This is a genomic window from Rhodococcus sp. NPDC077669 (assembly GCF_040686915.1).
Classification (GTDB): Bacteria; Actinomycetota; Actinomycetes; order Mycobacteriales; family Mycobacteriaceae; genus Rhodococcoides; species Rhodococcoides fascians.
In genome coordinates this window covers 1-44,482 of the sequence record NZ_JBFBMD010000030.1, presented here as the reverse complement: position 1 = coordinate 44,482, position 44,482 = coordinate 1, and the positions used below count along the sequence as shown (strand labels likewise).

Annotated in this window: 37 protein-coding genes; 21 read left to right on the top strand and 16 right to left on the bottom strand. The window is 63.8% G+C overall.

Annotation, left to right across the window (positions count from 1 at the left end):
• Positions 1–336: 336 nt before the first annotated feature.
• From AB0P23_RS22670 to AB0P23_RS22660, 3 genes are read right to left on the bottom strand one after another with little or no spacing between them, the layout of a single operon-like run.
• Positions 337–738 (bottom strand): RidA family protein, encoded by a 402-nt coding sequence (locus tag AB0P23_RS22670; protein WP_032384918.1) that lies wholly within the window; start codon positions 736–738, stop codon positions 337–339.
• Positions 739–779: 41 nt separating this feature from the next.
• Entirely contained in the window at positions 780–1,532 is a 753-nt protein-coding gene (locus AB0P23_RS22665; protein ID WP_032399162.1) for an IclR family transcriptional regulator, read from the bottom strand.
• Positions 1,529–2,551: a sugar kinase gene (locus AB0P23_RS22660; protein WP_052061244.1), complete on the bottom strand. Its 1,023-nt coding sequence runs from the start codon at positions 2,549–2,551 to the stop codon at positions 1,529–1,531. The genes AB0P23_RS22665 and AB0P23_RS22660 overlap by 4 nt, the downstream gene beginning before the upstream one ends.
• A 114-nt stretch (positions 2,552–2,665) precedes the next feature.
• On the opposite strand from AB0P23_RS22660, the gene AB0P23_RS22655 reads away from it, so the two are divergent.
• The 4 genes from AB0P23_RS22655 to AB0P23_RS22640 are packed head-to-tail and all read left to right on the top strand — an operon-like array spanning position 2,666 to position 7,650.
• A complete protein-coding gene (locus tag AB0P23_RS22655) occupies positions 2,666–3,949 on the top strand; it encodes an alanine racemase (protein WP_032399161.1) in 1,284 nt (427 codons plus the stop codon).
• A gap of 13 nt (positions 3,950–3,962) precedes the next feature.
• On the top strand, positions 3,963–5,576 hold the full coding sequence (locus tag AB0P23_RS22650; protein WP_032399160.1) for a D-aminoacylase: 1,614 nt from the start codon (positions 3,963–3,965) through the stop codon (positions 5,574–5,576).
• Positions 5,573–6,211 (top strand): bifunctional 4-hydroxy-2-oxoglutarate aldolase/2-dehydro-3-deoxy-phosphogluconate aldolase, encoded by a 639-nt coding sequence (gene eda / locus AB0P23_RS22645; RefSeq protein ID WP_032399159.1) that lies wholly within the window; start codon positions 5,573–5,575, stop codon positions 6,209–6,211. The genes AB0P23_RS22650 and eda overlap by 4 nt, the downstream gene beginning before the upstream one ends.
• A complete protein-coding gene (locus AB0P23_RS22640) occupies positions 6,208–7,650 on the top strand; it encodes a gluconate:H+ symporter (protein WP_206497823.1) in 1,443 nt (480 codons plus the stop codon). Before eda ends, AB0P23_RS22640 begins: the two co-directional genes overlap by 4 nt.
• Here AB0P23_RS22640 and AB0P23_RS22635 read toward each other — a convergent pair.
• Both AB0P23_RS22635 and AB0P23_RS22630 read right to left on the bottom strand, forming a co-directional pair.
• A complete protein-coding gene (locus AB0P23_RS22635; RefSeq protein WP_206497822.1) occupies positions 7,567–8,793 on the bottom strand; it encodes a hypothetical protein in 1,227 nt (408 codons plus the stop codon). The genes AB0P23_RS22640 and AB0P23_RS22635 overlap by 84 nt on opposite strands.
• A 58-nt stretch (positions 8,794–8,851) precedes the next feature.
• Positions 8,852–10,033 (bottom strand): FAD-dependent oxidoreductase, encoded by a 1,182-nt coding sequence (locus AB0P23_RS22630; protein WP_032399157.1) that lies wholly within the window; start codon positions 10,031–10,033, stop codon positions 8,852–8,854.
• 267 nt (positions 10,034–10,300) lie between these two features.
• Here AB0P23_RS22630 and AB0P23_RS22625 point away from each other — a divergent pair, with 267 nt between their 5' ends.
• Positions 10,301–10,570 carry a hypothetical protein gene (locus AB0P23_RS22625; RefSeq protein WP_032364406.1) on the top strand — a complete coding sequence of 90 codons (270 nt, stop codon included), beginning with the start codon at positions 10,301–10,303 and terminating at the stop codon, positions 10,568–10,570.
• A 166-nt stretch (positions 10,571–10,736) separates the two neighbouring features.
• Positions 10,737–11,144, top strand: coding sequence for a VOC family protein (locus AB0P23_RS22620; RefSeq protein ID WP_206497821.1), 408 nt, complete (start codon positions 10,737–10,739; stop codon positions 11,142–11,144).
• A gap of 6 nt (positions 11,145–11,150) precedes the next feature.
• Here the strand turns inward: AB0P23_RS22620 and AB0P23_RS22615 are convergent, their stop codons facing one another.
• Positions 11,151–12,125, bottom strand: a complete 975-nt coding sequence (locus AB0P23_RS22615) for a sigma-70 family RNA polymerase sigma factor (protein ID WP_027497693.1) — start codon at positions 12,123–12,125, stop codon at positions 11,151–11,153.
• A 90-nt stretch (positions 12,126–12,215) separates the two neighbouring features.
• On the opposite strand from AB0P23_RS22615, the gene AB0P23_RS22610 reads away from it, so the two are divergent.
• The 4 genes from AB0P23_RS22610 to AB0P23_RS22595 all read left to right on the top strand — a co-directional run bounded on the left by AB0P23_RS22610 (position 12,216) and on the right by AB0P23_RS22595 (position 16,922).
• Positions 12,216–13,196 carry a RelA/SpoT domain-containing protein gene (locus tag AB0P23_RS22610; protein ID WP_027497694.1) on the top strand — a complete coding sequence of 327 codons (981 nt, stop codon included), beginning with the start codon at positions 12,216–12,218 and terminating at the stop codon, positions 13,194–13,196.
• A gap of 50 nt (positions 13,197–13,246) precedes the next feature.
• Entirely contained in the window at positions 13,247–14,719 is a 1,473-nt protein-coding gene (locus AB0P23_RS22605) for a DUF2079 domain-containing protein (protein WP_196250948.1), read from the top strand.
• 75 nt (positions 14,720–14,794) lie between these two features.
• The gene (locus AB0P23_RS22600; RefSeq protein WP_222059310.1) at positions 14,795–16,000 is read left to right on the top strand and encodes a sulfite reductase subunit alpha; all 1,206 of its coding nucleotides are present in this window, start codon (positions 14,795–14,797) and stop codon (positions 15,998–16,000) included.
• Between the two features lie 79 nt (positions 16,001–16,079).
• Positions 16,080–16,922: a hypothetical protein gene (locus AB0P23_RS22595; protein WP_052061242.1), complete on the top strand. Its 843-nt coding sequence runs from the start codon at positions 16,080–16,082 to the stop codon at positions 16,920–16,922.
• A gap of 4 nt (positions 16,923–16,926) precedes the next feature.
• Here the strand turns inward: AB0P23_RS22595 and recD are convergent, their stop codons facing one another.
• The 3 genes from recD to recC are packed head-to-tail and all read right to left on the bottom strand — an operon-like array spanning position 16,927 to position 25,393.
• The gene (recD, locus tag AB0P23_RS22590) at positions 16,927–18,789 is read right to left on the bottom strand and encodes an exodeoxyribonuclease V subunit alpha (RefSeq protein WP_206497820.1); all 1,863 of its coding nucleotides are present in this window, start codon (positions 18,787–18,789) and stop codon (positions 16,927–16,929) included.
• Positions 18,786–22,118 (bottom strand): UvrD-helicase domain-containing protein, encoded by a 3,333-nt coding sequence (locus AB0P23_RS22585; protein ID WP_363799494.1) that lies wholly within the window; start codon positions 22,116–22,118, stop codon positions 18,786–18,788. The genes recD and AB0P23_RS22585 overlap by 4 nt, the downstream gene beginning before the upstream one ends.
• Complete coding sequence (gene recC, locus AB0P23_RS22580; RefSeq protein WP_363799492.1) at positions 22,115–25,393, bottom strand: exodeoxyribonuclease V subunit gamma; 3,279 nt, start codon at positions 25,391–25,393, stop codon at positions 22,115–22,117. Before recC ends, AB0P23_RS22585 begins: the two co-directional genes overlap by 4 nt.
• 149 nt (positions 25,394–25,542) lie before the next feature.
• Between recC and AB0P23_RS22575 the strand changes: the two genes are divergently transcribed.
• Positions 25,543–25,893, top strand: a complete 351-nt coding sequence (locus tag AB0P23_RS22575) for a VOC family protein (RefSeq protein WP_032389674.1) — start codon at positions 25,543–25,545, stop codon at positions 25,891–25,893.
• Between the two features lie 163 nt (positions 25,894–26,056).
• Entirely contained in the window at positions 26,057–26,755 is a 699-nt protein-coding gene (locus AB0P23_RS22570; protein WP_032389542.1) for an excalibur calcium-binding domain-containing protein, read from the top strand.
• Here the strand turns inward: AB0P23_RS22570 and AB0P23_RS22565 are convergent.
• A complete protein-coding gene (locus tag AB0P23_RS22565; protein ID WP_032364399.1) occupies positions 26,752–27,261 on the bottom strand; it encodes an O-acetyl-ADP-ribose deacetylase in 510 nt (169 codons plus the stop codon). The genes AB0P23_RS22570 and AB0P23_RS22565 overlap by 4 nt on opposite strands.
• The gene (locus tag AB0P23_RS22560; RefSeq protein WP_363799489.1) at positions 27,258–28,184 is read right to left on the bottom strand and encodes an ADP-ribosylglycohydrolase family protein; all 927 of its coding nucleotides are present in this window, start codon (positions 28,182–28,184) and stop codon (positions 27,258–27,260) included. The genes AB0P23_RS22565 and AB0P23_RS22560 overlap by 4 nt, the downstream gene beginning before the upstream one ends.
• A gap of 62 nt (positions 28,185–28,246) precedes the next feature.
• Between AB0P23_RS22560 and AB0P23_RS22555 the strand changes: the two genes are divergently transcribed.
• The 8 genes from AB0P23_RS22555 (at position 28,247) to AB0P23_RS22520 (ending at position 38,319) form a co-directional block, all read left to right on the top strand.
• Positions 28,247–28,921 carry an NUDIX hydrolase gene (locus AB0P23_RS22555; protein ID WP_032364397.1) on the top strand — a complete coding sequence of 225 codons (675 nt, stop codon included), beginning with the start codon at positions 28,247–28,249 and terminating at the stop codon, positions 28,919–28,921.
• 48 nt (positions 28,922–28,969) lie between these two features.
• Positions 28,970–30,130, top strand: coding sequence for a hypothetical protein (locus AB0P23_RS22550; protein WP_363799487.1), 1,161 nt, complete (start codon positions 28,970–28,972; stop codon positions 30,128–30,130).
• A gap of 91 nt (positions 30,131–30,221) precedes the next feature.
• Positions 30,222–31,520 carry a hypothetical protein gene (locus AB0P23_RS22545; RefSeq protein ID WP_222068670.1) on the top strand — a complete coding sequence of 433 codons (1,299 nt, stop codon included), beginning with the start codon at positions 30,222–30,224 and terminating at the stop codon, positions 31,518–31,520.
• 91 nt (positions 31,521–31,611) lie between these two features.
• Positions 31,612–32,631, top strand: coding sequence for a diiron oxygenase (locus AB0P23_RS22540; protein WP_363799485.1), 1,020 nt, complete (start codon positions 31,612–31,614; stop codon positions 32,629–32,631).
• Positions 32,632–32,692: 61 nt separating this feature from the next.
• Positions 32,693–34,291: an FAD-dependent oxidoreductase gene (locus tag AB0P23_RS22535; protein ID WP_363799483.1), complete on the top strand. Its 1,599-nt coding sequence runs from the start codon at positions 32,693–32,695 to the stop codon at positions 34,289–34,291.
• Between the two features lie 174 nt (positions 34,292–34,465).
• Positions 34,466–35,275, top strand: coding sequence for a hypothetical protein (locus AB0P23_RS22530; RefSeq protein ID WP_363799481.1), 810 nt, complete (start codon positions 34,466–34,468; stop codon positions 35,273–35,275).
• A 90-nt stretch (positions 35,276–35,365) separates the two neighbouring features.
• On the top strand, positions 35,366–36,682 hold the full coding sequence (locus AB0P23_RS22525) for a DUF2786 domain-containing protein (RefSeq protein WP_143536307.1): 1,317 nt from the start codon (positions 35,366–35,368) through the stop codon (positions 36,680–36,682).
• A 20-nt stretch (positions 36,683–36,702) separates the two neighbouring features.
• Entirely contained in the window at positions 36,703–38,319 is a 1,617-nt protein-coding gene (locus tag AB0P23_RS22520) for an AMP-binding protein (protein WP_363799479.1), read from the top strand.
• Positions 38,320–38,328: 9 nt separating this feature from the next.
• Here AB0P23_RS22520 and AB0P23_RS22515 read toward each other — a convergent pair whose 3' ends face one another.
• The gene (locus AB0P23_RS22515) at positions 38,329–39,924 is read right to left on the bottom strand and encodes an ABC-F family ATP-binding cassette domain-containing protein (protein ID WP_363799476.1); all 1,596 of its coding nucleotides are present in this window, start codon (positions 39,922–39,924) and stop codon (positions 38,329–38,331) included.
• 190 nt (positions 39,925–40,114) lie between these two features.
• Positions 40,115–40,792, bottom strand: a complete 678-nt coding sequence (locus AB0P23_RS22510) for an ElyC/SanA/YdcF family protein (RefSeq protein WP_363799473.1) — start codon at positions 40,790–40,792, stop codon at positions 40,115–40,117.
• Between the two features lie 314 nt (positions 40,793–41,106).
• Between AB0P23_RS22510 and AB0P23_RS22505 the strand changes: the two genes are divergently transcribed.
• Positions 41,107–42,480: a dicarboxylate/amino acid:cation symporter gene (locus AB0P23_RS22505; protein ID WP_027497711.1), complete on the top strand. Its 1,374-nt coding sequence runs from the start codon at positions 41,107–41,109 to the stop codon at positions 42,478–42,480.
• 60 nt (positions 42,481–42,540) lie between these two features.
• Here AB0P23_RS22505 and AB0P23_RS22500 read toward each other — a convergent pair whose 3' ends face one another.
• From AB0P23_RS22500 to AB0P23_RS22490, 3 genes are all read right to left on the bottom strand, one after another.
• The gene (locus AB0P23_RS22500; RefSeq protein WP_045841349.1) at positions 42,541–42,936 is read right to left on the bottom strand and encodes a hypothetical protein; all 396 of its coding nucleotides are present in this window, start codon (positions 42,934–42,936) and stop codon (positions 42,541–42,543) included.
• Between the two features lie 12 nt (positions 42,937–42,948).
• Positions 42,949–43,506 (bottom strand): DUF3558 domain-containing protein, encoded by a 558-nt coding sequence (locus AB0P23_RS22495; protein WP_231578210.1) that lies wholly within the window; start codon positions 43,504–43,506, stop codon positions 42,949–42,951.
• A 73-nt stretch (positions 43,507–43,579) separates the two neighbouring features.
• Positions 43,580–44,269: a DUF998 domain-containing protein gene (locus AB0P23_RS22490; RefSeq protein WP_231578209.1), complete on the bottom strand. Its 690-nt coding sequence runs from the start codon at positions 44,267–44,269 to the stop codon at positions 43,580–43,582.
• Positions 44,270–44,482 lie beyond the last annotated feature (213 nt).

The following is a 44,482-nucleotide window of genomic DNA, read 5'->3' as shown; positions in this document are numbered from 1 at the left end:
GGATGGCTGATACATCGAATGCTTTCACCAAATAAAATTCGGCACTGACATTCATCGACACACTGTTGAGTTCTCAAAGAACACGCACACACCATGGTCACCGTGTGAACGGCAACGTCCGGGGCTTACACGCTCGAACCCCAGACATGGCTGATAACCTCTGCCTTGTCTGGGTTGTTCAGGACGTACTCCGTACAACCTCGTTGTCCCGGTTTGTGAAGACCGGGTCGGTGTCCGTGTCGCTCTGACTCGACAAAAGTTACGCGAAGACCAACGCTTACGCAAATCGCCTGGTCAGATGTATTTTTCGTGTGAACATCTGGGTCGAGCGTGCAGTCAGACGACGGCGATGGCGTCTATCTCGACCAACATCTCCTCGCGCGGAAGCCCCGTGAACACGGTCGTGCGGCTCGGCAGCACGTCGCCTGTCGTGTTCGCCGAGACGAACTCGCCATAGGCGTCGTTCATGATCGAGAAGTCCTCACGCTTGGTCAGGTACACGCGCAGCATGACGACGTCGTCGAACGTCGCGCCGCCGGCTTCCACGATTGCCTTGACGTTCTCCAAGGTTCGAGTGGTCTGCGCGGCGACGTCACCTGGGAACAGGTATTCGCTCGTCGCCGGATCCACCGGGCCCTGACCCGAAACCTGCACGAACGGCCCTTTCCGCACCCCCTGGGAGAAGGTGTGTGCCGGGGCCGGGGCACCGGTGGTGCGGATTTCGATCTTTTCGCTCATGATTTTCCTTCCATCGAACTGTCGTTTGTCAGTGGGCGGTCTTATAGATCGGGCGGCCGCCAGCCCAGTCCTTCGGAAATTGCCGCTGCCGTGCCGCGCACTGCGGGCAGCGCAGCCAGTACCTGCTGGTGGTCGAGCAACATGTCCGGTACCGACATGGACACCGCGGCCACCACGTCTCCGGTCCCGTTGCGCACCGCGCAGCCGATGCAATTGACGAAAGATTCGTGTTCTTCACGGTCCTCCGCAAAACCCTGCTGGTCCACGAGCTCGAGCTCGCGCAGGTATTGCTCCGGTGTGCTGATCGTGCGTTCCGTGAACGGCGTGTACGTGATGCGTCGAGCGATCTCTTCTCGTTCGGCGCGCGGGCGGCCTGCGACCAGTATCTTTCCCACCGCGGTGCAGTGCAGCGGTGCCGGCCGGCCGACGCGTGAGTACATCCGCACGCTCTGCTGTGCGTCGAACTTGTCGATGTAGATGACCTCCCCCGCCTCGTACGTGGCCAGGTGCACCGTCTGGCCCGTGTCGGAGTTCAGTGCAGCGAGATGCGGTCGCGCGACGGTGCGCACGTCTCGCTGCTCGAGCGCGTGATTTGCGAGCTCGAACAGCCTCGAACCGAGTTGGTACCGGTGATCTGCTCCATGGCTGACGAACCTGTCCGATTCCATGGTCCGAAGCAGTCGCAGCACCGTCGTCTTGTGTACACCGAGGACTGCGGCGAGTTCGTCGAGTGACTTCGATCCGTCCCCGAGCAATCCCAGGATCGTCAGCGCCCTCGACAAGCTCTGGCTCACAACGCCGCCTCGGTGTGCATCGCTGCCACGGCCGCGTAGTCGAGTGTCGCCCACGCATTGTCGTCGATTCCGGCCAGTGCTGCCAGTTCGTCGTGCGGCAGGACTTTCGCTACATCACCGTGGCCGGTCAATGCGCCTGCGGCACAGAGATGTCCGAATCGCACACGCTGCGCCGCGCTGTATCCCATCAGCAACGCGGCCAGAAAGCCGCCGGCGAAAGCGTCACCTGCACCGATCTTTTCGACGACGTCGAGTGTCAATGCGGGGACGTCGACTCGCACGACTCCCTCGAATGCCGTCACCGTGTGCGCATCGTTCTTGATAACCAGATGACGGGGCTCGGGAAACATCTCGCGTAGTTCCACTGGACTCGATGTCCCGAACACCGAAGCGGCCTCGTCGGCACCCATCGACACGATGTCGCTACCGCGGACGTGCTCACCGAGGACGCGGGCCGCGTCGTCCGAACGCCCGGCCCACAAGGCCGGCCGATAGTTGAGATCGAAGCTGACAGTGGACGGGCCGGCCATCAGGCTTCGCGTCAATTGTTCCGCAGTGGGTGAGATGGCGACGGTGATGCCGGTGAAATGGACGATGTCGGCGCAGTCGATCGCCGCTCGCACCTCGTCGTGAATATCGTTGGGCGAGAGCGCAGTAGCAGCCGAAAGAGACCGGTAGTACGTCATCGCGCTGTCTCCCAGAGGCAGGTCGTGACGGTGATCGGACCCCGATCCGCGCTCCTTGATGTAGAGGCCCGTCGGCCGCCCGTTATCGACGATCACGCCCGACGTGTCCACACCGGCAGCGTCGAGTTCCGCGACCAGATATCGGCCGAACCCGTCGTCACCCACCCGCGAGACCCACGCAGCCTCGATTCCCAGCTGGACGAGGACACGAGCCACGTTGGCTTCCGCACCTCCAGCCGTGCGATGGAACGTCTCCGACCGTTCCAGTGGGCCAGGGTCCGCGACGAGGACAGCGAGGCCTTCGCCTACACACACCACCCGGGGGGCTGCCATGTCCGTCTCCTCGAACTCTTGCGGGAATGCATCGTTGGATGCAGACTACAAATGAAAGACACGATACGCAACCGTCGTTGCATATAGCGCAACGCAGAATTCGAGGAGACTGCCGTGATCGACACTGCCGGAGTCGAGGCGCTGAGTCGACGACTCCTGGGGCCCGAACACAAATCGCTTCCAGCGAGATCGTGGGGACAGAGCGCCGAGAGCTTTCTGGCCACCGCGCCGCGGCTGTCGGAGTTCACCACCCCAGTACTCACCCTCGACAGGACACGCATCGCATCGAACGTCGATGTGATGGCGCAGTGGACCGAGAAGGCGGGCGTCCTCCTGGCACCCCACGGCAAAACGACCATGGCTCCCCAACTGTGGAAGCAGCAACTGGATGCGGGCTGCTGGGCCATCACCCTCGCTACCGGTTGGCAAGTTCAGGTGGCACGCGCATTCGGTGTAGAGAGAATCGTTCTCGCCAATGCCGAAGTCGATCCTGTTGCTCTGAATTGGGTTGCTGCCGAACTGGACTCGCATCCCGAGTTCGAGTTCTACTGCTGGGCGGACAGCGTCGCCACGGTGCGAGAGATGAACCGCATCCTTGGCGACCACGGCGATCGACCGGTGTCCGTCGTCGTCGAACTCGGCGGCGAGCACGGACGAACCGGCGCGCGAACGACCGAGGAGGCCGTCGCAGTAGGACGGGAGATCGCCGCGTCACCGCGTCTCGCACTGGCCGGTGTGGGCGGCTACGAGGGTGCCCTGAGCCACGACCGTTCCGAGGCCGGTCTCGCGGCAGTACGCACCTACCTCGACACTCTCGCCGCACTGCATCGCACCTTCGATGCCGAAGGACTGTACGGCGATCACGCCATTGTGACCGCAGGCGGGAGCGCGTACCAGGATCTGGTGGTCGAACGCCTGCATTCTCTGACCTCGGGCAACGGCGTGCGCACCGACGTCGTGCTCCGATCCGGGGCCTACGTGGCGCACGACGACGGCTTCTATTCGCAGATCTCACCGCTGACTCCCGCCCGAACCGAGACGCCGTTGGTTTCTGCGATGCACGGATGGGCGCGAGTGGTGTCACGCCCCGAGCCCGGCCTCGCATTGCTGGACGCAGGTAAGCGCGACTTTCCTTTCGACGAAGGAATGCCCGTCCCGCAACGTGTTCGAGGTAATGAGCTCCTGGATCAGGGCGCGGAGGTGACGGCACTCAACGACCAGCATGCTTTTCTTCGACTACCGGCAGACGACGCCGACGCACTTCCGGTGGGGGCGGTGCTGCGGCTCGGCCTCTCTCACCCCTGCACTGCGTTCGACAAATGGCGTCTGATCCCCGTCGTGGACGACTCGGACAGCGACGACCCACTCGTGGTCGATCTGATACACACCTTTTTCTAGGAAGCAGAACTTGATGGCGGACACACTATTTCGCGGGTTCGACGTCATCGACGGCACCGGTTCCGCGCGGCTGCGTCGGGACGTTCTCGTCCGTGATGGCACCATTGCAGCACTCGTCGAGCCCGGAAGCCTTTCCAGTGCAGACAGAATCGTCGATGCAGCACCAGGTCACGTCCTGTCCCCCGGCTTCATCGACATGCATGCGCACTCCGATCTGGGGTTGCTGACCGATCCTGGGCACTTCGCCAAGATCAGCCAGGGTGTCACCACCGAGGTGATCGGACAGGACGGCATCGCGTACGCGCCCATCGACGATGCGACGTTGGACGTCATCCGGCGACAGATCGCCGGGTGGAACGGCAATCCCGTCGATCTGGACTTCTCTTGGCGGACGGTTGCCGAGTATCTCGCCCGACTCGACCGTGGCATCACTCCGAACGCCGCATATTTGGTTCCGCAGGGAACGCTGCGCTACCTGGCCGTCGGTGCCGATCGACGTCCCGCAACGCCGTCCGAGATCACCCGCATGCAGGAGTTGCTGGCGCAGGGCCTGCAGGACGGTGCCGTCGGAATGTCGAGCGGACTCACCTACACACCCGGAATGTATGCCGACACAAGCGAATTGCGAGCACTGTGTGAGGTAGTGGCAGACTTCGGCGGGTTCTATGCTCCCCACACCCGGTCGTACGGCGCTGGTGCACTCGACGCCTACCAGGAGATGCTCGATCTCTCCAGAGAAACCGGATGCGCCCTGCATCTGACCCACGCAACGATGAACTTCGGTGTCAATCGTGGTCGGGCACGTGAATTTCTCGATCTTGTCGACTCCGCGATCGCCGACGGCTGCGACGTCACGCTCGATACGTATCCGTACCTACCCGGGGCCACGACTCTGTCTGCGCTGCTGCCGAGTTGGGCGATGTCGGGTGGGCCGGACCGAGCGCTGGAACGACTCGACGATCCGGCCGAGCGTCGCCGCATAGCGCAGGACGTCGATGTCGACGGCTCGGACGGCTGCCACGGAGTCACCGTCGAGTGGGAGACGATTCAGCTCAGCGGAGTATCGAACCCGGAACTCGACCGGTACGTCGGTCGCACGATGGCCGACATCTCGGCAGACGAAGGGCTCGAGCCGGTCGACGTGTTCTTCGACTTTCTACGCCGCGACGCTCTGGCCACGACCATCCTGCAGCATGTCGGGCACGAGGAGAACGTTCGCGAGATCATGCAGCATCCGCGCCACATGGGCGGCAGTGACGCCATTCTCGTAGGCGAAAAGCCACATCCGCGTGCGTGGGGAACGTTCCCCCGCTATCTGGGCCACTACGTGCGGGACGAGCAACTGCTCTCACTCGAGGAGTGCATCAATCACCTCACGGGTCGTCCGGCTGCACGGTTACGACTGCGCAGGCGCGGCACGATCGCCGTGGGTCATGCTGCCGATCTCGTGGTGTTCGACCCGGACACCGTTCGAGACACCGCCACGTTCGAAGAGCCCAAACAGCAGGCCGAGGGAATCAGCCACGTGATGGTGAACGGCTCGTTCGCGATAGACGATTTCCTTCCCACCCACTCCTTGGCAGGCCATGCCCTGCGGATGGACTCAGCCAGAAAGCAGACGTCGTGAATGCACTGACGGCAATTCTCGAAGACCGCGCACTCGCCGTGGTGCGCGCGCCGCACATCTCGGATCCCGCCGCACTCGCACACGCCCTGGCCGGCGGCGGAATTCGCGCCGTGGAGCTCACGTTCACCACGCCGGGAGTCCTCGACCTCATCCGCGCCGCATCCGATGCGGGTGCCATCGTGGGGGCCGGAACGGTCCTCACAGCCGATCAAGCCCGGGCCGCCCTGGACTCGGGCGCCAGTTTCGTCGTGACACCCGGGCTGCGGTCAGACGTCGCCGCCGTGGTGACCGCCGCGCGCATACCGCTGATGATGGGGGCACTCACCCCGTCCGAGGTGATGACCGCGCTCGACCACGGTGCAGACGCGGTGAAGATTTTCCCGGCGCGCACCGTCGGACCGGCCTATTTCAAGGATCTGCTCGGTCCGTTCCCGGATGCACGTCTCGTCCCGTCCGGCGGCGTCAACGCCGCAAATGCCGCGCACTTTCTGGCAGCCGGAGCAGTGGCTGTAACTGCCGGCACGGATGTGGTGCCACCGAATTCTGTTGCTACCGCTCAGTGGGACGACATCGCAGCACGAGCCCGGGCATTCGTCCACGCCATCGAAACCGCCAACGAGAAAGAACTGTCATGAATTCTGCCGTCGACTGGCTGAGAACCTCGACACCCGGCCTTCTGGTGCTGTGCGGCATAGCAATCGCCGTGTTGCTCGTCGTGATCATCAAGATCAAACTGGAACCGTTCGTCGCACTGCTCATCGTCGGACTCGGCCTGGCCCTGGCTGCCGGTCTTCCGGTCAATCAAATCGTCGGAACCGCGATCAAGAGCAACGAGTCGTTGCTCGAGACCGGCTTCGGCGGAATTCTCGGGCATATCGCCGTCATCATCGGCCTCGGCACCGTACTGGGGGCCATACTCGAAAAGTCCGGCGGCGCAAAGGCGTTGACCGCCAAGTTGCTCGGAATTTTCGGCGAACGCGGCGCACCCGTCGCGATGGGCCTGCTCGGATTGATCTTCGGTATCCCGGTGTTCTTCGACATCGGCATCTTCGTGCTCGCCCCGCTGGTGTACGTCGCCGCGCGCCAGGGCGGAAAGTCGCTGGTGCTGTACGCGTTGCCGATGCTCGCCGGCTTGTCGATGACGCACGCATTCTTGCCGCCGCACCCCGGGCCGGTGGCACTCGGTGGACTGCTCGAGGTCAATCTCGGTTGGCTGATCCTGTTCGGCTTCATCTGTGGCATACCCGGATTCATCGCTGCGGGCCTGGTATGGGGAAACTGGATCGGTAAGCGCGTCATCGTCGAGGTTCCGGACGACTTCATCAACGACGGGGACGACTCGCCCCGCGACTCGAACGGTGGCGCCGGTGCCGTCACCACCGCACGACCGGTGGTCACGACGCCTCCCTCGGTGGGCACCATCGGCGCGATCATCGCAGTGCCGCTGGTCCTCATCCTCGGTGCCACCTTCGGCAGCATCCTGCTCGACCCGGGCAATCTGCTCGAAGTGCTGACATTCTTCGGCACTCCGGCCGTCGCACTTCTCATTGCCGTGCTGATCGCGTTCTACGTTCTGGGCATCCGCCGCGGGTCCACCGTTCAGGAGCTGAGCAAGCTCACAGGTGAGTCGCTGCGCCCGGTCGGCATGCTGTTGCTCGTCGTCGGCGCGGGTGCATTCTTCGGAAAGGTCATCTCTGCCACAGGGATCGGCACTGCACTGGCCGACACCATGGCAGCAGCAGGTCTACCGATCATCGTCCTCGCGTACATCATCAGTTGTGCACTGCGCGTCTCACAGGGTTCGGCCACCGTCGCGATCGTCACCACCGGTGGCATCGTGGGCCCACTCGTCGCAGCGCAGGACTACTCGGCCCCCGCCGTCGCATTGATCGCCATGTCCATCGCAGCGGGCTCGATCATCGCGAGCCACGTCAACGACGGAGGCTTCTGGATCATCTCGAAGTTCTTCAACCTCACCGTCAAGCAGACGCTACAGACGTGGACCGTCCTCGAGACGATTCTGTCCGTGGTCAGCTTCGCGGTTGCCGGCATTCTCTTCGCGATCATCGCCTAGCTCGAGGGCGCGGTCGGGTGTCGACGTGGGCACCTGATCGCGCCACTGGGAGTGCACCTGATCACCGACGAAGTGCGTGTTCTCTGCCGACATCTCCCGGCTCCCCGACCGTCCGACGAGATCGTCTATTCGATCGTCCAGGCTGTGGGCGCGAGCCATGGCGTCCGACGTACGTGCTTCACCCTCCGAAGATTCGACCAGATCGGCCAAACGAACCAACGCAGCCACTCGTCCCGTCAACTGGGTCCATACGACTTCCAGTGCGCGGCGACGTGATTCGACCTGTTCCGCCGTGTCCTCGTCGACCATCGTCCGACCTATACGGATCAACTCCTCCCCTACCGACCGCAAAGACGTTGCGTCGACCGAGATTTCGGCAAGCTCGACGAACAGATCGACCTGGCTTCGCTGAAACTCGAAGTACGTCGACTGCCACGCCGGCGAGCGATGTATGCGATCGAACGAGGTGCCCGCGAGAAACAGCAGCGTGTCGTAGCGGTCCGAGAATCGATCGTCTTTGCGATCGATCAACTGATCGACCACCCCGGCTGCCCACTGCACCCCTTTGTCGATGGGCGTTCTACGCGCAAGCGTGCTGACTCGATCCTTTGCGGCGTCCGCCAACGTCAGACCTCGCTCGGCGAGCACCCCGAATTTGATGGGTGCGGGCGTGTGCATCAGTGCATCGAAGACCGCGTCGCGCTGTTCCAGGTCGAGATGAATACCTTCGCGACGTTCCTTGCGTGCCGCGCGGACGCCGTTGGCGTAATGCCGATTCGACATCACCACCGTGGTTCGCAGATGCTCGATCCGCTTGTTCGACTCCGCGGCTCGCAACTTGTAGACCAAGGCCGCGCCGGGCTTACCCGACGAATCCTTGGCACGCCATCGATCTCGCTCGTCCACCAACTGCCGCAGGGTTCCGAATCCCCCGACCGACGGGAGAGAACGCCCCGCACGCCACCGAGCGATGAGCACCGTTCTGGTTGCTTCATCGACCCTGCCCGCCGCGACGGCCGTTGCGGCGGCGTCGGACAACGGCTCGGAATGGCCGGGTAGCCGACAGTCGGCGCAGAGGCGATGCACCCGGTCATCGAATCGAGCGCGCTGCTGTGCCGAATCGCCTGCATCGAACTGAGACATGATTTCTCCTCGGTCGCACCGCGGTCCGGCGTGCTCGCCGTCGAGTGTTCCAGAAAGTTCAGATCAACCCCTTCAAGGTTTCCTCCGTGTGCGGCTTCTTCTCGGCCAGCAAGGTGCGCGCCTCGTCCAGCCCCTCCCAGACATTCCACATCAGTACCCCGCGCACGACGGCATCGTCGTCGAGGTAGTAGACGACGCCTTCCTTGCCGATCGTCTTCCAGTCCTCCACCGTGTTCAGCGACGTTGCCACCGTTCCGATTGCCTGGTAGCCGTCGTCGTACACGTCGGAATAGAAGTACGGGGTGTAGGTGTAGGCCGCGCCGGCACCTGCCATATTGCGGCCCGCCGCTTTGCCCATCTCGGTTGCGTTGTCCACGTGCTCGATGCGTCGGCGACCGAGAATGGCGTCCGGATAGTTGGCCACGTCGCCGGCCGCGTAGATGTGCTCGTCCGCGGTGCGCAGGAACTCGTCGACGACGATGCCGTTGTCCACCTCGAGACCTGCCGCCTCGGCCAGGTCTGTGCTGGGCCGAACGCCGAGGCCGAACACGACCCCATCTGCTTCCACCGCGGACCCGTCGTCCAATTGCAGCTGGACACGAGCCGACGCCTCCGCACCCGACGTGACCTTGGTTCCTCGGCGCACGGTGACCCCGTGATCGGAGAACCCCTTGTCGAATCCGGCGGCCAGCGAGCGGGGGAACATGTGGCTGCCCACGACGTCGTCGGACGTGACGAAGGTGACTTTGACACCCTGTTGAGACAGCGCTGCTGCGATTTCCGTTCCGATGTAGCCGCCGCCCACCACCGCTATGTGCTCCGCGGTCTCGGTCAGTTCCCGCAACATCCGGTAATCGGCGAAGGTGCGGAAGTAGATCACTCGCGGACTGGGCGACAGGTCGATCTGCGTCGGCGCTGCGCCGGTTGCGAACAAGAGCGTTCCATACTCGTGGTTCTCGCCGGCAGCTGTCGTGACCGCCTGCTTCGACCGATCAACCGACGCGATACGCGTACCCGTATGGACCTCGGCACCGGTGTCCGAGGCGGTACCGAGCGGAACCTGATCACGGCCGAATTCGCTGTCGGTCCACAACTTCTTCGACAACGCGGGGCGCGTGTACGGCTCGTCGGAGTCAGCCCCGAAGATCCCGATGGAACCCGTTGCGTCCTGTTCACGAATCCCACGAGCAGCACTGTCGGCAACCATTCCGCCGCCGATGATCAGGTAGTCGTATCGCATCGCTCACTCCTTGCACGTGGGGGTATCGACGACCTGGCTACCCGGAACCGCGTGAGCGCAACCACTCCGACGCCTCGGTTCGGAAGGCCGGAACAAATCGAACCGAACGAACTGTATGCAGCATCACACCCCGTAAAGGTTGGCCCAGGCCCGTCCGGTGGGCATCTTGGTTTGCGAGACGAAACATCGCGTTCACACATTTTGGGTTGTAACGGTTCGGCTCGGACGAACGACTCACACCTCAGGACGCGAACAAAAGGAGACGATGTGACTGTTCAGATCGATTCGCTCGCAGCCGGCACCAGCAATGCCGACAATGCGATCGCAGACGTCGACCAACTCTTCGACGAAGTTTCAACGCTGGACGCCAACATCCTCGACGCCATCGAGCGCCGCACCCGCTTGGCGCGCACCCTCGCTGCCGTGACGCCCGACGCCACCGTGTCGGACACCACAGCAGACCCCTACGCCGATCTCGGCAACGACGGCCGTGTTTTCTCGCGGATGCTTTCCCGCCTCGCGCAGATCACCCGGTAACGTCCTTCCCCCTTTATTTCGCAGTCCGCGACCCCGTCGAGCACGTCTCGGCGGGGTCGCGTCGTGTCTGGGCACGGCACCGGTGAATTTGTCGACGGACCGTTGTCAGTACCGGCACGACCGTTGTTCGACGGTCGTGCCGGTACCCGACGAATAGGTGTCATCCATGTCCCGTTTGCTGTTCGCCAATATGCCCGTCCGCGATGTCGAGGCCACCCGCGCATTCTTCGAGGGTCTCGGGTTCGAGTTCAACGACATTTTCAGCGACGAGAACACCGCCTCGATGATCGTCAGCGACCAGGCCACGGTGATGTTTCTGGCCACATCGAGGTTCGGGGATTTCATCTCCGATTCGATCTGCGACACGACGTCGGCTCGTGAGGTACTGATGTGTATTTCGGCCGACAGCCGCGCCGAGGTCGACTCACTCACGGACGCGGCCATCGCCGCGGGTGGATCGAAGTGGATGGAACCGCAGGATCATGGGTTCATGTACGGCCGAGCATTCCGTGATCTGGACGATCACGTGTGGGAAGTGATGTGGATGGACCCCTCGGCCGTTCCGACGAGCTGATGTCGCTCAGAGGCGGTCGGGCAGTCCGAATCGATCGAACAGCGACAGATCGAAGAAGCAGGCGACATGCCCGACGCCTCGCGCGTCGACGTCGAGAACGTGTAGTTGGAACGGTCGATGTATTCCGTCCTCGCCCACCATGTAGAGCCCGTACGCAGGTTGACCGTTCGCTGATGTCGCCACCATCCGCATGTCGCCCGCTCCCTGGGCGGGGCAGTTGTTTCGGATGAGCGATCCGATCGTCTCGGCTCCCTGATACCAGCCGACGAACGGGGGCATCTCCCACACCGCGTCCGAGGTGAAGAGTGTGACCAGCCGGTCGATGTCGTAACGCTCGAAGCACTCCACGTACTGGGCCAGGAGCTGGCGCAGTTCGGCAGATTCGATGGGTTCCACGTTGTCCAGTTCCGGAGCGATCTCTTCGAGTCGCTCGCGGGCCCGCTGCAGGAGGCTGTTGACCGCAGTGGTCGTCGTGGCGAGAACCTCGGCGACCTCGGAGGCCTTCCACTGCAACACCTCGCGCATCAACAGCACTGCGCGTTGTCTCGACGACAGATGCTGCAGCGACGCGACGAACGCGAGGCGAACCGACTCCCTCCCCACCACCAACGTGGCCGGGTCGTTCGAGTCGGCCAGATCCGAGTCGGCAATCGGTTCGAGCCACGGCACCTCGTTGTTCTGCACCAGCTCGTCGGTCGGGCCCGAACTCGGCGCGCCGAGTCCGGTAGGAAGCGGACGCTTGGCTCGTCCCTCGAGGGCGGTGAGGCACGTGTTCGTTGCGATTCGATACAGCCAGGTGCGCAGCGACGATCGGCCCTCGTACTTGGCGTACCCCCGCCAGGCGCGGATGTAGGTCTCCTGGAGCATGTCCTCGGCGTCGTGGATGGACCCGGTCATGCGGTAACAGTGCGCCAACAGCTCGCGACGGAACGGATCGAACTGCGCGACGAAGTCGTCGTTCTGCACAGATGCCACGGTCATGCGGAAGAGCTTAAACCGGGTTCGCCCGCATCGACGGCCGATCGCGCGCCACCGCCGGGATTGGTCGGGCCTCTGGGTTAACCTCGGCTCGTGACATCGCTCAGCAGCATCGACGACTTGGTAGAAGAGCTGTATCTGCATCGTCGTCGCGCGTGGGAAGCCGCACTCGTCACCGCACAGAATTTTCTCGAGACCATCGCCGACGAGATACTCGAAGATGTCGACCGAGACAGACTCAATGCCCAGACCGCGCGGATCAAGGACCCTGGCAGATCTGCCGACAAACTCCGTCGATATCTGTCCGAGGGACGCATCAGCGAACCGCACGACGCCGACGCCGTGGCCGACGCACTGCCCGATCTGGTCGGCATCAAGGTGCTGTGCAAGACCCCACGGGACCAGCTCTCGTTCGTCACCGCACTCGAGCGCGCGTGTACCGATCCGAAATGCTCGGTGCGGTTCGCGCAGCCGCCCACCGACTACGTCTCGTTTCCCAAGCCGAGCGGATACCGGGCATATCACGCTGTGCTTGTCGTACGAGTGGCCACTCATCAGGGCGACCTCGACGTGAAGGTGGAGGTTCAGGTCAAGACGCGGCTGCAGGACGCGTGGGGCGAGCTGACCCACGAGGACATGTACAAGCCCGGTGAAGCACTCAAACCGACCAAGAAGCACACCGATTACGCCGCGCACATGGCGCACCTGCTCGATCAAGTCGACGCCATGGCCGACGATCTCGCCGCGCAGCTCGACTCGCTGACCGCCGCCTCGAAGGACGGCAGCGTGGTGGCACCCGACCCGATCCCCAAGGACCCCGACTTCATCCGGGCACGCGTCACGCGCACCGGCCCCCGCTACGCCCTGGCCGTCGGTCCGGACGGGCGCCGTGGGCTCGTCCCCGCACGGTCGGTCAAAGCCGTGATCGGCTCGACCGATCGCATCGCAGTCAACGATTACCTCGAGGTGGGCGACTACATCGACGTCGTCGTGGAGGACTCCGAGGACGCGCTGTACTACCACCTGACCTCGCAGCCGCCGCGGCGCACGCAAGGAAAGAAACGCAAGCGCTGACCGGCGTTTCTCAGGAAGATCTCACGTCGGTCCGGTAGACATGCCATCTCGTGACCACTACCGAGAAATCCCAGGTCGTCACCGACGGCGATAGCGTCGCCGCAACTACGACCGGCACACGTGCCATCGGCCGTCTGCGCAGGAGACTCCGGTCTCCCGATGTGATGGTCCCGACCGTCGCGTTCGTACTCCTTGCATCGCTGTACTCGACGATGTCCGTTCTCGGCCACCGTCAACTGCGCACATCGGGCTTCGACCTCGGAATATTCGTGCAGCAGGTCGCGTCGTACTCGCAGTTTCGGGCTCCGACCTCCGATCTGCTGGGCACCGGCTACAACACCCTCGGTGATCACTTCTCGCCGATCACGGCCCTGCTGGGTCCGGTGTATCGCGTCTTCCCTCATGCCGAGACGCTGCTCGTCGCTCAGGCGGTTCTGTTCGCGCTCGCGGTGATTCCGATCAGCCGGTTGGCGGTGCAGAAATTCGGCACTGTCGTCGGAACAGTGATTGCCGGCGCGTTCGGCCTGTCGTGGGGCGTACAAGCCGCGCTGAACTTCGACTTCCACGAAGTGGCCTTCGCGATGCCGTTACTGGCAATGTCCCTGGTGGCTCTCGTTCGCGAACGCTGGGTGCCCGCTCTGGCCTGGGCTCTTCCGCTGGTGTTCGTCAAAGAGGACATGGGTTTGACGGTCGTCGTCATCGGCGCACTGGTTGCCCTGTTCACCACCGGCCGCCCGCGCATCCTGGGCGCGATGACCGCGGTGTGGGGGCTGACCTGGGTGATAGTGACCGTCAAGGTGATCGTTCCCGCGCTGAGCTCCGACGACTCGTACGGCCAGGGCTCGAAATTGCCGCCCATCGGCGAAGGGATCGCCGATACCGCGCACGGGCTGGTTGCCGGAGACTCCCGGGCCGCGACGGCGTTTCTGCTGCTTGCCGTCACGGGGTTCTTCGCGCTGCGCTCTCCACTCCTGCTGGTCGCGGTACCGACGGTTGCCTGGCGTTTCCTCAGCGACAACACCAACTTCTGGAAACCGATCTACCACTACAACGCCATTCTGATGGTGATCGTCTTCGTCGCCCTGATCGACGCCTTGGCACGCAGCGAGCGCCACGCCCAGCTGACCGAACGAGGTCGACGAGCGATCGTCGCCTTCGTCGCTGCGTTCGCACTGGTGGCGCTACCGTTCCTGCCCATGTCGCGGATGGTGCACGCCGAGGAGTGGCGTGTCGATCCACAGGCAGCCACTGCCCGCGACATCTCGGCCTGGATCCCCGCCGGTGACCGCGTTGCGGCGTCGAACAACCTCGTGGCACAACTCGTCGCCGACCACGACGTCTCGGTGTTTCCGCAGCGACCGACCGACTCGACCGTCCCGGATTGGATCGTCGTCAACCGAGAACGGCCCGCGGGTTGGCCGACCGACGAACGCGGCGATCGGCAGGCGATCGACCGGGCACTGACCACCGGATACGACGTCGTCTACTCCGTGGACGGTATCGAGGTGCTGCACCGCAACTGAGCGGTCCCTACTAAGGTTTCGATCAGTTCGGGCATTTCGATACCACGGGGTTCTCGAACTCTCGACATTCGACCGATCACGACAGCTACGGCAAGGCAGGTACAGGACATCGACGCTCGAACCGGCGACCTCGGCACCACCCGAACAGCATCGAAGCGGTCACCGTGGAATCGGAAGAATCCGTACCGCGCGCAGGTGTCGAGCAACCGATTGCTGTCCGGTCCCACCTCTGCAAAAGAAGTACGACACTTCTCGATCGACCTCGGTGACAGCGGAATCACCTACGAGGCGGGAGACGGATTCGGCGTCAAACCCGTCAACGACGCCGCACTGGTCTCGGCCGTCATCGACCGTCTCGGTGTCCCCGCAGACACGGCCGTCCACACCAAGTCCGGAGAAATCAGCCTCGCCCAGGCACTGACCACCGAATACGAAATCGGCATACCGTCGATGGACCTGATAGAAGCCATCGCCGAGCGGGCCGGTGATGCCGAACTCGACCACGTGCTGCAGAACGGCGACCGGGCGTCGTTCGACGCGTGGACATGGGGACGCGACGTCGTCGACGTTCTCGACCTCGATCGGTCGGGTGCTCTCGACCCCGCTGAATTCCTGGGCCTGCTCCGTCCCCTGCAGCACCGCGTCTATTCGATCTCGTCGTCGCCGACAGCGCACGAGGGAAGCGTTCACCTCACCGTGTCGACCGTGAGATACCGATCGGCCGAGCGAGATCGCGGCGGGGTGTGCTCGACGTACTTGGCAGATCGTGTCGGCGACGCGCAGGAAGCGGGAGTGTTTCTCTCGGCCAACAAGTCGTTCCGACTTCCTTCCGACGACACTCCGATCATCATGATCGGTCCGGGCACCGGAGTAGCACCGTTCCGTGCGTTTCTGCAGGAACGTCGGGCTCGCGGTGCGTCGGGCCGAAACTGGCTGTTCTTCGGGGACCAACATCGAGCGAGCGACTTCCTTTACGAGGACGAACTCACGGACTTCGAGCGTGACGGTCTGTTGACCAGGCTGGATCTGGCGTTCTCGCGCGACCAGTTCGAGAAGATCTATGTACAGCACCGCATGCGCGAGGCCGGAAAACAGCTGTACGGCTGGCTCGAAGAAGGCGCACAGATCTACGTCTGCGGAGACGCGTCACGCATGGCGCAGGGAGTCGACGAGGCACTCCACGAGGTCGTCGCCGAACACGGTGGGCGCTCCTCCGACGCCGCGGAGGACTACGTGAACGACCTCAAGCGCGCCAAGCGCTATCTGCGCGACGTCTACTGACGGGCCGTTCTTGTCGGACCCCCTCGCTACCGTCACGGGCACAGCAATGAAGTTCTCGTCCGAGTAGAGGGTGTGCACCGTGAACGCAGTGCAGAACGACCATTTCGACTCCACCACCGCGCGTGCATGGGGCACGTTCACCGAGAATCTGCACGCGCACCTGCGGTCGCTGCCGATGCGGGACTACATCACTGTCACGGCCGCGCAAGCCAGCCCGGGCGAGCGCGGGCTCCGGCCGTACATCGACATCGCAGCAACTCGAGACGGGGCCCTGGTGTCGATCGCGTCGCTGCCCTCGCTGCTGTATCCAGAGGCACCCGAGTCGGTCACCCTCGACGTTCAGTTGCTCGACTTCGGGTGGCTTGACCGCGGCAAGCCCGTCGCAGACGGGTCGGTCATCGATCTCACGCGAACGGATTCGAGGGCCGACGCTGCTCTCGTCGCCGAGATGGTGACCCGGGCGTTCCGCGAGCTGTGGAACGTTCCCCATCCGTCGTTTCTCAGCGTGTGGGGCGTCGCCGCAGACGGAGCCGCCTCGGGGCCGATCGACCTCCAGCGCGGAATCGTCGGCGTCCGGTCCAGCTCTGCCGGGGACAGCCGTGTCGACTCGACACCGACCGATCCCCCGTTCGACATCACCGACGTTCCCGACGAACTGCGATCACTGCACACTCTGTGCCAATTGACCGGTCGAAAAGCCGACGCGCAAACAGTGCACTCGGTGTGCGTGGGGGCGGACATCGACGAACTCGGTCTACACGCGCTCGCCCTGCATCGCTCGGCTGCCGCACACTCGGACCGCAGCGCAGCCGAGGGAACAGGCACCTCGATCGCGGTGTGGACGGGACTGGCCCGAACCTGGCTGTTGGTTGCCCGCAGTATCGCAGCTGCAGCCGGATCGGACCGGCACGCCTGTCGCTGAACTGCTACAGAATCCTTCGCCGCAATCCGCTGGCCCGCAGGACCTGACGTTCGACTCCGGCTCGGATGGCCTCCTCGGTGCCGATCACCCGTACATGCGACCGCGCACGGGTGATCGCGGTGTAGAGCAACTCGCGAGTGAGCAGAGTCGATGCTTCGGCGGGCAACAGAACCGACACGGTGTCGTACTGACTTCCCTGGCTCCGGTGAATCGTCATCGCGTACACGGTCTGGACGGCAGAGAGGACGTTCGGGTGAATGAGAACGTGGCCGCGACCCCGCGCGAAAGCAGCCATCGGAGTTCCGTTCTCACCCGACACCACAACACCCGTGTCTCCGTTGTAGATTCGCGCTTCGTGATCGTTGGCCGTCACCAGCAGCGGCTGACCGGGGTACCAGTAGGCGGGGTCGAGGAAGGCCTTGTTCGCTTCTCCCACCCACTCGAGTGCCCGCCGATCCCACAGCGCAACGCCCCACCGCCCCTCACGGTGCGCGCACAGAAGTCGATGCTTCTCCAGTCCCAGCAGCGCCGCGGCGGCGTCACCGCGGGTTGCCGCCGCTGTGACCTCGGCGGCGGTGTCGACCACGTCGGCCCGCAATGCGTCGGTGTCCTCGGGTGCATGGAACGAGATCTGGTCGTCACCGGATTCGAGTAGTTTCATCACCTCGTCACCGCGGCCGTCTCGAACTGCGACGGCCAGACGGGCGATCGCGCCACCGAATCGTCGACCGCGGCTGAGCCGAACCACTCCGCCGCGCAACCTGTCTCGCTCGAACGCACTGAGCGCCGCCTCGTCCGGATCCTCGGCTGCGTCGAAATCCGCGTCGACCAGGTGCGCCAACACAGGGTTCTCGGTGCCAGTGACCGGCCGTGCGACGAGGTCGGCCAACACTGCTCCGGCGTCGACGGACGTCAACTGATCGGGATCGCCCACCAGTATCAACCGCGATTCCGGTCGCACTGCTTCGAGCAGCCGGCACATCATCGTCAACGACACCATCGACGTCTCGTCGACGACCACCACGTCGTACGGCAGTCGATTGTGGGAGTCATGACGAAACCTGGTCTTGCTGCCCGGTTTCCACCCGAGCAGGCGATGCAGAGTCATTGCTTTCAGTTCTGCCGGGAGACCCAGCAGTCCCGCTTGCTCGGCCACCGACTCCTGCAGACGAGCGGCAGCCTTGCCGGTGGGGGCGGCAAGACCGATTCTCACATCGCTGCCGTGTTCTCGAACCAACAGCGCCAGAATTCGAGCCACCGTGTGGGTCTTACCGGTGCCCGGCCCGCCCGCTATGACCGTGGTCCAGTGCGTCGCCGCGAGGGCTGCTGCAATCCGCTGTCGATCGGGAGGGGTGGTGGGTGCGCCGGATTCGTCGATGAACAATTCGGCCAACGCACGGTCGATCTTTGCACCGTCGACGACGGGGTGCGACTGCGATCGAGCGTCGAGTATGCCTCGAACTGTATTCTCCTGCAGGTGATATCGATCCAGGTACAGCAGTTCACCCAGGTCGGTGCGCACCAGCTTCAGCGGCGTCAGCGGCCCGTTGGCGCTGCCGAGCACGAGCGGGCTGACCGCCAACGCGTCGAGAACGTCGGACAGATCGGGCCAGGGAAGAAGGCTCAGATCCACGTCCGATTCCTCGTCCACCGTGACATCCCGCAGTCGCTGCAGGTCGAGACATATCGATCCGGATCGCACTGCGCGCACCGTCAGAGCCGTGGCGAGCAGCACCGGTTCGGAGGCTTCCCCGGCCAGGGCACCGAGCCGCAACGCCACGTGCACGTCGGCCGCTGTCAGTACACCGGCGTCGTTGAAGGACCGCAGAATTCCGCTGCCGCGCAGCGCCGTCGAGACACTCGTCATCGTTGTACCTTTCCGGCGAGTAGATCCGACAACTCGACCACCAGCGCCGCAGGCGGATCCCAGTCGAACACACCGCAGCCGGCCGGAGTCTGCGGCCCCACCATGCCGCGAACGAACAGGTACCGTACTCCGCCGAGATGCGTCTCCGGCCGGTAGTTCGGTTGCCGCCATCGCAAATACCTGTGCAACGCAACGGCATACAGAATGGCCTGCAGCGGATAGTGCGACCGCATCATCTCCTGCGCCATCTTCTCGCGCGTGAAATTGCCGGTCGTCAGATCGCCTCGGGCCAGGCGGTTGGTCTTGTAGTCGACCACGATGTAGCGAGGGCCGGGTACCCGAAGAACGGAGTCGATACTCCCGGTGAGAAAGCCGCGCAGTGGGGTGGCTTCCACTGCATCGAGCAGGTCGGCGTAGTCCGCGAGGACATCCGCCGGGTCGAGATGTCGACGCAGCAGCTGCGCAACCGATGTCAGAGTCACGCTCGAGTCCACCGGGTCGTCGCCTCCGGCCAAGGGCAGCTCGAAATCCAACTCGGCCAGGTGGTCGTTCGGCGCGATGTCGGCCAGCCTCCCGAAGCCCAGCGGTGTCTGCATCACCGGCAACAGAGCGGCTGCCAGAGCCGTCGGATCGACATCTGCCATCCGTGAGGCAACGGCAGCTCTGCAGCGCTGCTCGAGTTCGGACAGTAGATCGGCTGCGGAGGTATCGACGTGTTCGAGGGCCTCGTGCACCAGGGTTCCGAATGCGGCACCGGCCGGCATGCCGTTCATCGGCGACGCGATCCCGTCCACGGGCTCGTCCGGGTTCGCGCTTCCCAGCGGAGGTTCGACAGGCTCATCCGCTTTCTCGGGCCGCTCGGCCTCACTGGTCACCCCCACCTCCGGCTCGACGGGCGACGCATCGTGCGCGTGAGCCGTCAAGGCCGAGTAGGACGTTCGACGCCACAGCAAATCCAGAGCACGCCCGAAGCGAGCGGCAGTGACGTCGCGGTGTTCCTCCTCGGGTCGAACCCACTGCTGATCCGAGGGTGGTGTGGGGCCGACTGCCTCGATCGAGATCAGATCCGCTGACGGACCGACCCAGGATTGCACGCGGTTGGCGGTAGTGGCGTCGTCGAGCACCTTGTACGACGGCTCCGGCTGCGCAATCCCCGGAATGCGGCCGAACAGCATGCGGTGCAACGACGACGTAGCAGTGTTGCGTCCCGGTGCCCACCACAACACCACCTGGCACTGGGCTCTGGTGAGTCCCACGTACAGCAGCCGTAGTTCTTCTCCGGCTTCTTCACGATCGTTGACAAGCTTTCGTGCTGCGTAGCCGGCCCCGGAGGGACCGCCGACGTCCCGGATGCGGTGGCCGTCCTCGTGCAGCAGCAGGGTCGACGGTGAGCTGAAGTAGAGCGTGTCCCAGGCGTACGGAAGGTAGACGACGGGAAATTCCAGCCCCTTGCTCCCGTGCGTTGTCATGATCTGCACTGCCGCCGAGTCACTGTCGAGTCGGCGGCTGCGATCGGTGGACCCGCCGGCTGCCGGTTCCTTGATTCGATCGGTGAGCCACCGAGTGAGAGCGGTGATTCCGTACGATTCGGATACCGCTGCACGATTGAGTAGTTGGGCGATGTGCCGCAGGTCGGTCATCGTGCGCTCCCCCGCCTCGACCGCGAGCAACCGAGCATCGAGACCCGACTGCGCCGACACCCGCTCGAACACTGCCGCGAAACCCGCCTCGTCGAACAGCACGGAGTACTCACGCAGCCGGCTGCTCACCTGCGACAGAGCGTCCTCGGCTCCGGAATCGAGTTGGGCGGCAGTCCAACCGAGCAAAGGTGTCAGGGCTGCGAGTCTGACGCGGTCGGTGCGGTGCGGTTGTTCGATCGCTTGCAGTAGCCACAACCAGTGTCGAGCACTGTCGGTGCCGAAGACGCTGGTGCTGCTCGACACCACCGACGGCACACCCACTGCGTCGAGCGCATCTCGAATCAGCGCAACCTGTTTGGTCGTGCGAGTCAACACCGCAATGTCCCGCGGTTCGACCGTCCTCGGCCCGTCAGGCCGGTCCATGACGGCGTTCCCGGACAGGAGCGTCACGATCTCGGCCGCCACATCTGCAGCCACCCGAGAGCGAAGTCGATCCACCGCCGGGAATCCCGAACGTAACGGCCCTGCTCCGGTGCGCGGGAGATAGCGCAGCCGCAGCGGAGGATGTCCTGCCATGCGCGAGAACGGGTTCCGCGCTTCGACGCGATGGACGACGATGTCGTCGTGTCCGAGGGCGGCACCTCCGTAGAGGTGGTCCAACGCGTCGAGGAGCCCGGAGTCGCTACGCCAGTTCGCCGTCAGCTCGTACAGATGATCGGCCGACTGCACCGCATCCAGATAACTCAGCACTTCGGCACCGCGGAAAGCGTAGATGGCCTGCTTCGGATCTCCGACGAGGATCAATGTCGTGTAGCCGTGAAAGGCCCGGCGCAGGATGTCCCACTGCATGGGGTCGGTGTCCTGGAATTCGTCGATCAACACGACACGGAACCGGTCTCGCACGCGCGCGCATGCTGCCTCCCCGTGCACGGGATCGGACAACACCGAGTGCAGCAATCCGAGTAGATCGTTGTAGTCGCGGATGCCGAGAAGACGTTTGCGACGCTCGACCTCACGGCGGGCCTCCCGAGCGAACTGCACCCGCAGGGCGGCTTCCCGGTTGCCGTCGTCACCGTCGAGGTCGTCGATGTCGGGATACAGGATCGACTGTTGATCTCCGACGGCAGCCGCGGCCAGTTGTTGGGCGTCGCGTCGCCCGAACGGTGGTGCCTCGTCGTCGCCGCTGAACATCTGCAGATACAGATCGTCGACCACCTGCTCGAGCAGATCCGACACCGACTCGACGAACGTGGATTCGGGTTCGCGCTCACCCGCGATACCCAGCCCGTCGAGCATGCGTTGACAGAAGCTGTGCGTGGTGACGATCGTCCCGGCGTCGAAGTCCGACAGCGCTTTACGCAGTCGCCGGCGCCGCTTGTCCACTTCGTCGTCGTCTGCCGCGGCGAGAAAGGCGACGAGGGGGTCGCGAGCACCACGCGCAGAGTCCGGATCACCGAGGTCTCGGGCGATCGACGCGAACCGGCTGCGGGTGCGATCGCGCAGTTCCTGGGTCGCGGCCCGACTGAACGTCACCAGCAGAAGATCCGAGATTTCGGCCAGTCCTTCGGCGATGTACCGCGCCGCGAGTCCGACGATCGCGTACGTCTTGCCCGTTCCTGCACTGGCCTCGAGCACGGTCGTCCCGGTCGGCATCGGACCCAGTAGGTCGAATCCGCGTGCGGCGGTCATGCGCTCCCCATGTTCTCTGCGGCCAGCAATGGATCCCACAACCGGCGGGAGAGAACTCCGAAGCGGCTCTGCTCGTTCGCGGGGTCGGTCTCGTCGTCGAGAGGGCTCGGATCGAGCAACGTTCCGAACGAGAGCGTCGGGCCGTGCACGTATCGCAACGATCGGTCGGTGCCGTCACCGAAATCGCCGCGCCACGCCCAACCGGCAGATTCGTATCCGTCCTCGATCGATCCGCCGCCGAACCGCTTCTCCGCGTAGGCAGCTGCCGTACCGGTCGAGATCGGCAGCGGCGCAATCAATCCGCGATCCCGCAGGTTTACCACGTCACGGAGTACCGCGAGGGGATTCGGAGGGGTCGTCAGGCGGGACCGGCGAGGCGGACGCATTCCGCTGGCGCGCCCGATGGTGACCGCGCTCCACTCCCCCGGCTCGGACGCTGCCACCGCCAGCAGACGCACCCACGCCGCGAGCCTGTGCTTGGCCGCCAGCCGTGAATAGGACGAACGCACGAGTGTCCGGTCGTGAATGCCGGTGACGGTACCGGTCAGACGTCGCCCATCACCGAGATCGACCACGATGTCGGTGGTCTCGGCCGGGCCTTCGTGAAACGGCGCGGCCGCGTCGGCGATGATTCCGACGACTCGGCGGATGTCGGACATCTCGCGTCGACCTTGATGAAACGGAGGCAACGTGCCGCGCCGCCACTCGGCGTCGGCGAATTCGCCGATGTCCGTGCCGGCCAGCACCGCTGCCAACATCCGATCGCCGATGTTCCACCGAGCCAACGGATCCAGTTCGATGTCGAGACTGTCCGCCAGATCGTCTTCGAGCTCGGGAACTCGAAACCCGAGACGTTGACGCAGAAACGCCTGAACCGGATTCTCCACGAACGCGATCACGTCGGCGAGTTCCACGTCGCCCGAATTCGCTGGGGGCAATGCATCTGGCAAGAACAACGGCACCGGTACGGACGGCCGCTGCTGAGACACTGCGCCTGCCAACGCCACCGTGTCGAAGCTGAACGGGTGTCGGGCCTCGAAATTTCGAGGATCGAAGGGCTGCAGCGGATGCCGGTGTTCGACGCTACGGCCGGCGGTCACGTCGAGGACGTCCATCAACTCGCGCAGTGGGATCGCGGGCGGCTTGGTCGATCCGTCGACGGGGTCGGCACCGGTGTAGAAGAGCAGTAGCTTTTCTTCGGCGGACATCACGGCGTCGAGGAGTAGTTGACGGTCCTCGCTGCGGATGTCGCGTTCGCCGACGGCCGGGTCGCGTGCGAGGACGTCGTCTCCGTCGAGGCTGCCGACACGGGGGAACACCTCGTCGTCGAGACCGAGAAGGATCACGACGCGGTGCGGGACCGATCGCATCGGCACCATCGTGCACACGGTGAGCTCTCCGGTGCGAAAGTTCGCTCGGGTGGGGCGGCCGGTGAGCCGGCCACCGAGCATGGCGCGCACGTCCGCCAGCCGCAGCTCGGCGGTGTCGCCGTGTTCGGTGGCCTCGGCGATCTCGCGATGCGCTTGCGCCAGTTGCCATTCGTCGGCGGTGGGCACGTCGGCAAGCAGATCGAGGGTGCGGCCGAGCTGCCGCGTCCATTCGGTCACCGGGGCGCGCCCGGACAGCGCCCGTAGTACCGAGGCGAGCCGGTCGACCAGCTCGGCGAATCTGCCCGCAAGCCCGATGTCGTTACTGTCCACGTCGTCTAGGGGCAGCGCGAGGTCGAGATAGTCGTTCCCACTCTCGTCCGCCGCTACCCCGAGGAGAATACGGTCGAGTGCGGACTTGAAGGTATTCTGCCGAAAGTTGTTCAACCCGAAGGATTCTCGTTGTCGCACCGTCAAGCCCCAGCGGGCTCCGGACACGGCGACCCATTCGCGGAGGCGTTCGAGGTCGTCGTCGGTGAACGAGAACTTCTGCCGCACCGGGCCGCTCGCCGCGAAATCGAGTAGTTCGCTGGCCGTCACTCGCCCCTCGGAGAAGTCGAGCACCGTCGCCACCACATCCAGTACCGGATTGGTGCGACGCAGGCCCCTATCGGCAAGCCGGACCCGCAGTCGATGACCGGGATGCACCAATGTGGCCTGGCCGAAATTGGCACGGATCAGCGGCGCATAGGTCTCGACGTCCGGGCACATGACGAGCACGTCACGGGGTTCGAGAGTCGGGTCGTCGGTGAACAGATGCAGCAGAGACTCGCGCAGCACCTCGACCTGGCGAGCAGGCCCATGACATGCGTGAATCTGTACGGTGCCGTCGGCGAGCGCCGGATCGCCGACCGTCGTTGCGTGAGAGGGCACTTCGTCGCCGGCGATGTCGGATTGGATCGTTCCGAGCAAGGTCCGCGTTGGTTCGGGCCCTTCGTGGTGCACGGTGTGATCGGCGATCGAGCCGATGGTTGCCTGCAGTTCCCGCACGTCGCGCGACAGACTCGCCAGCAGCGGGTGCTCGACGGCCAGAGCGGTCACATCGTCTCGTCGTCGGGTGGCCGCCGGGATGTCGGCGAGTGTGGACCACATCGACGGGCTGGGGTGTGGGATCCAGATGTGGACGTCGCGGTGGTGCGCGAGCGCGTGCAGGATGTCAAGTTGGTCGGCGGTCAGCCGAGTCGGACCGAACACCGACAACCTGGACGGTAGGTCGACCGTGTTCGGTTCCGATCGCAGTGTCGAACACGTATCGGGAAGGCTCTCGGCGGGACTCGGACTGCCGATCCGCTCGCGTACCAGGCTCCATATCCGCGGTTGCCACGTCAGGTCGTCGTCCAGTTCCTGGCCGAGCCCGTCGGTGAATCGTCCCGCGCGCCAGTCGCGCAGCATCTGGGGTCGCTGAGATCCGTAGGCGCGGAACAGCTCCGCGATGTGCGCGGCCGTCGACCAGCGGCGCCCTACCCGATGATCGTCCGATCCCGAACCCAGATGCTTGGAGAGCACCGCGGCCCACGGTTCGGTGCGGCAGTCGTCGATCACCGACAGCGCGGTCCACAGCACTCGATTGTGAGACCACGGGTCGTCGTCGGGATCGATGCCGTCGACCTCGGAGATGGTGCGCGCGACCAACCTCGCCGGGCTCGGAAACTCGATGTTCGCAGCTATTCCATCACCGTCCGGAGCACCCAGGACGCTCGACAGACGCTGGGTGAGCCACCGCTCGACACCTCTTGCCGGCACCGACACGATTTCGGGTACGAAGGCATCGGGCAGCGGCTCGGACAGTACATCGGCGAGGGCTGCAGCGAGCGTTCCTGCACGTTCGGCGCGGTGGAGCGTCAACACGGTCGAAGTCCCCTGCCTGCTCGTCTGAGAACGCCCGAATTCGGACTGGTGACGACCCTACTCGAGCCACCGACAAGTTCTGTCCGGTGAGTCGAGCCCTCGGCACCGGTCCGTATGTGCAGAACCCGATAGCAACGGAGGAGAACGGCATGTTCAGACACATTTTCGCGGTCGTGGCGGTCCGGGACATCGATATCGCGAACGCTTGGTACGAGAAGTTGTTCGACCGTCGGGCGGACAACAATCCGATGTCGACACTGGTGGAGTGGCAGGCCGCTCCCGGAGCATGGGTGCAGGTGACCGTGGATTCCGAGCGTGCAGGCTCGTCGCTGTTCAATGTGGCGGTCGACGACCTCGAATCGTTCGTGTCGGCGGCCCACTCGCGCGGAATCGACTTCGCCGACATCGTCGAAGCGAACAAGGGCGTTCGGCTGTCCACGGCCACGGATCCCGATGGCAATTCCATCACCGCTATCGGCGGTTTTCGCGAGCACTACTGAGCCGGGCGTGCCGTCTCGGCTCGAGGTGTAACGACGCTCGCACGCGGTGCGACATGGTGGAAGGAAATGCGACCGCCCGGTTCGGAAGAACGTGGGGTTGCTCCCGTCTCGCGGACACCCTTCGCCGCGAGGCCGACACCCCGTGACCCGAGGACGATCCGACATGACCAGTGCCTACCCACCACCGTTCCAGCGCCCCGCACCCGAGCCAGCTCCTTCTCGACGACCCCTCGTCGGCAAGATCTTCGCCTGGGCGGCAATCGTTTTCGGCGCGATCTTCTTGATCGGAGCCATACTCTCGTTCGAGTTCGGTGCGGTACTCGTCGGCGCATCGATGCTCGCTGCGGGCATCGCGTATCTGCGGTTGTCCCCCGAGCGTGGACGGAAGGGCTGGGCCGTACCGGCGATCGCTGTTCTTCCGGCCCTGGTCGTCATGGGACTGACGGGGTCAACCGAGCCCGAGAAGGTGGCCGTCACCCCGGTCGCGGCCGTGCCCGCGCTACCCACCGTGACGACGACATCCGCACGGCCGACGACCACCACGCCGGCACCGACCACGACGGCCACGGCCGCACCCACAACAGAGCCCGTCGCCGCGATCGTGGAAATACCGACGACGTCGGAGTACACCCCCGCTCCCGAGCCCGTCTACATTCCCGAACCTGTCTACATCCCGGAGCCGGTGTACACACCCGAGCCCGTCTACACCGTTCCCGCGCCGTTGGCAGCGGTGCCGGAGAGCGTCTACTACGCAAACTGCTCCGCGGTGCGTGCAGCAGGCGCAGCCCCTATCTACGCCGGCGACCCGGGATACGCGAGCAAACTCGACCGCGACGGGAACGGGGTCGGCTGCGAGAACTAATTCACCATCCGCTGTGTCAGCTCGGCAGCCTCGCGGGAGTATGCGACGAGCATGACGACGTCCACGGATGGCCGCGCTGCCTTGACAGCAACGACCTGCTGGGTGATGGCGTCGTGCATCGGCCAACCGTAGGAGCCGGCCGAAATGAGCGGGAAAGCAATGGATTTCAGATTCATCGACGCCGCCAACGCCAGGCTGCGCAGGTAGCACAGGCGTAGTAGTTCGGATCTGTCTTCGTTCTTCGAATAGCGCGGGCCGACGGTGTGGATCACGCATTCGGCGCGCAACCTGCCTGCGGTGGTGGCCACAGCGGCACCGGTGTCGAGGCCGTGGGGCAGGGTGGTGGCCCGCAATGCCTTGCATTCCGCGAGGATCGTGGGGCCTCCGGCCCGATGCAGCGCGCCGTCCACCCCACCGCCGCCGAGGAGTCGGGTGTTGGCCGCATTGACGATCGCGTCTGCGGCCACCTCGGTGATATCACCATGCACTACGTCGATGATCGTCATGCGTCGTCCTTTCTCTCGGCGATCGCGATGGCGATGCGATCGAGGTCGTCGGCGCGCAGCCCCGGGTAGCCGTGGACCAGCTCGCGCCACTGCGTCGGGACCGCCGACGCGCCCCACCGTGCACCGAGAAGTCCGCCTGCGATCGCGGCGGTGGTGTCGGTGTCCCCGCCTGCTCGGACACACAGTTCGAGCGCGGCAGGAAGGGGCAACGATGCGTCTGCCGCGCGATGTATCGCCCACCAGGCCGTCTGGAGCGCGTGCACGACCCAACCGTTCTTCGGGAAGTCGGTCGGCTCGCCCTCCAGAGCGCTGTCGAGCAGCGGCTGCCAGAAGTCCCGGACATCGGGTTCTTCGTGGCGCAGGAAGTCGGCGATACCGTCGTACGTTCCGTGTAGCACCGCGTGCCGGATCGCGTGCGACCACAGTTGACATGCCTGACCGGCACGAGGATCGGAGTGGGTCAGCGCGCTGATCCGCTCCGCAGCAGCCCGGCATCCGGTCACGTCGTCGAGATAGGCCAGCGCGACGGGCGCGGTCCGCATCAACGAGCCGTTTCCACCGGTCCGGCCGGTCAGCGACGCCGCGACCGCGGCCATCTCCGATCCGGTGCTCGCTCTCTGCGACAGCACTTTCCGGGTCTGATTGCCGACGTCGGGAGGATTCACCGCGAACCAGGCGCGGAAGTTCGCTGCCACCTCGTCGACGTCTCCGCCGATCTCGAGAGCGCTCGCAACGCAGAGTGCCATCGACGTGTCATCGGTCCATTCCCCCGGGGCCCAGTCGAACGCGCCGCCGCCGATCATCGCAATGGCGGTCTCCGGCGTCGGATATCCGAATTCGTACCCCGCTCCCAACGCATCGCCCACTGCAGTGCCGAGCAGTACCCCACGCGCCCGATCCCGCTGATTGTCGGTCAAGTTCATTCGCTACCCCTTAGATCGTTGTTGATCTAACAATAGATCAGACTTGCGCTAAGCTGCAACCCATGACGTGGACGGACCGAGACGGCAAGGCTCTGACCGATTACCCGCGACCTTCGGTTGCGGTCGATGTCGCGGTCCTGACGGTCCGTGAACAGCAGCTACAAGTCGTTGTCGTGCCCTCTGAGCGGGGCCTCGCACTTCCCGGAACGTTTCTGCGCCCGTCGGAAACCCTGACCGAAGCCGCCGAACGCGCACTCGAGTCCAAGGCGAACATCGTCGATCTGCAGTTCCACCAACTCAAGCTCTTCGACGAGCCCGGCCGCGACGACCGCGGTTGGGTGCTGTCGATGGCGCACGGCGCAGCCACACCGAGTCGATCACTGCCTGCGACAGCCGAATCGGTCGCCATCGACGGTGTGGTGCCGGGCTCGACGCTGGCGTTCGATCACAGCGAGATGGTCACCGAGGCAGTGCTGGACCTACGAGCTCGCTACGCGCGAGAGATCGACCCTGCAGTATTCCTGGATTCCACCTTCACGCTCCTCGAACTGCGGTCGCTGTACGAAATCGTCTTCGATCGCGCGTTCTCCAAAGACACGTTTCGCCGCCACGTCATCACCGCACTCGAGGGAACGAGCACGACGACGACGGCAGGTGGCGGTCGCCCGGCCGAGCTGTACCGCCGGGCACCCGATGCTGCACTGGCCGCTTCCGCGGACTCGTTCCTTCGCGGCTAGAGGCGTCGCGCGACGAAACCGGACATGCCAGCGGATAAGCTGCGAGCCATGGGATCGAAGCGGCCTGCCAACCGCGGACAGAAACGTGCAGAAAAGACCAAGGCCCGGCAACGGCGTCACCAGCAATCCCGGCCGGCACCGACCGGTGTCGTATCCGAGCGGATCAGCGATCTGATCGACGGTTTCGTCGAGTGGCTCGACGAGAGCGAGATGTCGGAGCAGGCCGAGGCAATCTCACGGTTGGTGTCGTCGACACTGACCCAGTTGTCCGGTGCGCGCCACGGGTTCTCCCCCAGCGCGTGGATTCCCGCCGATGCGCACCTGCTGGTGGATGCTGCAGAACGCATTCTGCAGGAGGAATCGGAGACCGCCGAGGACACGGCAGTGAACCTCGTTCTCACGTCACTGCAGTATCTGACGTTCCTCGACGAGACCGATCTGTGGGACGGCAGCCCGGAGGACTACGCACACTGCATGGAAGACCTCTCCGACTTCCTCGAAGGCGACGAGCCCGACATGCTCGACGCAGACGACATCGATCTGCCGAACGTCTCGCTCGACCAAGAGCTTGCGGCCATTTCGGCTCTGCCGCTGTTGCCTGCGCTCGATGACATCGTTGCTCGCGTCGCCGACGGACTGGCAGTGTCGGACGACGTCCATCTACGCACCGCCGTCGGCCCGGCCCCACTCGAGCCCGCCGGACTCACCGAGTCCTCGGACGTTGCAGCCGTCGATTACTGGTCGACGGCCATCGCGACCGAACTGGTCCGGATCGACGGCCACACGGCCAAGCTCGGCGACAACGCCCCCTCTCTGGCCAAGCGTGAGGCGGAGACCGTTCATGAGCTGGTTGCCGAACACGTCCGAGTGCAGCTGTCCGGAGATGCCGACGACCCCGACGTGTCCCGTTCGCTGGCCAACACGTTCGCGGTTCAGACCCTGCTGGCCGCGATGACCGACGAGCTGCCTCTGAACAACGAGGGCGAGGACTACGCCGATCTGGAGGGTGAGGACCTGCGGACGGCGCAGCTGATCGACCACCGGGTTCGATCTCTGATCGAGCAAGGCATTCTCGTGCGGATCGAAGAGGTCCTGGCGGTTCCACATGCGCTGCGTCCCGCTGTTCTGGACGGGGTGGCCGAGGCGCACCCTTTCGGGGCGCTGGACGAGGAGACGCACGAGCCGCTCGAGGACTCGGCGTCGTCGTGAACGCACTCGCGCGCGCCGAGACTCTGTCGGTGCTCGCCGCTAGCGTGACCGACGCCGCGTTATCTCAGCGCGATTCGGGTAAGGAGCCGACATGAGCGATTCACTCGAGTTCGACTTCGACGTCGACTCGGCATGGATGCACTTCCAGCGCCGGCTCGGCGAGTACGTCAGCGCCATGCGCGACGGTGACGCCTTGGTGATCGAGTCTCGATACGACAGCACGGACGGCGTTCCGGACACCGCGGCCTGCGTCCAGTTCTACGCCTGGGATCTCGACATGGTTCGCTGCGAGCTGCCCGCCAACGAGCACCTACACACTAGTCGCGCCATCACCGACGCTCAGCGAGAAGCGCTGAACGCGTTGGGCTTTCGAACGTCTCGGGATTCCGAGCCGACACCACCCCACGTCGACCGCAATCGTTCGTGGTCCGATGATCTGGCGAAGAAGACGGTCGCGGTGTTCCGTGACATCTGGGGCCTGCCGCACCCGTCCTTTCTGAGTTCGCGGGCCACCGGACGCTACGACGTGCCGAGCTTCGAGGCCAGCACCGAACCCGTCTCGGCAGTCGTTCCACTGTGCGTGCAGCCGAAAGGGAAGGACCACCTGCAGCAACTCGTCGATCGTGCACTCGAACCCTGGTTCGGCTTTCCGCCCGATCACGACCCCGACGGCGACATTCCTCTGCGATTCGTCAACGGCACCGCATACGTCACGGTCAAATCCACCGAGCCGGTCGTCGAGATCAACTCGACGTTGGTGCACGCGGTCACCGGTCGCACCCGCGCGGCCGAGTTGCTGGTCGATCTCAACGTGCAGCTTCCGGATGTGATGTTGCATCTCGTCCAGGACTGCATCGTGGCCCAGGTACGTGTCAGCGGATCACCGTTCGTGGCCGATCACCTGCTGTGGGCGGTCCGGATGCTCTCGCACGTGTGGGAGCAGGTCGACGACAAGTTCGCCGAGGACTTCGGGGGCAGGCTCGGCGAACCGACCCCTCCGGTCCTCGAAGGTGACGACTTCCCGGACGGTCTGCTCGCGTTGATTGAGCTGATCGCGGATTCGCCCGATGCTGTCGAGCCACGCACCGTCCTCGAGTGCTGCTCTTCGGACCGTGATGTGGTCGTGTCGTATCTCCGCATCAGCGCCGAGCAGGAGGCATCGTGGCGCGGCATGGCGGTAGCCGCGGACCTGGGCGACGAACATTGCGATGTGGACGAGGCGGATCGCGAGGCCGCGAACTGGGGCAGCGCAGTGGCTGCCCTGCGGGAGGTGCTGCGGAGCACCCCCGAACAGGTCACTCCTGTGGTCGATCCGTCGGCGATCCAATTGCAGCTGTTCGAGACCGACGAAGTCGCGGAGGTGTCCGACGAGCGTTCGGACGATCAATAGCGCCGTCCGAACAGAAAAGTTTCGACGGGCTTCCCTTTCATGTTAACTGGGGTTACATTAACTCCATGTTCGCATCACGTTTGGAGAAGCCATGACACTGACGACCGGCACCACGTCCGTTTCGGTGGACATCGACGCCACGGACGAGCAGCAGTACAACGAAACACTCACGTTGCTGTCCGAGGGTTCGGTGCACAAACACTTCGATCCTTACGTGGACATCGACTGGGAGTCCGAGAAGTTCGCGGTTCCCGCCAATGATCCCCGCTGGGTACTGCCCGCCAAGACCGACCCGATCGGGGGTCATGACTGGTACAAGTCCCTGCGGCTGGACCGGCAGATCGAGATCGGCATGTGGCGTCAGGCCAATGTCGCCAAGGTCGGCCTGCAGTTCGAGAACATTCTGATCCGCGGCATGATGCAGTACGTATTCTCGCTGCCCAACGGTTCGGCCGAGGCGCGCTACTGCACCCACGAATCCATCGAAGAGTGCAACCACACCCTGATGTTCCAGGAGATGGTCAATCGGGTGGGTTCCGACGCTCCCGGCATGAGTCGACCGATGAAGATGCTTTCGCCGTTCATCCCTCTGTTCGCGACGCTGCTACCCGAATTGTTCTTCGTCGGCGTCCTCGCAGGCGAGGAACCCATCGACCACATCCAGAAGTCGGTGCTTCGCTCCGGCGAAGAGATCCATCCGATCATGCAGAGCGTTATGGCCATTCACGTGGCCGAGGAGGCTCGCCACATCTCCTTCGCGCACCAGCTCCTGCGTCGTCGTGTGCCCAAGATGTCCAAGATCGGACGCTTCCTGCTGTCGCTGGCCTTCCCCGTCACGATGCGCATTCTGTGCGACGTCATCGTCATCCCGCCGAAGAAATTCTGGACGAAGTTCGACATTCCGAAGAGCGTCAAGAAGGACCTCTTCTGGGGAACCGAGCAGTCGCAGCACGCTCTGCAGGACTACTTCGGTGATGTGCGCATGCTGGCCACCGATACCGGAATGATGAACCGGGCGGCTCGCCTGATGTGGAAGCTGTGTGGAATCGACGGCAAGGCATCACGTTTCCGTAGTGAGCCGGACCGCAGCTCCAGCCAGTTCGCCGCATAGCCCTCTCGACACCCCACGCGCCAGTTATCCGTACAGCAGCGCCCGCCGTCAGGAACCCCACATGCCCCACGTCGTCACCCAATCATGTTGCAGCGACGCGTCGTGCGTCTACGCGTGCCCCGTCAACTGCATACACCCCACCCCCGACGAGCCGGACTTCCTGACGGCGGAAATGCTGCACATCGACCCGCAATCGTGTGTCGACTGCGGTGCCTGTGTGTCGGCCTGCCCGGTGGACGCCATCGTTCCCCAGGCCAAACTGACCGAGGCTCAACTTCCGTTCCTGACCATCAACGCCGACTTCTACAAGCAGGAGCGGCCGCCACGGCCGATTCTGGCTCCGGTCACGCCGGCCGCCTCGGTCTCGAGAGATCGCCAACCGCTCCGGGTGGCGATCGTCGGGTCCGGACCGTCAGCGATGTACGCGGCCGATGAGCTGCTCACGCAGCCGGGGGTCAGCGTCGATGTCTACGATCGGCTTCCGCAACCGCACGGTCTGGCACGCCTGGGCGTTGCACCCGACCACCAGAAGACGCGTCAAGTGTCACGGCTGTTCGAAACTATCTCGGCGCAAGAGGGATTCACCTATCACCTCGGCGTCGAGGTAGGAAAAGACGTGACGCACGACGAGTTGATGGACACCCATCACGCCGTGATCTACGCGGTCGGAGCGTCGTCGGATCGCGAACTCGGTATCCCCGGAGCCGAACTGCCCGGGCGCACGTCGGCGACCGACTTCGTCGCCTGGTACAACGGCCATCCCGATCACGCTCACCGCACGTTGGATCTGTCACACGAACGCGCAGTCGTCATCGGCAACGGCAACGTCGCACTCGACGTGGCCCGGATCCTGACCATGGACCCCGACGCACTCGCCGCGACCGACATCGCCCCCCACGCCTTGGAAGCGCTGCGCCACAGTGCCATTCGAGAGGTGATGGTCGTCGGTCGGCGCGGCGTGGCGCAATCCGCATTCACGGTGCCCGAATTCGCGGGACTGCTGACCGTCCCCGATATCGATCTCACCGTCGATCGCAGCGAGCTCGCACTGGATCCGGTGACGGTACGACTGGCCGGCACCAACGACCTGCCTCACGCGGTCGCCCAGAAGCTGCAACTGCTGCGGCACGTCGACGAGTCACCCGAGCACATCGACGGCCGAAAGCGCATCACGCTGCGCTACCTGCTCTCCCCCACTCGAATCCTGGGCACGGATCGGGTCACCGGCGTCGAGTTCGAGCGCATGGGTCTGACCGCAGACACCGACGATGTGGTGCGCAGCACCGCCACCGGCGAGAACGAAACGATCGACACCGGCCTCGTCCTCACCTCGATCGGATACCGCGGCGTCGCGCTGCCAGGAATTCCGTTCGATCACGCAGTCGGCATCATCCCCAACCTCGGCGGCCGCGTCCTCGAGGAAGTGGGCGGATCCCCGTCGACCGGTACGTACGTCACCGGGTGGATCAAGAGAGGACCTTCGGGCTTCATCGGCACCAACAAGTCGTGTGCTCAGGAGACCGTCGGACATCTGGTCGACGACTTCAACGCAGGCCGCCTGACCGATCCGATCGATCTGCCGAGCGCATGGACGGCGAGCTCGGGTCGAGGGTCGCTGCGTCGCTCGAAAAACAGATTGCTGGCACTGCGCCGATCCTGACCGCTCGGCTCCGACACCCCACCCGGTCGGGATCAATGCGACTGTCAGTCGTTCTGAGTGCAACAAAGCCACATTCATCCGGTCCGGGCGTGAGGTTGAAGCGACGACCATCGGGGTAGATTGGGGTGTATCGGCCACCGAATCGCGGCGGGCCAACACCTCGAGGAGACCGAGATGCCGGGCCTGCGTCGCATCACAGCCACAGCCGCTGTCCCATTTGTCGGAATTGCCATCGCGCTCGCGTGCGCCGCACCGGCGCAGGCTCTGCCCACACCGGGCGATCTGGCAGATGTGCCGGCGCGGACGTCGATCTCGTACGAACACGTTCCGACGGGTACGTACGTCGGCAGCGCAGAGGACAATTCGGCGCGCCCGGGGTTGTCGACGGTCAAGCTCTACATGGCCGACTACGTCGTGCGTTTCGGAGACGGTTCGCCGCGAGATCGCGACCTGGCCGCACGCATGGTCCAGGTCAGTGACGACGGTGCCGCCTCGGTACTCGACAACAAATATCCCCAGGCCATCGATTCGACGGCAACGAAGTTCGGACTCACCTCTGCCTCGCGGGGCGGTTTCTGGGGCAGTTCCTACACCAGCACAGCCGACACCGTGCGATTCCTGGCGGCGAAGAAGCGAACAGACCCCGCCAGCCCGGTCCTCGGCTGGATGAACTCCGCCGCACCGGTTGCAGCCGACGGAACCGTGCAGGACTGGGGCACCCAGCAACTACCCGGCGTGACCGGTAGCAAATGGGGATGGGCCGACGACGGATCGAGCGTGGTTGCGTCCGCGTCGATCGGTGACGAATTCGTCGTGGCTTCCAACACGTATGGACCGCGCCGCTCACAGACCGACGACGTCCTGGCAGCGCTCGGCGGCGTCGAGTTGACGGCACCGCCCGCTGCTTCTCCTGTACCGAACCTTCCCGTGATTCCCGGCCTGCCGTCGGTGGAAGAACTGCTGCTGATGCTCGCTCCTCGCTGACATGTTCGAATAACTTGTCGGACCCCTCCCCTACTCTGCGATTCACCGATAAGTTCGGGGACCACACCGGGGGACGTGGAGGGGACGACGATGAGTCGTATCGATCTGGACAGCTTTCAAAATATTCACCGCACCGGTCAAATCCGGCCGGACGCGGATCCGGTTCGCCTCGTCGAAATGGGCCTCGACTACGCCACTCGAGGGTCAGGGTGGAAGGCGTACGTTCGGCTGGTTGCAGACCGTCTCGCGAAACTCGAGTGCACGCCCGAAGTCGATCCTGCGTACGCCGTATCAGCACGGATACTCGACCACTCTGTCGACAGGTTGTTCGAGATCGGTTGGCAGCCGGCCGAACTCGCGCACGCTACTCGAAAGATGGTCGGGGGCGCGGCCGGATTGCTCGTGGTGGAGGCGGTCGCCACCCATGCGGGGCGTTCCTCTGCCCTCACCAACGCACCCGATTCCTGGCGAGAGCAACTGATCGATCTGAAAATCGATTCCACCGCAGGCGTGTCCGTCGAACGCCTCCGAAGGTGGTGTGCGAGACCTCGGGTCTCCACGTCCGACTCCTGGAACACGGTGTTGACCGTCCTCGGTCATACGACCTCACTGGGTTCACTCGACAAGCTGGTTCCCATTCCATCGCAGTGGTCGTCGGTTCGATCCTCGCCCGCACCGTCATCGGCCCACAAGAGTGGCGTCTCGGATCCCAAGATGCTGGGCAAGATCCGGGGGTTACTGGCAAAGGCGGAGTCCACCCAGTTTCCGGCCGAGGCCGAGGCGTTTTCGGCGAAGGCTCAAGATCTCATGACCCGCTATGCCATCGACCATGCGCTGCTCGAGTCCGACAACCCGCGCGGTTCGATCGGCGACGTGACCACCCGCCGCATCTTGGTCGACAGTCCGTACTCGGAGGCCAAGTCTCTTCTCCTGCACAGTGTTTGCGAAGCAAATGGTGCCCGAACCCTGTGGTACAAGCGATTCGCTCTGGTCAACATCGTCGGGCTCGAAGTCGATCTGGATTTGTGCGAACTGCTGTTCACATCGCTACTCGTGCAGTCTTCTCGCGCACTCGACGAACTCGCCGAATCACCGGAAGCCCGAGGTCGCAGCTTCAGGAAATCTTTTCTGATCGCGTACGCCCACCGTATCGGCCAGCGCTTGCTGGAAGCTCGGGAGCGAGCTACAAAGGCGGCGTCGGAGCATCACGGTAGCGCCTTGCTGCCGATCTTGGCCGAGCGCAGCGATGCCGTGAACAAGGCATTCACGGCCATGTATCCCTCGACAACGGAGGTGCGTATCGAGGCACGCGATCATGCGGGTCGACGTGCAGGCCGTGCCGCCGCCGAACGCGCCGACCTTACCGGTGGGCGCGAACGTATCGACAAATCAGATCTGGCCTCGTAGTGCGCGCTACATTGGCTGACATGACCGGTCTGGATACCCCGCTGACACCACTTCGCTTTCTCGAACGCGCTGCAGAGGTTCATCCCCACAAGATCGCCGTAGAGGATGGTCCGCGCACCTTCACCTACGAACAGTTCGCCGCCGCCGTCACCCGGCTCGCGCATGCACTGCGCGCGTCGGGGGTCGGCCACGGCGATCGGGTGGCCTACATTGCGTCGAACTCGGCAGAGCTGCTGTTCGCGCATTACGCGGTGCCACTGGCCGGTGCCGTTCTGGTCGCGATCAACACCAGGCTCTCGCCGGACGAAGTTCGGTACATCTGCGATCACTCCGGTTCGGTTCTGTTGGTGGGTGATTCGGCACTGCTGGCCGGTCTCGGAACAGATCCCATCGCAGATTCGGTCACCGAGATCGTCGAGACCCCCTCGGTGGACGGCACGTACGACAGGCTGCCGCACACCACGCGATACGACGCGTTCCTCGAACGGGGCACGGACGAACCGATGGATTGGGAGGTCGACGACGAGACGTCGACCATCACGATCAACTACACCTCGGGCACCACCGGTCGACCCAAGGGCGTGATGTACACCCACCGCGGTGCTTACCTCAACTCCCTGGGAGAACTTCACCACCAGGGATTCGGGGTCGACACCCGATATCTGTGGACTCTGCCGATGTTCCACTGCAACGGGTGGTGCACCACGTGGGCGGTCACAGCCGCGTCCGGCACACACGTGTGCCTTCGCGGAGTGCGCGGCGACGCCATCTGGTCGGCCATCGACAACGGCGTCGATCACCTGGCCGGTGCGCCGACCGTGTTGACCACTCTCGCCACTGCTGCAGAGGCACATTCACTCGATCGACCGTTGACCATCGTCACTGCGGGAGCTCCTCCGAGCCCGACGATCATCGCCAAGATTCGAGCATTGGGAGCAACGCTCGTACACGTCTACGGCCTCACCGAAACCTACGGTCCGTATTCGGTGTGCGAGGCGAAGCAGGAATGGCTCGAACTGGACGCTGACGAACAGGCCCGTCGCTTGGCTCGACAAGGAGTCGGCATGCTCACCGCAGACCGTCTGCGCGTGGTCCGCGACAAGCCTGGCCCCAGTGGGGTTTTGATCGATGTCGAGCCCGACGGCACCGAAATGGGTGAGATCGTCATGCGCGGCAACAACGTCATGAAGGGGTATTACAACGACACAGCCGGAACGACACAGGCTTTCGCGGGCGGCTGGTTCCATTCCGGTGACCTCGGGGTGATGCATCCCGACGGCTACGTTCAGCTACTCGATCGCGCCAAGGACGTCGTCATTTCCGGCGGCGAGAACATCTCCACCATCGAGGTGGAACAGGCACTGGCGAGCCATCCTGCCGTCGCGGACGTTGCGGTCATCGGGGTGCCCGACGACAAGTGGGGAGAGCGGCCGAAGGCGTTCGTGGTGCTGGTGGCCGGCGTGGACGTCTCGGAAGCCGAGCTCGTGGCGCACGTGAAATCGACCATCGCGTCGTACAAGGCTCCGCGCAACGTCGAGTTCATCGTCGAGCTGCCGAAGACATCGACGGGCAAGATCAGGAAGAAGGAGTTGCGCGACGCCGAGTGGGGCACGTCCGCGTCCAAGATCAACGGATAGCAACTCTGGTCACGCCATCTGCACACCGGCGATTTCGGTGACGCCGCCCTTGCCGTCGAACGACAGCTGCCGAAATGCCACCTTCTCGACGAAGAACCTGTCGTGGCTCACCAGAATCACCGCGCCGGGAAAGGCCGTCAGCGCACGTTCGAGCACCTGGGTGCTCTGTAGGTCGAGGTGGTTGGTGGGCTCGTCGAGCACGATGACGCCTGCGCCGAACAACAGGCACTGCGCCAATGCAACTCGTGCCTTCTGCCCTCCGGACAGCACGCCGATCTTCGATTTGAGATCCATCTCGGAGAACTGCAGCAACGTGAGAAAGCGGTGGACTTCCTTCTTCGTCGCCGTCAGAGCGAGACTGCCCGGCATCGCGTTGACCGAGTGCGACACGGTGTCGTCGAGATCGAGATCGGCGAGCACCTGGTTGTAATAGATGAACGACGGTGCCTTGGTCTTCCATTTGATCTTGCCACTGTCGGGTTGCTCGGCACCGACGAGAATGTCGACTAGCGTGGTCTTTCCGCATCCATTGGGTCCGGTGATGGCGATACGGTCACCGCGGTGCACGGTGAACGAGATGTTCTCGAAGAGTCGTTGCTCGCCATAGCTTTTCGAGATTTCCGTGATCTCCGCCAGGTTGTCGTGCACATGCAAACCGCCGTAGATTGCGGTGACCACCGTGTCGACCGGCCGGGGGCTCTTGCTCTTCTTGATGTTCGCCAGTCGACGTTTGAGCACTCCGCTGGGGTTCTTCACTGCTTCCTTACGATCACTGATCGCTTCTTGCTCGTAGGCCAGCAGCTGCTGTTCGTTGCTGAACTCACGTTCGAGGTTCTTGAGTCGAAACTGCTTCTGCTGCACGTATTCCGAGTAGCTACCGTCATAGGTCTGCAGGTGATGGTTCTCGATTTCGACGATGCTGGTGACGACCTGCTCGAGGAATGCGCGGTCGTGCGAGACAACGAGTAGCGCACCGCGGAAGTCTCGTAGCCAGCGTTCGAGCCACGCGATTCCGGCAACATCGAGGAAGTTCGTCGGCTCGTCGAGGAGCAGGACGTCCGGGGCCTCGATGAGGATCTTGGCCAACGCCGCGCGGTTGCGCCAGCCACCGGACAGTCGATCGACGGGGAGCTCACGCCGTTCGGCGTTGAATCCCAGCATCGACAGCACGGTGTCGATCTGTTGGTGGTAGGTCCAACCGCCACTGTTCTCCATGGCGTCGAGCAGTTCAGCTTGACGGTCGACGAGCGTGTACATCTGCTTCTCGTCCAGGTCACCGCCCAATGCGGCCTCGACCTCGGCCAACTCGGTCTCGATTGCGTGGACAGCACCGAAGAGAGATTCGAGCTCCGCTTGTATGCTGCGATCGCCGTCCAGTTCGGAGAACTGCGAGAAGTAGCCGATGCGAGCACCCTCGGTGACGTCGACGCCCCCCGAATCCGGGGTCTCTCGGCCGAGGAGAAGCTGCAGCAGGGTGGTCTTGCCTGTGCCGTTGCGGCCGATCAGACCGATGCGATCGCCGTCGGCGAGGCGGAAGAACACCTCACGCAACATCACCTTCTGGTCGTATCCCTTGGCAACGTCGTTCAAGCGAATCCAGCTCAAGCGTCCACTCCTGTAAAGCACGGGGTTCGCTGAGTCGTCGAACCGACTCGCTCACTGTAGTCGCGTCTGCGCGAACACTCCGCGTCGCCGATCAGTTGACCAGCCGCGGATCAGCTCCCCGGACTCGACATGCAGGCGCCGATCGGCGTCATACTTCCCAATCTGAGGAGCCGATCTCCCACGGGCACACTTATCGCCCTGTGATTGTCGCAAGTGAATCGTTCGGCGGGGACACGACGACTGGATCGCGTCCGGACCACAGGTCGAGAACTGCTTTGGGGCGTGCCAACAACTCTCGTGCGTAGTTCCGCACGACAGCGAGCGTGTTGCAGTCGATGCAGTCGGCAGTCACACCGTCGATCTCCAAATCCATGTCCTCGCACAGTGCGACGGCACGGGAGACATGAAGGGGTTGACTGATGATGAGTCCACGTTCGACGCCGAACGTCTCTTTCGCGCGGGCGCACGTGTCGTAGGTATCGATGCCGTGGTCGTCACCAACGATGACGTCAGGGTCGACTCCATGCTCGATCAGGTACTCGGTCATAGCCTGAATCTCGTTGCCGGACTTGCCGTCTGCATCACCGGAGACAAGGATTGCCTTGATCTTTCCTGCCTCCATCAACTGAATGGCGGTGTCGAGCCGACCGGCGAGAAAGCGCATCGGTTTGCCGTCTCGCACCTGGGCACCGAGAACGATCCCTACTGGCGCGTCCGGTGCGTCGTCGACGTCGTAGACCTTGCCCGCCGTCGCGTACGCAACCCATCCGGCCGACGCCAGAACGACCGCAACCAACGCTGCGACAACAGCGCACATCGCTTGTACCAGTCGCCGAACCAGTCCTCGAGGCTTCGTCTTGATACTCATGATCTCGTTTCGTCGGCTGCGGAGAACTCAACGTAACTCACGAAATCGGGGAACCGTCGATCGCGCAGCGCACCCTCATCGATTCCACAGTGAACCCTCAGAAGAACCCTGCCCGTCGCGGCGATTGTCGGACGAGTACCGTCTTACCAGTGAATCCGCTGCTGACCTCTCGACGCTACGTCGACTTGCGTCTGCAAGCCAGCGCTACCTGTTGACGGTCCTCTAGACCGCAACCTCTCCGTCGGGCACATCGGCCCGATGAGCATTCTCTCGCCCACCTCTGTCGGCGTCTCTTCTTTTCGAAAGGCATAACCATGTCTGCGCCCAGCGCTACCCGTACGCGCCGTGTCCCTACCTGGGCAACCGCGTTCGGTCCACAAATCGTTGCCGGTCTCGTACTCGGTGTCGTGTTCGGGCTGATCGCTCGATCGATGCCCGACGCGGCCGACGGCAACGAAAACTGGTTGGTCGGTACCCTCTCGACCATCGGTTCGAGCTACGTCAAGCTGCTCACCGTCGCGGTCATTCCGCTGGTCTTCACGGCCATCGTCAGTTCCATCGCCAATCTTCGTGAAGTCACGAACGCTGCGCGTCTGGCTATCCAGACGCTGTGGTGGTTCGCCATCACGGCGTTCATCGCAGTGATCATCGGCATCGTCATCGGTCTGGTCGCCCAGCCCGGATCGCGGACCAGCGCTGGGGCGGACTCGGCGGGAGATCCGTCCAGCGTCGGGTCATGGTGGTCGTTCCTCACCGGCTTGGTGCCGAACAACTTCCTCGCGCTCGGCGCGAAGACCACGGTTGCCGAGAGCGGTACCGCGACCACGTCGTTGAGCTTCAACATCCTGCAGTTGCTGGTGATCGCCGCTGCCATCGGTATCGCTGCACTCAAGGTCGGCAAGAAGGCCGAACCGTTCCTGGCCTTCAACGCATCACTCCTTGCGATCGTGCAGAAGGTGCTGTGGTGGATCATTCGCCTCGCGCCGATCGGTACTGCTGCTCTGATCGGCAATGCTGTGGCCACCTACGGCTGGGACGCCATCGGTTCGCTCGGAGTGTTCACCGTCTCGATCTACGTCGGCCTGGCTGTTGTGTTCTTCGTGGTGTACCCGTTGATCGTTCGCGCTCATGGTCTTTCGGTGCGCGCCTTCTACTCGGGCGTGTGGCCGGCGACCCAGCTCGGTTTCGTCTCGCGGTCGTCGATCGGCACTCTGCCTCTCACCGAGCGTGTCACCGAACGCAACCTCGGCGTTCCGCGTGAGTACGCCTCGTTCGCGGTACCGCTCGGGGCGACGACGAAGATGGACGGTTGCGCGGCAATCTATCCCGCCATCGCAGCACTGTTCGTCGCGCAGTTCTACGGTATCGACCTGACCATCACCGACTACCTGCTGATCATCGTCGTGTCTGTGATCGGTTCAGCGGCAACAGCAGGAACGACAGGCGCGACGGTGATGCTGACTCTTACGCTGTCGACCTTGGGACTGCCTCTCGCCGGCGTCGGCCTGCTGCTTGCAGTGGAACCGATCGTCGACATGGGCCGTACCGCGGTCAATGTCACCGGTCAGGCTCTGGTGCCGACCATCGTCGCCAAGCGGGAAGGCATCTTGAATCTCGAGCGCTACAACGCTCCGCGCAACGGCGATCCCTTCGTCGACGAGGAAGCCGAAGTGGAACTGGCTCGCTAGCAGCACGTTTCGAACGACCGATCCCGACGACCGAGCAACTGGGTCGTCGGGATTTTTCGTCTATCGCGGTGGCGACAGCGCTTCGACTGTTGCCGCGGTGGCACTGTCCACGGCCTCGACACTCGCGAAATAGTGTCGAAAGAACTCGCGCATGGTCTTGATGATCTCGATCTGCTGCTTGATCGCAAAGCGAGCGGAGCCTTCTTCGCCGACAGCAAGGCGATGGAATTTGGCTCCGAGTTGTTGGGCTGACGGCAGATTGCCAAAAGCTTCAGGCCTCGACAGACCCTTGGTCATCTCGAGCATCCTGGACAGGTCGAGCAAATAAATCTCGCATGCCCTGTCACACCGCTGGGCAACGTCCGATTCGACCGAGAGCTCGCCTGCGGAGGCTCGGTCCCGCAGCATCTGCCAATGAATGAGGTTGTCGGTGAGTCCGAACGATCTGTCGGTCATGCGTCTACTTCCTCACTTCGGTAGGTGCAGCTCGAGCTTGATTGCGTGCTCCATAACCTCTTCGCACGGATCACCCAAGGTGTCTTCTGAACCAATCGTGTCCACCACGAAAATGATCAGATTTCCGTTCACGTCAAATGCGATGTCACATCCAGTCGGCGGGTTTCCTTGGTAGTCGGAGTTGTATTGAACTGCGTCACGCGAGCCGACCTGGACTGAGAGTTGCCGCTCGTTCTGTGGGCTACGCAGATACTCGTCGATCGAGTTGATCGACGACATGACGGACAGGTAGTACCAGGCCTCCGGCCCTCGTGCATCCCACGTGCAGTTCTTCCAACCCGGGTATGTGGTGATTCCAGCGAAGTCGGGTCGTTCCGTACTCACGTCCAAGCCGCTTGCTGTCACCGCAGATTTCGGGATAGTGCATGGATCGAATGGCTCTCGTGGACCCGGTGTCACCGCCGACGTGGATGTGTCCTCGCTCGCGACCGGGCTTTCATTCGTCGAGCCGGCGCATCCCGTCAGCAACAGCACCGCGCTGCACGCCACAGCAATTCGACGTCCAGACATCACACGCATTCATTCAACCTCTCGACTCCGACGGCACTGACAGGTTGGACGCACGCAACGCGCGATCGGTTCCCTAGACGGGCCGCGAGGCCTCGATCTCCTGCGACTTCACGGAAGCAGGACTCCTACGTTCGGCTGCCCACACCCACAAGGCCAGCGAGATCAATGCGATCACTTCGGCAACGACGAGCACGCGCTCCACGTAGCCGAGGGTGACCACCCGATACCAGGGTCGCGTGCCGACGGCACCGACAACGAGTGCGTATGCGATCGGGAGCAGCGTGCAGACGGACAGCACGCTCAGCCACAGTGTCGTTCGTGCCCGGACAGTCCATGGACCCTGACGAATCCAGGGCCGCGAGAACGCGAAGACCGCGACGGGGATGCTGACGAACGCCACTGCCGCACCGAGTCGATGGATCGTCCCGCCGAGGCTCAGTGACGCGTCGTTCGACCAATCTTGCTTCGGCACGGCGACAACGGCAACAAGGCCGATAGTCCACAGCATCAGACACAAGGACGCTACCGAGGTATGTCGGGTGAGCCGTTGTCGCACCGCGGCCAGCAGAGTGAAAGCAGAACCCAACGCGAGCAGGACGACCCCGATCGAGAACACCCACTGCTGTGCGCCGAGTCCGTATTCACTGATCGTGCGCCGAAGGTGCGAAGGCGTCTGCCATGCAGTGTGAGCATCGAGAACCAGAACGACCAGCGCTCCCAACACGATCGACACGGTGCCGACCTCGGCCGGACGAATCGACACGAAGACCCCTCTCACGAACGACGTCGGTCGCGTCCGACCTCCATGGTGCCCGAACCGTTGCTCGAACCCCCTTGGATCGTTGTGCGCGGAAACTCGGTCTCTGCTACGAATTTCCGCGCACATGCGGCGAAGCCGCTCTCATATGGAGGTCGGCCTGTCAACGACGGCATGGTGAAGCGGTGGCACGCACCGTCGTGTGTGCCACCGCTTCCT

What these genes read in the sequence shown, in the direction of transcription:
- AB0P23_RS22635 (WP_206497822.1), bottom strand. Translation starts at nt 8,793, where the DNA reads ATGTCTCAGTTCGATGCAGGCGATTCGGCACAGCAGCGCGCTCGATTC.
- AB0P23_RS22615 (WP_027497693.1), bottom strand. Translation starts at nt 12,125, where the DNA reads ATGACCGTGGCATCTGTGCAGAACGACGACTTCGTCGCGCAGTTCGAT.
- AB0P23_RS22575 (WP_032389674.1), top strand. Translation starts at nt 25,543, where the DNA reads ATGTTCAGACACATTTTCGCGGTCGTGGCGGTCCGGGACATCGATATC.
- AB0P23_RS22535 (WP_363799483.1), top strand. Translation starts at nt 32,693, where the DNA reads ATGCCCCACGTCGTCACCCAATCATGTTGCAGCGACGCGTCGTGCGTC.
- AB0P23_RS22530 (WP_363799481.1), top strand. Translation starts at nt 34,466, where the DNA reads ATGCCGGGCCTGCGTCGCATCACAGCCACAGCCGCTGTCCCATTTGTC.
- AB0P23_RS22545 (WP_222068670.1), top strand. Translation starts at nt 30,222, where the DNA reads ATGAGCGATTCACTCGAGTTCGACTTCGACGTCGACTCGGCATGGATG.
- AB0P23_RS22650 (WP_032399160.1), top strand. Translation starts at nt 3,963, where the DNA reads ATGGCGGACACACTATTTCGCGGGTTCGACGTCATCGACGGCACCGGT.
- AB0P23_RS22510 (WP_363799473.1), bottom strand. Translation starts at nt 40,792, where the DNA reads ATGAGTATCAAGACGAAGCCTCGAGGACTGGTTCGGCGACTGGTACAA.
- AB0P23_RS22670 (WP_032384918.1), bottom strand. Translation starts at nt 738, where the DNA reads ATGAGCGAAAAGATCGAAATCCGCACCACCGGTGCCCCGGCCCCGGCA.
- AB0P23_RS22585 (WP_363799494.1), bottom strand. Translation starts at nt 22,118, where the DNA reads ATGACCGCCGCACGCGGATTCGACCTACTGGGTCCGATGCCGACCGGG.
- AB0P23_RS22620 (WP_206497821.1), top strand. Translation starts at nt 10,737, where the DNA reads ATGTCCCGTTTGCTGTTCGCCAATATGCCCGTCCGCGATGTCGAGGCC.
- AB0P23_RS22540 (WP_363799485.1), top strand. Translation starts at nt 31,612, where the DNA reads ATGACACTGACGACCGGCACCACGTCCGTTTCGGTGGACATCGACGCC.
- AB0P23_RS22500 (WP_045841349.1), bottom strand. Translation starts at nt 42,936, where the DNA reads ATGACCGACAGATCGTTCGGACTCACCGACAACCTCATTCATTGGCAG.
- AB0P23_RS22550 (WP_363799487.1), top strand. Translation starts at nt 28,970, where the DNA reads ATGGGATCGAAGCGGCCTGCCAACCGCGGACAGAAACGTGCAGAAAAG.
- AB0P23_RS22495 (WP_231578210.1), bottom strand. Translation starts at nt 43,506, where the DNA reads ATGTCTGGACGTCGAATTGCTGTGGCGTGCAGCGCGGTGCTGTTGCTG.
- AB0P23_RS22660 (WP_052061244.1), bottom strand. Translation starts at nt 2,551, where the DNA reads ATGGCAGCCCCCCGGGTGGTGTGTGTAGGCGAAGGCCTCGCTGTCCTC.
- AB0P23_RS22570 (WP_032389542.1), top strand. Translation starts at nt 26,057, where the DNA reads ATGACCAGTGCCTACCCACCACCGTTCCAGCGCCCCGCACCCGAGCCA.
- AB0P23_RS22640 (WP_206497823.1), top strand. Translation starts at nt 6,208, where the DNA reads ATGAATTCTGCCGTCGACTGGCTGAGAACCTCGACACCCGGCCTTCTG.
- AB0P23_RS22630 (WP_032399157.1), bottom strand. Translation starts at nt 10,033, where the DNA reads ATGCGATACGACTACCTGATCATCGGCGGCGGAATGGTTGCCGACAGT.
- AB0P23_RS22520 (WP_363799479.1), top strand. Translation starts at nt 36,703, where the DNA reads ATGACCGGTCTGGATACCCCGCTGACACCACTTCGCTTTCTCGAACGC.
- AB0P23_RS22560 (WP_363799489.1), bottom strand. Translation starts at nt 28,184, where the DNA reads ATGAACTTGACCGACAATCAGCGGGATCGGGCGCGTGGGGTACTGCTC.
- AB0P23_RS22565 (WP_032364399.1), bottom strand. Translation starts at nt 27,261, where the DNA reads ATGACGATCATCGACGTAGTGCATGGTGATATCACCGAGGTGGCCGCA.
- recD (WP_206497820.1), bottom strand. Translation starts at nt 18,789, where the DNA reads ATGACGAGTGTCTCGACGGCGCTGCGCGGCAGCGGAATTCTGCGGTCC.
- AB0P23_RS22555 (WP_032364397.1), top strand. Translation starts at nt 28,247, where the DNA reads ATGACGTGGACGGACCGAGACGGCAAGGCTCTGACCGATTACCCGCGA.
- AB0P23_RS22505 (WP_027497711.1), top strand. Translation starts at nt 41,107, where the DNA reads ATGTCTGCGCCCAGCGCTACCCGTACGCGCCGTGTCCCTACCTGGGCA.
- AB0P23_RS22525 (WP_143536307.1), top strand. Translation starts at nt 35,366, where the DNA reads ATGAGTCGTATCGATCTGGACAGCTTTCAAAATATTCACCGCACCGGT.